The organism is Frondihabitans sp. VKM Ac-2883 (assembly GCF_015350875.1).
GTDB lineage: Bacteria > Actinomycetota > Actinomycetes > Actinomycetales > Microbacteriaceae > Frondihabitans.
Map to the genome: position 1 here is coordinate 390,185 of NZ_JADKSF010000002.1, position 56,982 is coordinate 447,166.

52 protein-coding genes and 2 tRNA genes (2 of these 54 only partly in view) are annotated in these 56,982 nt (G+C 68.3%); 25 read left to right on the forward strand and 29 right to left on the reverse strand.

The window, feature by feature from the left end; all coding sequences use genetic code 11:
* Positions 1-30, forward strand: partial view of a glycosyltransferase gene (locus tag ITJ49_RS05430; protein WP_194602421.1) — the final stretch only. It extends 1,167 nt beyond the left edge of the window; 30 of the gene's 1,197 nt are visible here — the last part of the coding sequence; its start codon lies beyond the left edge, outside the window; it ends in the stop codon at positions 28-30.
* 211 nt (positions 31-241) lie between these two features.
* Here ITJ49_RS05430 and cls read toward each other — a convergent pair whose 3' ends face one another.
* From cls to ITJ49_RS05450, 4 genes are all read right to left on the reverse strand, one after another.
* Positions 242-1,705, reverse strand: a complete 1,464-nt coding sequence (gene cls, locus ITJ49_RS05435) for a cardiolipin synthase (protein WP_194602424.1) — start codon at positions 1,703-1,705, stop codon at positions 242-244.
* Positions 1,706-1,869: 164 nt separating this feature from the next.
* The gene (locus ITJ49_RS05440) at positions 1,870-3,594 is read right to left on the reverse strand and encodes an ABC-F family ATP-binding cassette domain-containing protein (protein WP_194602427.1); all 1,725 of its coding nucleotides are present in this window, start codon (positions 3,592-3,594) and stop codon (positions 1,870-1,872) included.
* Positions 3,595-3,650: 56 nt separating this feature from the next.
* A complete protein-coding gene (locus ITJ49_RS05445) occupies positions 3,651-4,007 on the reverse strand; it encodes a ribbon-helix-helix protein, CopG family (RefSeq protein ID WP_194602431.1) in 357 nt (118 codons plus the stop codon).
* Between the two features lie 368 nt (positions 4,008-4,375).
* A complete protein-coding gene (locus tag ITJ49_RS05450; RefSeq protein WP_194602434.1) occupies positions 4,376-5,026 on the reverse strand; it encodes a TetR-like C-terminal domain-containing protein in 651 nt (216 codons plus the stop codon).
* Between the two features lie 202 nt (positions 5,027-5,228).
* Here ITJ49_RS05450 and ITJ49_RS05455 point away from each other — a divergent pair, with 202 nt between their 5' ends.
* Entirely contained in the window at positions 5,229-6,083 is an 855-nt protein-coding gene (locus ITJ49_RS05455; RefSeq protein ID WP_194602438.1) for a bifunctional 2-polyprenyl-6-hydroxyphenol methylase/3-demethylubiquinol 3-O-methyltransferase UbiG, read from the forward strand.
* A gap of 88 nt (positions 6,084-6,171) precedes the next feature.
* The gene (locus tag ITJ49_RS05460; protein ID WP_370544380.1) at positions 6,172-7,059 is read left to right on the forward strand and encodes an alpha/beta hydrolase; all 888 of its coding nucleotides are present in this window, start codon (positions 6,172-6,174) and stop codon (positions 7,057-7,059) included.
* A gap of 126 nt (positions 7,060-7,185) precedes the next feature.
* Here ITJ49_RS05460 and ITJ49_RS05465 read toward each other — a convergent pair whose 3' ends face one another.
* The 5 genes from ITJ49_RS05465 to ITJ49_RS05485 form a co-directional block, all read right to left on the reverse strand.
* Positions 7,186-10,176: an esterase-like activity of phytase family protein gene (locus ITJ49_RS05465; protein WP_194602441.1), complete on the reverse strand. Its 2,991-nt coding sequence runs from the start codon at positions 10,174-10,176 to the stop codon at positions 7,186-7,188.
* 162 nt (positions 10,177-10,338) lie between these two features.
* Entirely contained in the window at positions 10,339-10,716 is a 378-nt protein-coding gene (locus tag ITJ49_RS05470; protein WP_084816042.1) for a PLD nuclease N-terminal domain-containing protein, read from the reverse strand.
* A 28-nt stretch (positions 10,717-10,744) separates the two neighbouring features.
* A complete protein-coding gene (locus tag ITJ49_RS05475; RefSeq protein WP_194602444.1) occupies positions 10,745-11,467 on the reverse strand; it encodes an HAD family hydrolase in 723 nt (240 codons plus the stop codon).
* Positions 11,468-11,748: 281 nt separating this feature from the next.
* Positions 11,749-11,838: transfer RNA gene (locus ITJ49_RS05480), tRNA-Ser, on the reverse strand.
* Between the two features lie 412 nt (positions 11,839-12,250).
* Positions 12,251-13,621: an LCP family protein gene (locus tag ITJ49_RS05485; RefSeq protein WP_370544381.1), complete on the reverse strand. Its 1,371-nt coding sequence runs from the start codon at positions 13,619-13,621 to the stop codon at positions 12,251-12,253.
* 211 nt (positions 13,622-13,832) lie between these two features.
* On the opposite strand from ITJ49_RS05485, the gene ITJ49_RS05490 reads away from it, so the two are divergent.
* From ITJ49_RS05490 to ITJ49_RS05505, 4 genes are all read left to right on the forward strand, one after another.
* On the forward strand, positions 13,833-14,786 hold the full coding sequence (locus ITJ49_RS05490; RefSeq protein ID WP_194602450.1) for an EamA family transporter: 954 nt from the start codon (positions 13,833-13,835) through the stop codon (positions 14,784-14,786).
* A 172-nt stretch (positions 14,787-14,958) separates the two neighbouring features.
* Entirely contained in the window at positions 14,959-15,645 is a 687-nt protein-coding gene (pnuC, locus tag ITJ49_RS05495) for a nicotinamide riboside transporter PnuC (RefSeq protein WP_194602453.1), read from the forward strand.
* 34 nt (positions 15,646-15,679) lie between these two features.
* Complete coding sequence (locus ITJ49_RS05500; RefSeq protein WP_194602456.1) at positions 15,680-17,065, forward strand: AAA family ATPase; 1,386 nt, start codon at positions 15,680-15,682, stop codon at positions 17,063-17,065.
* A gap of 41 nt (positions 17,066-17,106) precedes the next feature.
* A complete protein-coding gene (locus tag ITJ49_RS05505) occupies positions 17,107-19,188 on the forward strand; it encodes a VWA domain-containing protein (RefSeq protein WP_194602459.1) in 2,082 nt (693 codons plus the stop codon).
* Positions 19,189-19,536: 348 nt separating this feature from the next.
* Here the strand turns inward: ITJ49_RS05505 and ITJ49_RS05510 are convergent, their stop codons facing one another.
* The 6 genes from ITJ49_RS05510 to serS all read right to left on the reverse strand — a co-directional run bounded on the left by ITJ49_RS05510 (position 19,537) and on the right by serS (position 24,135).
* A complete protein-coding gene (locus ITJ49_RS05510; RefSeq protein ID WP_194602461.1) occupies positions 19,537-20,310 on the reverse strand; it encodes an SCO1664 family protein in 774 nt (257 codons plus the stop codon).
* Positions 20,307-20,870 carry a DUF3090 domain-containing protein gene (locus ITJ49_RS05515; protein WP_194602464.1) on the reverse strand — a complete coding sequence of 188 codons (564 nt, stop codon included), beginning with the start codon at positions 20,868-20,870 and terminating at the stop codon, positions 20,307-20,309. Before ITJ49_RS05515 ends, ITJ49_RS05510 begins: the two co-directional genes overlap by 4 nt.
* Positions 20,871-20,995: 125 nt before the next feature.
* Entirely contained in the window at positions 20,996-21,697 is a 702-nt protein-coding gene (locus ITJ49_RS05520) for a histidine phosphatase family protein (protein WP_194602467.1), read from the reverse strand.
* Positions 21,698-21,728: 31 nt separating this feature from the next.
* Positions 21,729-21,813 (reverse strand) — tRNA-Ser (locus ITJ49_RS05525).
* Positions 21,814-21,997: 184 nt separating this feature from the next.
* Positions 21,998-22,834, reverse strand: a complete 837-nt coding sequence (locus ITJ49_RS05530) for an HAD family hydrolase (RefSeq protein ID WP_370544382.1) — start codon at positions 22,832-22,834, stop codon at positions 21,998-22,000.
* A 35-nt stretch (positions 22,835-22,869) separates the two neighbouring features.
* Positions 22,870-24,135, reverse strand: coding sequence for a serine--tRNA ligase (gene serS, locus ITJ49_RS05535; RefSeq protein ID WP_194602471.1), 1,266 nt, complete (start codon positions 24,133-24,135; stop codon positions 22,870-22,872).
* Between the two features lie 128 nt (positions 24,136-24,263).
* Between serS and ITJ49_RS05540 the strand changes: the two genes are divergently transcribed.
* Positions 24,264-25,280 (forward strand): diacylglycerol kinase family protein, encoded by a 1,017-nt coding sequence (locus ITJ49_RS05540; RefSeq protein WP_194602473.1) that lies wholly within the window; start codon positions 24,264-24,266, stop codon positions 25,278-25,280.
* A 126-nt stretch (positions 25,281-25,406) separates the two neighbouring features.
* Here ITJ49_RS05540 and pheA read toward each other — a convergent pair whose 3' ends face one another.
* Entirely contained in the window at positions 25,407-26,393 is a 987-nt protein-coding gene (gene pheA / locus ITJ49_RS05545; RefSeq protein WP_194602474.1) for a prephenate dehydratase, read from the reverse strand.
* A 131-nt stretch (positions 26,394-26,524) separates the two neighbouring features.
* Between pheA and pgm the strand changes: the two genes are divergently transcribed.
* Positions 26,525-28,144, forward strand: coding sequence for a phosphoglucomutase (alpha-D-glucose-1,6-bisphosphate-dependent) (gene pgm / locus ITJ49_RS05550; protein ID WP_194602475.1), 1,620 nt, complete (start codon positions 26,525-26,527; stop codon positions 28,142-28,144).
* Positions 28,145-28,450: 306 nt separating this feature from the next.
* Here pgm and ITJ49_RS05555 read toward each other — a convergent pair whose 3' ends face one another.
* The 4 genes from ITJ49_RS05555 to ITJ49_RS05570 form a co-directional block, all read right to left on the reverse strand.
* Complete coding sequence (locus ITJ49_RS05555) at positions 28,451-28,759, reverse strand: hypothetical protein (protein WP_194602476.1); 309 nt, start codon at positions 28,757-28,759, stop codon at positions 28,451-28,453.
* Between the two features lie 177 nt (positions 28,760-28,936).
* Entirely contained in the window at positions 28,937-30,646 is a 1,710-nt protein-coding gene (locus tag ITJ49_RS05560; RefSeq protein ID WP_370275157.1) for an FAD-binding oxidoreductase, read from the reverse strand.
* Positions 30,643-31,545, reverse strand: a complete 903-nt coding sequence (locus ITJ49_RS05565) for a lysophospholipid acyltransferase family protein (RefSeq protein WP_228514068.1) — start codon at positions 31,543-31,545, stop codon at positions 30,643-30,645. The genes ITJ49_RS05560 and ITJ49_RS05565 overlap by 4 nt, the downstream gene beginning before the upstream one ends.
* Entirely contained in the window at positions 31,542-32,321 is a 780-nt protein-coding gene (locus ITJ49_RS05570; protein WP_194602478.1) for an SDR family oxidoreductase, read from the reverse strand. Before ITJ49_RS05570 ends, ITJ49_RS05565 begins: the two co-directional genes overlap by 4 nt.
* 77 nt (positions 32,322-32,398) lie before the next feature.
* Here ITJ49_RS05570 and ITJ49_RS05575 point away from each other — a divergent pair, with 77 nt between their 5' ends.
* The 8 genes from ITJ49_RS05575 to ITJ49_RS05610 all read left to right on the forward strand — a co-directional run bounded on the left by ITJ49_RS05575 (position 32,399) and on the right by ITJ49_RS05610 (position 40,641).
* Complete coding sequence (locus ITJ49_RS05575; protein ID WP_055960884.1) at positions 32,399-33,220, forward strand: hypothetical protein; 822 nt, start codon at positions 32,399-32,401, stop codon at positions 33,218-33,220.
* Entirely contained in the window at positions 33,217-35,535 is a 2,319-nt protein-coding gene (locus tag ITJ49_RS05580) for an HAD-IB family hydrolase (RefSeq protein WP_194602481.1), read from the forward strand. Before ITJ49_RS05575 ends, ITJ49_RS05580 begins: the two co-directional genes overlap by 4 nt.
* A 47-nt stretch (positions 35,536-35,582) precedes the next feature.
* The gene (locus ITJ49_RS05585; RefSeq protein WP_055960887.1) at positions 35,583-36,377 is read left to right on the forward strand and encodes a hypothetical protein; all 795 of its coding nucleotides are present in this window, start codon (positions 35,583-35,585) and stop codon (positions 36,375-36,377) included.
* Positions 36,378-36,478: 101 nt separating this feature from the next.
* A complete protein-coding gene (locus tag ITJ49_RS05590; protein ID WP_194602484.1) occupies positions 36,479-37,270 on the forward strand; it encodes a DUF4129 domain-containing protein in 792 nt (263 codons plus the stop codon).
* Positions 37,267-37,761: a hypothetical protein gene (locus ITJ49_RS05595; RefSeq protein ID WP_194602487.1), complete on the forward strand. Its 495-nt coding sequence runs from the start codon at positions 37,267-37,269 to the stop codon at positions 37,759-37,761. Before ITJ49_RS05590 ends, ITJ49_RS05595 begins: the two co-directional genes overlap by 4 nt.
* Positions 37,758-38,771 (forward strand): AAA family ATPase, encoded by a 1,014-nt coding sequence (locus tag ITJ49_RS05600; protein ID WP_370544383.1) that lies wholly within the window; start codon positions 37,758-37,760, stop codon positions 38,769-38,771. Before ITJ49_RS05595 ends, ITJ49_RS05600 begins: the two co-directional genes overlap by 4 nt.
* The gene (locus tag ITJ49_RS05605) at positions 38,768-40,096 is read left to right on the forward strand and encodes a DUF58 domain-containing protein (protein WP_194602490.1); all 1,329 of its coding nucleotides are present in this window, start codon (positions 38,768-38,770) and stop codon (positions 40,094-40,096) included. Before ITJ49_RS05600 ends, ITJ49_RS05605 begins: the two co-directional genes overlap by 4 nt.
* Positions 40,093-40,641 (forward strand): hypothetical protein, encoded by a 549-nt coding sequence (locus ITJ49_RS05610; RefSeq protein ID WP_194602493.1) that lies wholly within the window; start codon positions 40,093-40,095, stop codon positions 40,639-40,641. The genes ITJ49_RS05605 and ITJ49_RS05610 overlap by 4 nt, the downstream gene beginning before the upstream one ends.
* Positions 40,642-40,762: 121 nt before the next feature.
* Here ITJ49_RS05610 and ITJ49_RS05615 read toward each other — a convergent pair whose 3' ends face one another.
* Positions 40,763-41,650 (reverse strand): amidase domain-containing protein, encoded by an 888-nt coding sequence (locus ITJ49_RS05615; protein WP_194602496.1) that lies wholly within the window; start codon positions 41,648-41,650, stop codon positions 40,763-40,765.
* 226 nt (positions 41,651-41,876) lie between these two features.
* On the opposite strand from ITJ49_RS05615, the gene ITJ49_RS05620 reads away from it, so the two are divergent.
* Positions 41,877-43,727, forward strand: coding sequence for an MDR family MFS transporter (locus tag ITJ49_RS05620; protein WP_228514071.1), 1,851 nt, complete (start codon positions 41,877-41,879; stop codon positions 43,725-43,727).
* Between the two features lie 244 nt (positions 43,728-43,971).
* Complete coding sequence (locus tag ITJ49_RS05625) at positions 43,972-44,475, forward strand: flavin reductase family protein (protein WP_055960904.1); 504 nt, start codon at positions 43,972-43,974, stop codon at positions 44,473-44,475.
* Here the strand turns inward: ITJ49_RS05625 and ITJ49_RS05630 are convergent.
* Positions 44,472-45,320, reverse strand: a complete 849-nt coding sequence (locus ITJ49_RS05630) for a site-specific DNA-methyltransferase (protein WP_194602500.1) — start codon at positions 45,318-45,320, stop codon at positions 44,472-44,474. The genes ITJ49_RS05625 and ITJ49_RS05630 overlap by 4 nt on opposite strands.
* A gap of 96 nt (positions 45,321-45,416) precedes the next feature.
* Between ITJ49_RS05630 and ITJ49_RS05635 the strand changes: the two genes are divergently transcribed.
* A complete protein-coding gene (locus tag ITJ49_RS05635) occupies positions 45,417-45,701 on the forward strand; it encodes a GNAT family N-acetyltransferase (protein ID WP_055960908.1) in 285 nt (94 codons plus the stop codon).
* A gap of 107 nt (positions 45,702-45,808) precedes the next feature.
* Positions 45,809-46,558 carry a hypothetical protein gene (locus tag ITJ49_RS05640; RefSeq protein ID WP_194602503.1) on the forward strand — a complete coding sequence of 250 codons (750 nt, stop codon included), beginning with the start codon at positions 45,809-45,811 and terminating at the stop codon, positions 46,556-46,558.
* Positions 46,559-46,651: 93 nt separating this feature from the next.
* Here ITJ49_RS05640 and ITJ49_RS05645 read toward each other — a convergent pair whose 3' ends face one another.
* From ITJ49_RS05645 to ITJ49_RS05670, 6 genes are all read right to left on the reverse strand, one after another.
* A complete protein-coding gene (locus tag ITJ49_RS05645) occupies positions 46,652-47,701 on the reverse strand; it encodes a lipoate--protein ligase family protein (protein ID WP_194602506.1) in 1,050 nt (349 codons plus the stop codon).
* A gap of 9 nt (positions 47,702-47,710) precedes the next feature.
* A complete protein-coding gene (locus ITJ49_RS05650; protein WP_194602509.1) occupies positions 47,711-48,610 on the reverse strand; it encodes an alpha/beta fold hydrolase in 900 nt (299 codons plus the stop codon).
* A gap of 134 nt (positions 48,611-48,744) precedes the next feature.
* Complete coding sequence (locus ITJ49_RS05655; protein ID WP_194602512.1) at positions 48,745-49,329, reverse strand: hypothetical protein; 585 nt, start codon at positions 49,327-49,329, stop codon at positions 48,745-48,747.
* Positions 49,330-49,678: 349 nt separating this feature from the next.
* Positions 49,679-51,517, reverse strand: coding sequence for a sensor histidine kinase (locus ITJ49_RS18135; protein WP_370544384.1), 1,839 nt, complete (start codon positions 51,515-51,517; stop codon positions 49,679-49,681).
* On the reverse strand, positions 51,510-52,187 hold the full coding sequence (locus tag ITJ49_RS05665) for a response regulator transcription factor (protein ID WP_055960920.1): 678 nt from the start codon (positions 52,185-52,187) through the stop codon (positions 51,510-51,512). The genes ITJ49_RS18135 and ITJ49_RS05665 overlap by 8 nt, the downstream gene beginning before the upstream one ends.
* Positions 52,188-52,483: 296 nt before the next feature.
* Positions 52,484-53,236 carry an SDR family NAD(P)-dependent oxidoreductase gene (locus ITJ49_RS05670; RefSeq protein WP_123940923.1) on the reverse strand — a complete coding sequence of 251 codons (753 nt, stop codon included), beginning with the start codon at positions 53,234-53,236 and terminating at the stop codon, positions 52,484-52,486.
* A 96-nt stretch (positions 53,237-53,332) separates the two neighbouring features.
* On the opposite strand from ITJ49_RS05670, the gene ITJ49_RS05675 reads away from it, so the two are divergent.
* From ITJ49_RS05675 to ITJ49_RS05690, 4 genes are all read left to right on the forward strand, one after another.
* Entirely contained in the window at positions 53,333-53,785 is a 453-nt protein-coding gene (locus ITJ49_RS05675; RefSeq protein WP_194602515.1) for a MarR family winged helix-turn-helix transcriptional regulator, read from the forward strand.
* Complete coding sequence (locus tag ITJ49_RS05680; RefSeq protein ID WP_084816052.1) at positions 53,782-55,089, forward strand: MFS transporter; 1,308 nt, start codon at positions 53,782-53,784, stop codon at positions 55,087-55,089. Before ITJ49_RS05675 ends, ITJ49_RS05680 begins: the two co-directional genes overlap by 4 nt.
* A 268-nt stretch (positions 55,090-55,357) precedes the next feature.
* Positions 55,358-55,720: a hypothetical protein gene (locus tag ITJ49_RS05685; protein WP_194602518.1), complete on the forward strand. Its 363-nt coding sequence runs from the start codon at positions 55,358-55,360 to the stop codon at positions 55,718-55,720.
* 115 nt (positions 55,721-55,835) lie between these two features.
* Positions 55,836-56,675: an endo alpha-1,4 polygalactosaminidase gene (locus ITJ49_RS05690; protein ID WP_194602521.1), complete on the forward strand. Its 840-nt coding sequence runs from the start codon at positions 55,836-55,838 to the stop codon at positions 56,673-56,675.
* Positions 56,676-56,689: 14 nt separating this feature from the next.
* On the opposite strand, the gene ITJ49_RS05695 is transcribed toward ITJ49_RS05690, so the two are convergent.
* On the reverse strand, positions 56,690-56,982 hold the 3' end of the coding sequence (locus ITJ49_RS05695; protein WP_194602523.1) for a transglutaminase family protein. Its footprint extends 553 nt past the window's final position; the window shows 293 of its 846 coding nt (coding positions 554-846); the start codon falls outside the window, past its right edge; the stop codon is at positions 56,690-56,692.

Consider the following 56,982-nt stretch of genomic DNA (forward strand, 5'->3'; position numbering starts at 1 on the left):
GTCGCCTGCTACCGGTCGCTCGCGCGCTAGCTCGCTTCGGTACGCCGGTGCTGGCGCCGTCTCGTTTGGCTTCGCTAACCGTTTCACGCATCGCTCACCGTTTTTTCGGTTGGTCGTGCGTAAAACGGTGAGCGACGCTGCTTGCCTTCCAACTAGTCGCGTTTCGCAGGTTTAGTCGCGATAAAGCGCGACTAAATGGGCGAAACGCGACTAAACGCTGGCGGGCGGGCCGGAGCCGGCCCTACTGGACCGCGGCGGTGAGTCGGCAGACGTTGTCCAGGATCCTCGAGAGCAGGGGCCGGTCGAGCCACTCGACGAGCGACAGCTCTCGCGACTGAGCCCGGTAGTCGTCTTGCACCCGCGCGAGTTCCGAGACGAAGCGGCGGCCGCGGATCATCACCGACACCTCGAAGTCGAGGCTGAAAGAGCGCATGTCCATGTTGCTCGATCCGACGACGGCGACATCGGAGTCGACGGTGAAGTGCTTGGCGTGGAGCACGATGGGCTTGCGGTACAGGAAGATGCGGACGCCCGCGCGCAGCAGCGTCTCGTAGTACGAGCGCTGGGCGTGATAGACCATGAACTGGTCGCCGATTTCGCACGCGAAGAGCTGCACCTCGACTCCGCGCTGGGCCGCCGTCGTGATCGCATAAAGCATCGAGTCGTCGGGCACGAAGTAGGGGCTGACGATGACGAGGCGTTCTTGCGCGCCGTAGACGAGCGCGTTGAACAGGCGGAGGTTGTTTTCGCCCTCGAAGCCCGGGCCGGAGGGCACGATCTGGCAGTCGAGCGTGTCAGGCTCTGCCACGTTGTGGATCGGGTCGGCTTCGCGCTGCAGGAGTTCTTCGGTCTCGGCGAACCAGTCGGTGATGAAGATGGCGTTCACACCGGCGACCACGGGGCCTTCGAGCTTTAGCATGAGGTCTTTCCACCGAAGGTGGCGTCGCTTGTTGGAGGCCTTGTTGTAGTCGGGGTCGACGAGGTTCTGCGATCCCATGAAGCCGACGGTGCCGTCGATCACGACCACCTTGCGGTGGTTGCGGAGGTCGGGGCGGCGCCGGAGGACGGTTCGCGCGTTCACCGGCAGCATCGCGCGGTTGGGGATGCCGGTGCGCTCGAGCCACGCGAGGGTGTCTTTCGAGGCGGGGTTTCGCATCGTCGTCCAGTGGTCGTACAGCACGCGGACGGTGACTCCCCGCTTGTGCGCATCTTCCAGCGCCTTACAGAACTCGACCGTGGCCTTGTCGTAGGCGAAGAGGTAGAACTCGACGTGCACGTAGCGCTCGGCCTTGCCGACGGCATCGGTCATGGCGCGCATCGTGGTGCCGAAGTCGGCCAGGATGTGCGCGTCATTGCCGCCGACGAGGGGCATGGCGCCGAGCTTGCGGTTCAGGTCGACGACGGAGCCGAACCAGCGCGGCCAGCTCTCCTCTTTCGTCACGAGGTCGAGGCCCGATGTCGTGTCGATGATGAAGCCGTTGATCTCGGCCTGCTTTTCGCGGCGCCCCTTCGGCAGGAGGGTCGAACCGAAGAGGTTGAGCGCCATCACGCCGGGGATCGGCGCCGCGAAGATCGCGAGCAACCAGGCCAGCGCAGTCGTGGGGCGACGGTTGCGTGGTACCTGCATCACCGAGGTCACGCGCAAGAAAAAGTTGATCCCGACGACGATCTTGGCGATGGTCTTACCGAGGCTCTTCCACGTCATGGTCTGAGGCTAGCGCGGCGCGCGGAGTCGACAGGCTCGTCTGGCCGCAAAGCGCACGGGATCTGGCCTGGAAGCGACTGCGGTCGGACTGCGTCTACCCATTTGCGAGCGATCCGGGGTCGCGGTCACACCCGTTCCACCTGGCAGCGCACTGTGGCGGCGGATCACCCTGAAATCGGCCCCGGCACACACGCTCGCGCCTCCGACACCTGCCCGGCTTCCACCCGCCACTGCCGGTCGAGCCGAACCGTCTCGAGCATGCGGCGATCGTGCGTGACGAGCAGCAGCGTGCCCTCGTACGTGTCGAGGGCCTGCTCCAGCTGCTCGATCGCGGCGAGGTCGAGGTGGTTCGTCGGCTCGTCGAGCACGAGCACGTTTACGCCGCGCGCTTGGAGCAGGGCGAGGCCGGCGCGAGTCCGCTCGCCGGGTGACAGCTCGTCGACGGGACGCCCCACGTGGTCGGCTTTGAGGCCGAACTTCGCCAGGAGTGTGCGGACCTCCGCCTGGGTGAGATCGGGCACGAGACCCTCGAAGACGTCAGCCAGAGGGCGTGGGCCGGTAAACACGCTGCGCGCCTGATCGATTTCACCGACAGCGACGGAGGAGCCGAGTGACGCGGTGCCGGACGTGGGCTCCTGCGTGCCTAGCAGCGCGCGCAGCAGCGTCGACTTGCCGGCGCCGTTGGGCCCGGTGATACCGATGCGATCGCCGCCGTTGATCTGGAGCGAGACCGGGCCGAGCGTGAAGTCGCCCTGGGTGAACGTCGCTTCGGAGAGCGTCGAGACGACCGCTGACGACCGCGGCGCCTGACCGATCGTGAATTCGAGCTGCCACTCTTTGCGGGGCTCGTCGACCTCGTCGAGGCGGGCGATTCGGCTCTCCATCTGGCGTACCTTCTGCGCCTGCTTCTCGCTCGACTCGGACGCCGCCTTGCGCCGGATCTTGTCGTTGTCGGGTGATTTCTTCATCGCGTTGCGGACGCCCTGACTCGACCACTCGCGCTGCGTTCTTGCGCGGCCGACGAGGTCGGCTTTCGTCGCCGCGAACTCGTCGTAGGCGTCGCGCTTGTGCTGACGGTCGATCTCGCGCTCGTCGAGATAGGAGTCGTAGCCACCGCCGAACAGCCGGTTCGACGCCTGCGCGAGATCGAGCTCGAGCACGCTCGTGACCGAGCGGGCGAGGAACTCGCGGTCGTGGCTGACCAGCACGACGCCACCGCGGAGCCCGCGCACGAACTCCTCCAGCCGAGCCAACCCGTCGAGGTCGAGATCGTTGGTGGGCTCGTCGAGCAGCACGATGTCGAAGCGCGAGAGAAGGAGGGCCGCCAGCCCCACTCGGGCCGCCTGGCCTCCTGAGAGCGACGTCATCAGGGAGTCGGTGGTGACAGTGGTCGACGTGCCGCTGCCACTGCCACTGCCACTTCCGCTCCCGCCGATCGCGAGGCCCAGCTCGGCCAGCACGACGGGAATGCGCTCGTCGAGGTCGGCGGCCCCTGATGCCAGCCAGCGGTCGAAGGCGGTCGAATAGGTGTCGGCTGCCGCGTCGGAAACCGCAGGATCCGCGAGCGCGACCGCAGCAGCATCCATCTCCGCTGTCGCCGTCGAGCATCCCGTCCGCCTGCCGATGTAGTCGGCCACAGTCTCGTGCGGAACCCGCTCGTGCTCTTGCGGCAACCAGCCGATGAACGCGTCGGCCGGCGCGAGCGATACCGTGCCCGCGAGAGGTTGCTCGACGCCGCCGAGCAATTTGAGCAGCGTCGACTTGCCGGCGCCGTTGACGCCGACCACCCCGATCACATCGCCGGGAGCGACGGTCAGGTCGAGAGAGTCGAAGAGCGTGCGGGCGGCATAGCCTCCGGCCAGCCCCTTGGCGACGAGTGTTGCGGTCATGGATCTATCGTCCCATCCCGGGCGGGAACGCCGGGGCGGTTTTCCACAGGTGCGGGCTAGCTGACCAACTTGTGCTCGACGAGCAGTCGATGGATCGCTTCTCGAACCAGTTCGCTCTGACTCCGACCGCTCTCTTCTCCCAACCGGGTGAACGCGTCGAACTCAGCCTCGGAGATCCGCGCCCGAACCGTGGGGGACGCTCCTTTCGGCGCGGTACCGACTCGCGGCCGGCCTGATCTACGCATCGCTTCTTCGAGCGCGCTTTCGCTGCCGTACTGCTTCAGCATCAGGGACCGGCCCCGCCGGGCCGCCGCGGCGCCCGTCGCCGTGTCAGCCGCCGCAGGCATGGGCATCGAGGGATCGGTGAGACGACTCGCGAGCGCATCGAATTCATTGTCGGTGACTTCAGGCATTGCCATGCTCCTCTCGCCGACGACGAAACTTGGGGCCGAGCTCCATCGCGTGAAACACGACGGCCTCGCGTCCGTCGTCGTAAACAGTGACCAAAATCTCGATCTCTCGATCGGTGTGGGCGTGCGGATGGCCCAGGTATAACCAGACTTCACCCTCGTCGAGACTCTCTCCCGGCAATCGCTCGGTATAGGTCGCGTTGACGAGAGCGAAGATTTGATCAGTGCGGGGTATGCCGTGTTTGTCTGCAGAGTTCGTTCAACGGGGTGCCATGCCGTGCAACATAAATTGTAGCCGCTAATGACCGCTACGACTTTCCACAGGGGCGCCACAACCCCGGAGCAGGCTCGCGAGAATACGTACGGTCGCGTCAGCGACGCACGTGCAGCGGAATCCCCGCCGCGACGTCGCGCGCATCCGCCTCGGCATCACGCCCGATGCCGAGGATCGGCTCCACCACGCTGTCGATCACGCGTGCGACGAACGCCTCGTCGAGCGGCAACTCGCGCTGGGCGGCGTGCTCGACGGCGAGCGCGTGCACGGCACGGGTGACGAACGCCGCGTCGTACCGCACCGGTTCTGCCTCGCCGCGCGCCACCCCGCGTCGCACGACCACGGTCAACGAGCGGGTGCGCTCGGTGTGAGTCGCCGCGTCGTAGGCACGCCAGATGTCGGGATCGCGCGAGATCGCGGCGATGACGTGGCGGAACTCGGCTGGCGGGTATCCGATCGGGCTCACCCAGGTGCGCACGAGGGCTTCGAGGTCGGTGCGGAGCGCACCCGTGTTCGGGATCGTCGTGTCGACGTCGAACGCCGCCACCGCGTCACGGACCAGCGACCGCTTGTCGTCCCATCGCCGGAAGATGGTCGCTTTACTCGCCCCGGCCCGCTCCGCAACCCGGTTCATGGTGAGAGCCTCGATGCCGATTTCGGCGATTAACTCCTGCGTCACACGCAACAGCCGCTCTTCGACGAGAGGGTCGCGAGGCCGACCGACCTTGCGCGCTCCTCCGGATTCCACGGTCCAAAGCCTAGACCGCACCCCCGGCACGCCAGAGACCAAAGGATCCGGCGGCCCCGTTCCCCAGACAACCCCAAGGCCGCACCGACCGAATTCGCCCCGTCCCGCCGCTCGGCCCGCCTCAGGAGTCGACCTTGCGTTGGGGGCCAGCCCCTGGGATCCTGGTCGGCTGCCCTCTCGGGCCGCACCGAGGGGAGAGACCATGGACGCCACTGCCGATAGCGAGTGGACCGCCGCCAACCGAGCGAACTGGGATGACCGGGTCGAGCCGCATCTCGAGGGGTATCGCGTCGACCGCTTCGCCGCAGAGCCCGACCGGATCTCGGACGTCGTACTCGAAGACCGGCCGCTTCTCGAACCACACCTGCCGGGTGGCAGCGTCGCGGGTCTCCGGCTGGCGCACCTGCAGTGCCACATCGGCACCGACACTCTGAGCTGGGCGCGACTCGGCGCCGAGGTGGTGGGCGTCGACTTCTCCTCCGAGTCGATCGGGGCGGCCCGGCGTCTCGCCGACGCGTCGGGGCTCAGCGACCGCAGCTCGTTCGTCGAGTCGACGGTCGACGAGGCTCCCGCCCATGTGGGCGGCACCTTCGACGTCGTCTATACGAGCATCGGGGTGCTCTGCTGGCTCCGCGATCTCGATGCCTGGGCTCGCACGATCGATGCGCTCCTCGCACCGGGCGGCGTGTTCTTCGTGCGCGACGCGCATCCGCTCCTCAATGCGCTCGACGACGAGCGCACCGACGACGCTCTCGTGATCACGCGGCCCTACTTCGCGACCGGCGAGCCGCTTCGCTACGACGATCCGAGCACCTACGCCGGAGCGGAGGGCGCCCGCGTCGAGCACAGTGTGACCTTTGAGTGGCCGCACTCGATCGCCGAGATCGTGCAGGCGCTTCTCGGCGTGGGCTTCACGATGGTGGACTTCGCGGAGCACCGCACGCTGCCCTGGCAAGCGCTCCCCCAGATGGTCGAAGAGGCCGGCGCCTACGTGCTCCCGGCGAATAGCGATCGCCTGCCGTTGGCGTTCTCGGTGGTGGCGCGCAAGGGGGCGTGAGGAGGGGCGTGAGGAGGGGCCGGAGGGACGGCTGGTTTCGTCCTGGCGGATGACGTTCGGGCCGGATCCTGATCGCTAGCGTCGAGACGTGGGAATCACCAGGAGAACGCTGCTTGTCGGCGCAGGATCGACCGCCGCGCTCGTGGTCGCGAGCGGAGCTGCCGTCGAGGAACGCCTTCTGCCCGGGCGGTCGACGTTGCACCGGGTGCTCGGATTGAACGGTCAGCCGGGAGTCGTGCCGGCAGTCGAGACAGGCCAGGTCGTCAGCGGTTCGTTCCGGTCGAAGGCTCGGCTTGGGCGGGAGGTCGGCTGGTCGGTGGCGTACCCCCCGGGCTCGTCAGCGAGCGCAGAGCTCCCCGTGGCCATAGTGCTTCACGGATACAGCGGCACGCACGCCAACGCCTTCGGCGCCGGCCATCTAGGGCTCGACCGCTTTCTGGCGGCTCACGTCGATGGCGGTGGGCGCCCGTTCGCTCTCGCCTCGATCGACGGCGGCGACACTTATTGGCACCGACGTTCGACTGGCGAGGACGCCGGCGCGATGGTGGTGGACGAGTTCCTGCCCCTGCTCGCCGCCCGCGGTCTGGACGTGTCGCGGATCGGACTTCTCGGCTGGTCGATGGGAGCCTTTGGCGCGCTCCTCCTCGGGTCGCAACTCGGTCGGACGAGGGTCGCCGCGATCGCCGCGGACAGCCCGGCTATCTGGCATGAGGCGTCGCAGGCCGCCTCGATCGCGTTCGACGGTGCAGCGGATTTCGCGGCGCACACCGTGTTCGGTCGCCAATCGTCACTCGACGGGATCGCCGTGCGTGTGGACTGCGGAACGGGCGACGGCTTCTTTCCGGCCGCGCGCGATTACGTGGCCGGGTTCGCGTCGCCTCCTGCCGGCGGCTTCGAGCCGGGTGGGCACGATCTCGACTATTGGCGGCGCATGGCTCCCGCCCAGATCGCTCACCTCGGCCACCACCTCCCCTAGTAGCGCGAGGGGGCTCGAGGCACCCCCGGCTGGCCAGACAACCCCCGGATGCCAGGCTCATTCTGGCCATCCGGGGGTGCGTCACGGCCGTGCACGGGTACCGGGCACGGGCACCGGCACCGGCACCTAGCGGGGCAGCTTCACCAGGGTGTTCAGCACCCGCGTCGTCTGCAGCGGCCCGAAATTGTCGTCGCTGATGAGACTGATCTTGATGGTGCCGCCGGGGCCGCGACCGCTCAGCGCCATGCCCTCGAAGTTGTCGAGCAGCGGGTTGGCCTGTGACTCGAGCGCCGTTGCGCCCAACGTCGGCCCCTTGACGAGATCGGCCACAAGCGTCTTCGACAGGACCGCCGAGGCAGGCGCCGTCGACAGGTTCGCGACCCGGCTGACATCGGTCGCCCGCGCAAGCCCTGACACCGCGTAGAGCTTCACCGCATTGCCGCTGTCAGCCGCGAACGAGGCCTCCTCGACGACCAGGCGGTCGTCGTCGACGGCGACGATCTCGGGAATCCTCTGGCCCGCGCCGGCGCGGTAGCCGACCTGCTTCGTCAGAGACCAGGATCCGTGGCTGCTCGCCTTGTACACCAGCAACCGGTGCGATCGGGTGTCGCCGTTCGCCGACACGTCGCCCGACAGCGCCCCCTCCATTGCGGCCACGATCGTGCGCCCCGAGGGCGAGATGCTCAGCCCCTCGAGGGTGGCGTTCGAGGTCGCCTCTCCGGCGACGGCGGCACCGGCCAGTCCGGCACCGCTGAGGGTCGTCCCCGTCACTGCGAAGCGCCCAGGCACCCGCAGTTGCGACTTCTGGACTCCATCGCGGCCGAAGATTCGGATGGAGGGCTCGGTCTCGGAGCTGACGAGGTAGTCACCATTCGGCAGCACCGCGAGGCCCTCGTTGTCGGCGGTCAGCCCCGTGTACGGGTCGCCGGTCGGAGTCTTGAGCACCAGTGGGGCCCGAACGACGGCGGGCTTCGCGAGGTTCCGCCCGATGAACCAGATGCGCGACGGGTCGGAGGCGTGGTTGTCGACGGCAGAGATCCACGACTTCGAGCGCGAGTCGTACGCCAGCGACGACAGCCCGCCCACGGTCGCGCCCTGGTAGTTGAGCTTGTCGAGTGCGTCGGAGTACCCCGTCGCGACACCCTTCGGCGGAATGACGGCCGACTGCGGCTTCGGGGTACCGAAGAGTCGAACGACCTGCGGGTCGTGGTCGCTGACCTGGTCGGCGTACTCGGAGTTGGTGTGGATCACTTCGTATTGCGGGGTGCCGACGCCCTTGCTGACCAGGATGTGGTCGAGCACCTCGCTGACACCCTGGTAGTCGTAGGTGTACTGCTCGTTGGCGGGCAGCGTGGTGATGAGGTCGGTCAGCACAGTCTTGCCGTCGGCCTGGCCCGTCAGCGTCTTCATCGCCGGGCTGAACTGGTAGTCGTTCAGATCGCCGGCGACTACGACCGCGGCGCGCTTGTCGCGGGCGAGCACGGCGTCGACGAAGGAGTTCACCTCAGCGGCCTGGGCCTTGCGCTGCACCGCCGATGACTGCTCGGGGTACTGGAACCGCCCGTCTTGGCTCTGGTCGCCGCCTTTCGAGGCGAAGTGGTTGCCGACGACGAACACGCTCTTGCCCCGGAAGGTGAACTGCCCGACGAGCGGCTTGCGGCTCGACTTCCAGGCCGCGCTCCCCGGGTCGATGCGCCCCGGTGAGAAGGAGAGACCTGGCTTGCCGTGCGTGCTCGTCACCGCTGTCGCCGTCGTCGCTCGGTCGATGCCGCGTCGGCCGGAATCGACGAAGCTGACCCGCTTCGGGTTGAAGAGAAACACGATACGAATGTTGCCGCCCGGCTGCCCGCCGTCGGCGTCGTTCACGGGGTCGATGGAGCGGGTCGAATAGGCCGGCCCGCCAGCCGCCGTGATCGCGGCGGTGAGCTTGGCCAGGGTCTGGTCGGACGCCACTGTGCCGTCGTCGGTCGCTCCGGTGTTATCTTGCACCTCTTCGACCGTGACGATGTCGGGCGAGGCGAGGTTCGTGACGATTCCCCTGCCGAGCGCGGCGTACTTCGCTGCGGAGTCGGTGGGGGTGAGGTTCTCGACATTGTAGGTCGCGATCGACAGCTGGTCGCTCTTCGGCTTCGAGGCGACGGTCGGCTTCAGGTTCGCCGAAGCGACCGGGCCGAGGGTCGTCGCCGCGATGAGGTACCCGCCGTACTGCGAGTAGTCGATCGGCCCGACGGTCTCGCCGGTGAAGACGTCGCCGACACTCACACCCGGGTTGCTGCCGTCGGTCGGGACGACCTCGAGTCGGCCGGACGGCGTCGCGTTCTCCGCCGTGAGCAGCGCGCCGCCGCGCTTCGAGCGCAGTTGATCGGGCTTCGTGGTGATGTACTGCTCTCCGTAGGCGTCGGACGGACCGATGACGCGGGCGTCGTCGACCCGGACCCGCATTCCCTCGACCGACTCGTAGTAGTCGAGTGCGGAGCGCGACGGCGTCAGCGCTGTCGTCTCGATGTTCGCCCCGCCGAGGTCGGGCGCGTAGGTGGCGGGGACGGTCGTCGGCGTGATGACGATCGGTGCCGGAAGCTCGTTGCCCGAGGAGACGACAGTGGCCGTCGCCGAGGTCAGCTCGGTGACCGAGAGGTACGAGGTGGTGGCGAGCGTGGTGCCCGAGGCGATCGCGCGAAAGTCTTTCACAGTGGCCGAGACGAGAACCGAGTCGCCGACGCTGACCGTGGGGGCCTTGCCGGTATACACGAACACGCCCTCGCTCGTAAGGGGATCAGCGTCTGGTGCGGGATCCTGCACCCAATAGCCCCTGCTCAAACCGGTCGCCCTGATGGCCGTGACGATGCCGGGAACATTGTCGACTTTTTGCCCGTCGAGAGGCGAGATCCAGGAGGCGCCCTGGATGTCGTGGATACGGACGCTACCCGGCACGGTGGCAGCCGATGCGGGATCGCCGCCGGGCGCCGCTCCGACGAACACACCCCCGACGAGAGCCACCGCCCCGATCACCGCGCCGGCAACCGTTGCCCCCTTGCGCGCCACATGACGCACCGTGGGGCCGGGCTCGACCGGAGTCGCGCCGGCCATCGAATCGAAACCGACCTGTGGTTGTCGCATGACTCTCCCCTGAGAACCTCGAACGTGCTGGTTACAGACGATCAAAGCGCCTCAGGGTGAACCGCGGGTAGCCCCTCCACAGATTTCGTCCAAACTGGCCGAGCCGAGCGGCTGTGGAGCCGAGGATGGCGCCAGCGCCCGATGGGGACGTGGCGAGCGGGGCTAGGCCGGATCCTTGGGGTCGAGTTCGGCCTGGAGCTTCTGCAGCTTGGCCTGCTTCTCGTAGAACTCGATCTCGCGGTCGAGGTCGGCAAGCTGCTGCTCGGTCGTCGAAACCCGGTGGTGCCTCACGTCGACCGCAGTCGCGCCCGATCCGGGCGAGTGACGGCGTGCGTCGCCCAGCGGCACGTATTCGGGGCGCGGCCCGTAATCCCGCCCCGCGACGAACCACGCGATGCTCCCGATCACGGGCAGCACGACCACCAGGAGGATCCAGATCAGCTTCGGCAGATGCTGCACCTGCGAGTCGGCACGCGTGATGATGTCGATGAGGGCGGCCGCGACCAGTAGAAAATAGAACGCGGAAAGCACGAGGTACATGCCGCTGATTCTATTGAACTGCTGAGAATCAGCTATCCCCCGAGCGGGTGAGAGCGGTTGTGCCCCGCGGGTGACGTGAGGGCAACATCGCGAGGATTTCGGCGAGTTCGGTGACCGTCTCTCCAGACCACTCAGGATCCGCGGCACCGCCCTGATTGCCCGGGTGGTTGAGCCAGACAGCTCGCATGCCGAGGTCGGCCGCCCCGGGCAGCTCGGTGCTTCCGCCATCACCGACATAGACGCACTGCTCCGGCGCCACCCCGAGGGCATCGGTTGCCACGCGATACAGCTCGGCTGCGGGTTTTTTGATGTGGTGCACCGCCGAGAACGCCGCCACGTCGAAGCGCTCGGAGAGGGCGCTCTCCGGCCAGATCAGCGCCGTTTCGATCGAGCAGTCGCTGACCAGCCCGAGCGAGTAGCCGCGGGCGCGAAGCTCGTCGAGCACGTCGAGTGCCCAGGTGTCGGCGAGCAGTCCGGCGGTCATCTCGGTGCGTCGCCCGGCGGCGCGAGTGAGGTCGTCAGCGCTCGGCGACCCGCCGAGCCTCGATGCGAGAGTGGCCAGGGTCTCTTCGAGAGTGCCCAGCTGACCGAGGGTGCGTTCGCGGAATGTCTCGGCAATGGCGGTTGAGAATGCGTCGGGGTCGACGCCGAGATCGCGGGCCACTTCGAGTGACACGTTGTCGCGGAGTTCGCGGGTGCCTCCCGGGGCGAGAGTGCCGAAGAGGTCGAAGAGTACGGCGCTGTATTCCATGCTCACATCTTGTCAGCCGCGCTGCCCCGTGTCGCCGCGTGACTGTCCCCTTTCTGCGAGTCCGAGGCCACCCACATCAGCACATCAAGGACACTCACCCACCGCGGCAGGCTTCAACGCGGCGGGAGCGGCAAGTGGATGCACGGCCGCGGCCGCACGTCCGCGGAGCGGACCAAACCAGCACGCACAGCGCCGAAGGCGCGCGGCGCCGCGAGGCGCCCGAAGAAACTAGCGCTGGCGAGAGGTATGGGTGCTTGCACCCTTACACGGAGAATCCAGTGCGGAGCCGGTGGGATTTGAACCCACGGTGCCCAAAAAGGGCACTCCACCTTAGCAGGGTGGTGCACTAGGCCGAACTATGCGACAGCTCCTTGACGCCCGCTTCGCGAACGCACGGCCTCCACTATACCGGGTGCCGAGCGCGAACCGAGCCCATCGGATCCTCGGAGCCGTGTCCGCACTTATGCCCACAATTTTGCCCCCCGATTTGGGTGCGATTGTCCCCTTGTCCTCCTTTATGCGGACCCATAGAGTTTTGGTTACCAGCTGTTCACCCCGATGGTGAACCCCAAGGCCATGACCGCCCGAATCGGTCGAGGCCCACCAGAACGGCTGGTTCGCTCAGCAACGATGCTGTCGGCGCATAGCGCCCTGCGAGGCCGTTCACCCCTGATCTCGGCCTCGCAGGGTCTTCGCTCCCGCCTCCCCCGGGCGGTTGAGTGAGACACCGGGCCGCCCCGCGAGTTGGTTACTCGCGGGGCGGCCTTCTCTCGAGAACTTCGCCTAGAACTTGTAGGCCACCGAGCAGGTCTGGTCGGCTGCCGTCTGCCCGGTGAGGCCCGAGATCTCGGTCGCAGCCGGTGCTTTCGTCGCCGGGGTGGTGGGGGTGCTCGATGGCGTCGACGGAGCCGGTGGTGACGAGGATCCGGCCGCCCCGCCCGAGGAACCCGTCGACCCTGCGGCTCCCGACGACTCCGACCCGATGCCGGTGGAGCCCTTCGGAATCGTGAATTGCTTGTCGGCTCTGATCGAGTCGAAGAGCAGCCCGGCCGTGGCGACATCGGGCTGGACCTTGCCGGCGTAGACACCCGTGCCGCCGGTCGACCCGGGGTACTGCACGAAGTTCACGTTGCCGAGCGGGAGGTCTTTGAGCGCCAGCCCGATCTCGATGAGCGTGCTGGGGTTTTTCAGGCTGTTGGAGAGGACCATGTTGCTCGTCGCGGCGCGAGCGAGCTTGTACAGCTTCGTCGGGCTCGACAGGGTGCCCGCCGACTTGATCGTGCGGAGCATCGACGAGAGGTAGACCTGCTGGCTCGAGATGCGGCCGAGGTCGGAGCCGTCGCCGATTCCGTGGCGGGTCCGGAGGAAGGCGAGTGCCTCGTCGCCCTGGAGGGTCGAGGTTCCGGCAGGGAGGTTCAGGTCGGTGTAGGGGTCGGAGATCGGCTTGTTGACGCAGACCGGCACCCCGCCGATCGCGTTCGACATCTCGATGACGCCGTTGAACGAAATGAGCCCCGCGAAGGGGATGTCGAGGCCGGTGAGGCCCTTGACCGTCTGCACGACGCAGTTGAGCCCGCCGTACGAGTAGGCGGAGTTGATCGGCTGAGCGCTCATCGCGCTGTTCGTGCCGCTGCCGTCTTCTTTCTCGCAAGCGGGGATCGGTACGACGAGGTCGCGCGGGATGCTCACGGCCGTCGCGTTCGTGTGGTCGGCCGAGACGTGCAGCAGGATGTTGACGTCGTTGAGGGTCGCGTCACGCTTGCCGAACTCGGCCGTGCTCTGCTTGGCGTCGTTGTCGGTGCCTACGACTAGAATGTTGAAGCCGCCCTCGTACGCTCCGATGCCGGTGCCCTGGAGCGCGGGCTCGGTTTCTTCTCCGGTAAGTGCGACGCCGTCGCCGATGTCGCTCTGGATCTGCTGGAGGGCGATCGCGCCGACCGAGACGCCGCTGACCAGGACGACGGCCGCGCCGACGGCGATCGTCTTGAGCACGAAGCCGGCCGGGCCACGCCGGCGGAGGCGACCGTGACGGGCGAGGCCGTCGGTGGCAGCGGGGAGGCCCGGCGAGGCGGCGGCAGCCTGGCGGGCTGCGGCTTCTTCATGCGCTCGGCGAGCGGCCCGACGGGGGCTCTCGGAGCGGTGGTTGTCGCTCACAGGGGTCCTTTCCTTCGGCGGCGGCGCGCTCCGGAGCCCGGGGGCCCTGATGCTGTGGCCGGACCCGAATCCGTACCGCAGAAGTCGCGCCGCTCGGTGGCGGCAAGGGTTGCGATTGTAGCGGGAGGGCCTGGCGTCCTGTCGAGCCCTCCAATCCAATTGGTCGCCATTGGCGCTGTCATCGCCTGCCCGAGGACGACATGATGAGGGCATGTCTCCCCGCGACCGCCTTCTCGCCGCTCTCGTCGCCGTCGCGTGGGGTCTCAACTTCCCGGCCACGGCACTGGCCCTCGAGCACTACCCGCCCTTCTTCATGGTGGCGCTCCGGTTCGCGCTTCTCGCCGTGCCGACGATCTTCCTGATCCCGAGACCGGCCATTCCGGTTCGCTGGCTCCTTGCGGTTGGCGGCTGCCTCGGGATCCTGCAGTTCGCTTTCCTGTACCTGGCGATGAATGCCGGGCTCGCGAGTGGCCTCGCCTCGATCGTGCTGCAGGCGTCGGCGCCGTTCACCGTGGTGCTCGCCGGGTTCCTCCTCGGCGAGCGCATCACGAAGCGCCAGGCGATCGGCATCGGCATCGCCGTGCTCGGGCTTCTGGCGATCGCCCTGCACCGGGCGCAGGTCGCGGCGATCCTGCCCGTGCTGCTCGCGCTCTGCGCCGCCCTCGGCTGGGCGCTCGGCAACGTCGCCTCTCGCCGGGCCGCCGCACCGAATCCTCTGCACCTCACCCTGTGGATGTCGGTCGTTCCGCCACTGCCGATGCTCGCCCTCTCGCTGCTGTTCGAGGGCCCTCGCCGCATCGCCGAGTCGCTGGCGACCGCGTTCACGGCGGAGGCGCTTCCGGCCCTCGGCGGCCTCCTCTACGTCGTGATCATCGCGACGATCGTCGGCTACGGCATCTGGAACACACTGCTGTCGAAGTACCCCTCCAGCACGGTCGCCCCGTTCTCCATGCTGGTGCCGGTGATCGGCGTGCTGGCCTCCTGGCTCGTCTTCGGCGAGATCCCCGACGGGATCGAACTCTTCGCCGGGGCGTTCGTGGTCGGTGGAGTGCTCTTCGCCAGCTACCGGCGCCGGACCAAGCGCGCATTACCCGGTATGACCTCGCCCGATGGGAATGGCACGGGGCCCGTTAGTGTTTCGTCAGAAGCTTCAGGGACGGTGTGATTCCGTACCGGCGGTGACAGCCCGCGAACCCCGTGCGATCACGGGGCCGAATCGGTCAGTCGCTCTCGTTCGCGGGGGCGATCATTCCGGTGCCGACAGTGGGGCGGACGACCTTTTCGAGGCCGTCCGGCTCAGACAGTCTGGATGAGAGAAGCTCCCCCACAGGAGAACCATGAGCGCCATCCACTGGCTGTTCGACGCCACATTCACGATCCACGATCAGACCGTCCTCTGGCGCGAGGTGATCGGCAACCTGTTCGGCCTCTTCTCTGCCCTCGGCGGCATGCGTCGCAAAGTGTGGGCCTGGCCGATCGGAATCGCGGGCAACGCCCTTCTCTTCACCGTCTTTCTCGGTGCGGTCTTCGAGACGCCCAACCCGGTCAACCTGCTCGGGCAGGCCAGTCGGCAGATCATGTTCATCGTCGTCTCGATCTACGGCTGGTACCGCTGGAAGCACGCGCGCGACGGCGGCGGAGACGCGGTCGAACCCCGGTGGGCAGGTGGCCGGGCGCGGATCCTTCTCGTCGTCGCCCTCATCGGCGGCACCGCGGTCGTGACACCGGTCTTCACCGCTCTCGGCTCGTACTCGCCGGTCTGGGCCGACGCGTGGATCTTCGTCGGCTCGCTGCTCGCCACCTACGGCATGGCGAAGGGCTGGGTCGAGTTCTGGCTCATCTGGGTCGCCGTCGACGTGGTCGGCGTGCCTCTGCTTCTCGGCGCCGGCTACTGGGCGTCGGCGATCATGTACGTCTTCTACGGGGCCTTCACGCTGACCGGATTCTTCGTCTGGGCGCACACCCGGCGCGTGGCAGCGGTGCCGGTGCTGCCCGATCCTGAGCCGGTCCCCCTCGCCCGCTAGGTCGTTGTCGGGGGTCGGGCGTACCGTTGCGCGCATGACCAGCCCTTCGCTCACAACGGTCGGCGAGCTCCGTGCTTCGGGCCACGCCCAGAAGACCGTCCGTGCCGAGATCCGAGACAACCTCCTAGACGCCCTCCGCGAGGGCCGAGACCCGTGGCCGGGGTTGCACGGCTTCGAGTCGACCGTGATCCCCCAGCTCGAGCGAGCGCTCATCGCGGGGCACGACATCGTGCTTCTGGGCGAGAGAGGGCAGGGCAAGACGAGGATCCTGCGGACCCTGTCTGGTCTCCTCGACGAGTGGGCGCCGGTCATTGCCGGCTCCGAGCTGGGCGAGCACCCCTACGAGCCGATCACCACGGTGAGCATCCGTCGAGCCGCGGAGCTCGGCGACACTCTGCCCATCGAGTGGAAGCACCGCAGCGAGCGCTACGTCGAAAAGCTCGCGACGCCCGACACGAGCGTTGCCGACCTGATCGGCGACGTCGACCCTATGAAGGTGGCCGAGGGCCGCAGTCTCGGCGACCCCGAGACGATCCACTTCGGGCTGATCCCGCGGAGCCACCGAGGCATCGTCGCGATCAACGAGCTGCCCGACCTCGCCGAGCGCATCCAGGTCGCAATGCTCAACGTGATGGAAGAGCGCGACGTGCAGATTCGCGGTTACGTGCTGCGCCTGCCCCTGGACGTCCTCGTCGTGGCCAGTGCGAACCCCGAAGACTATACGAACCGCGGCCGCATCATCACGCCGCTGAAAGACCGGTTCGGCGCTGAGATCCGCACGCACTACCCGACCGAGCTCGACGACGAGATCGCCGTGATCCGGCAGGAGGCCGAGCTGGCCGCCGAGGTGCCCGACTACCTGATCGAAATCCTCGCCCGATTCACCCGCAACCTCCGCGACTCGAGCGCCGTCGACCAGCGGTCGGGGGTGAGCGCCCGGTTCTCCATCGCGGGCGCCGAGACCATCGCCGCAGCCGCTCTCCACCGGGCGACCCGGCAGGGCGAGCCCGAAGCGGTCGCTCGACCGGTCGATCTCGAAACGGCCGTCGACGTGCTCGGCGGCAAGATCGAGTTCGAATCGGGCGAAGAGGGGCGCGAAGATGAGATCCTCGACCACCTGCTGCGCACGGCCACGGCCGAGACGGTTCGAGCGCACTTCCGCGGGCTCGACTTCGACGTGCTCGTCTCGGCGATCGAGAACGGCGTCATGGTCACGACCGGCGAGCAGGTAGCCGCTCGCGACTTCCTGGCGGGGTTGCCGTCGCTCGGCGAATCCGAGATCTACGACGACATCAGCGCACGCCTTGACGCCACTACCGACGGCCAGCGCGCCGGCGCCATCGAGCTAGCCCTCGAGGGCCTGTATCTCGGCCGTCGCGTGAGCAAGGAGTCAGGCGGGGGCGAGACGATCTATGGCTGACACCCTGCTCACTCCCGTTGACCAGGTGCGGACGGTACCGCATGCCTAGAGCAAATCGGCGTCTCACGCGCGACTCTCGCTATGGTCGCTACACGGGTGGGCCGGATCCTTTGGCTCCCCCGGCCGACCTGACCGAGGCACTCGACGCGATCGGGCAAGACGTGATGGCCGGCTACTCGCCCGAGCGGGCCCTCCGCGAGTTCCTGCGCCGTGGTGGGGCCGACCGACCCGGGCTCGACGACCTAGCCCGCCGGGTGGCCGAGCGACGCCGTGAGCTCACCCAGAAGAACAACCTCGACGGCACGCTGCGCGAGGTCAAGGAGCTGCTCGACAGGGCCGTCCTGGCCGAGCGAAAGCAACTCGCCCGCGACGCCCTACTCGACGACACCGACCGCACCCTCGCCGAGATGCAGCTCGACAGCCTGTCGCCCTCGCCGGCCGCGGCTGTCAGCGAGCTCAGCGACTACTCTTGGCAGAGCGCCGAGGCCCGTCAGAGCTACGACAAGATCAAAGAGCTACTCGGCCGCGAAATGCTCGACCAGCGGTTCGCCGGCATGAAGCAGGCGCTCGAAGGCGCCACCGAAGCCGACCGCGAAGCGATCACCGCGATGCTCGGCGACCTCAACGCTCTGCTCGACGCTCACCGCGAGGGCAACGACACCCCCGAGATGTTCGACGACTTCATGGCAAAGCACGGCGCGTTCTTTCCTGAGGGGCCGCAGAACGTCGACGAACTGATCGACGCTCTGGCCGCGCGCGCCGCCGCTGCTCAGCGCATGCGCAACTCAATGACGCAGGAACAACGAGACGAGCTCGACGCCCTAGCGCAGCAGGCGTTCGGCTCCCCCGATTTGATGCAGGCACTCGGGCAGCTCGACGGCAACCTCCAGTCACTCCGACCCGGCGAAGACTGGGGCGGCTCCGAGCGGATGGAAGGCTCCGAAGGGCTGGGGCTCGGCGACGGCACGGGCGTCTTCCAAGACATCGCCGACCTCGACGCCCTGGCCGACCAGCTGGCCCAGTCGTCGAACGGCTCACAGCTCGACGACCTCGACCTCGACGCGCTCGCCCGTCAGCTCGGCGATGCCGCATCGGTCGATGCCCGCGCCCTCCAGCAACTCGAGAAAGCACTGCGCGACTCGGGCGCGATCCAACGCGGCACCGACGGCCAGCTTCGACTCACCCCGAAGGCCATGCGCCAACTCGGCAAGGCTCTGCTCCGTGACGTCTCGGAGGCGCTCTCGGGGCGTCGCGGCAACCGCGACGTTCGACGCGCCGGCGCAGCGGGCGACCTCTCGGGCGCCTCGCGCGAGTGGGAGTTCGGCGACACCGAACCATGGAACGTCACCCGCACGATCACGAACTCAATTACCCGCACGGCCGGTGCGGGGCTCCCTGCCGGCTCGCACGTGCGAATCGAGGTCGGCGACATCGAGGTGCTCGAGACCGAGGCTCGCACTCAGGCCTGTGTCGCCCTCCTCGTCGACACGTCGTTCTCGATGGCGATGGAAGACCGCTGGGTGCCGATGAAGCGCACCGCTCTCGCGCTTCACACGCTCATCACGAGCCGGTTCCGCGGCGACGACCTGCAGCTGATCGGCTTCGGGCGCCAGGCCGAGGTGATGGAGATCGAGAAGCTCGTCGGGCTCGAGGCCATGTGGGACAAGGGCACGAACCTCCACCACGCGCTCCTGCTCGCGAACCGCCACTTCCGCAAGCATCCGAATGCCCAACCGGTGCTGCTGATCGTCACCGACGGCGAGCCGACCTCGCACCTAGAGCCCGACGGCGAGGTCTACTTCAACTACCCGCCCGATCCGCTCACCGTCGCCTACGCCGTCCGCGAGCTTGACAACTCGATGCGGCTGGGCGCCCACACGACGTTCTTCCGGCTCGGCAACGACCCCGGCCTGGCGCGCTTCATCGCGTCGATGGCCAAGCGCGTCGGCGGCTCCGTCATCGCGCCGGAGGCCGACGACCTCGGCGCCGCGGTGGTCGGGTCGTACCTCGGGTCGCGGCAGGCGGGTGGTGCGGGCGGGTACGGGGCTGGCGGGTTCGGGGCTGGCGGGTTCGGGGCTGGCGGCCTCAGCGACTATCCCGGCCGTTTTGGTGGGCTGTTCTAGCCGCGTGCGGCGCTGAGAACCGCCCGATCGGCACAGACCCGCCTCGTCGGCCTCAACCCGCACCCTAGGCGCGACGTTTGTGCCGCTCGCGCGGGTCTGAGCCGCTCGCGCGGGTCTGCGCGGCGCCGAGTGCCGCCTAATGCTGCAGCGGACAGACCCCGCCCGACATTTGCCGCCACTCGCGGCACGGCGCGGCGGCAGTCCCCGCGCCGGGCGGCCGAGGCCCGGCGTGGCGGCGGTCGCAGCGCCGGGCGGCCGAGGCTCGCACGAGGCCCGGTGCCGCGACCGCCGCCGCGCCAAACGGAACCGTCGAGGCCCGGTGCCGAGACCGCCGCCGCGCCAGAGGGGCTAGAACAGAGGCCAGGGCACGGCCGGCATGTGCCCGTGCGGCGCCGGGAACCGACCCCGGGCGAGAAGACCATCGCAGCGGGCGGCCAGCGCTTCGACTTCTCGCACGCTGAGCAGCCCGTCGAGCGCTGTGCGGAGTTCGCCGCCGAGACCCTCGCGGATCCTCGTGGCGCCTGCCCGCTCGTCGTCGCTGAGTTCGTCGTCGATCCACCCCCACAGCACCGTGCGGAGCTTGTGCTCGACGTGAAAGGTGAGGCCGTGGTCGACGCCGTACCGGTGGCCGCCCGGCATCGCCAGGACGTGCGCCCCCTTGCGGTCGGCGTTGTTGACGAGCACGTCGAACACAGCCATGCGACGGAGCGCAACAGTGTCTTCGTGGATCAGCGACACCGGCCGGTCTTCTTCGTCGTCACCGTCGAAGACGTGACGCCACCCGTCGCCCGGCACGGCGTCGGTCGGAACAAGATCGACCGGGTCTTGCTCAGGATCGATGTCTTGCCAGAGCTGCACCATACCTTCGCCGAGCGGGCCCTGGCCCAGCCACGTGTGCGGCACGATGTTCCAGCCGAGTGCCTCTGACACCACATAGGCCGCGACTTCTCGGTGGGCGAGGTTGCCGTCGGGGAAGTCCCATAGCGGTTTTTCGCCGGCGATGGGCTTGTAGACGACGGCCGTCTCGCCGATTGTGCCGAGGAAGGTGGCGTTCGACGCCGTTCGGATGCGGCCGGCGAGCTCGAGCTCACCGACCGGCGGTTCGACGGCGTTCGTGGTCACAGCAGGTCGTCGAGCGGAGGGCAGGTGTGCCCTTCAGGATCCATCGGGGTTGCGCACAGAGGACAGAGCGGCCGACCCGCACCCACGACTTCGATCGTGCGCTTGGCGAATGCCCGCGCAGTGCCCACGGGGATCTTGACCCGCAGCACCTCGCTCGGCGGTGTCGCCTCGCCGAACTCGTCGCTGTCGTCGAAGCCGTCTTCGGAATCGTCGTAGGGGTACGCCTCGATGACGACCTGAGCGGTCGAGGGATCCCACCCCAATGTGATCGCCCCGATGCGGAACTCGGGCTCGACGGGCTGGTCGAGCGGCTCGTTGTCGACGAGCTCGATCGGCGTTGTGGCGGGGATCGTGATCGGGTTGCCCTCGGCGACCATCAGCTCGTCGAGGATCTCGTCGATCTTCGCCGCGAGAAGCTCGGACTGCTGCTTTTCGAGCGCGACACTGGTGACTCGCGAACCGGCGCGGGCCTGGAGGTAGAACGAACGGGCTCCGGGCTGGCCGATTGTGCCGACCACCAGCCGGTCGGGCCAGTCGAATCCGTGGACGATTGTGGGCATGCTGTCATCCTACGAGCGTCCGCCGACACTGGTTCGCAGTCGGGTTGACGGTCGAGTTTCACGAGCACCTGCAGCGTGATTGGCGGGTGCGCGAGTGGCCCGCCGCGCTGGCCGAACGGCCTGTCTCAGGCGGCCGGGTGCCCCGCGCCGCCGCCGACTGCGGCGTCGGCGTCCGGCTTGGCGACGCGCAGCCAACTCAGATCGCCGGAGTCGGTGTTCGTCGCCATGACTTCGGGTCGGCTCGATCCGTAGCGAATGATCGAGACCGAGGCCGGGCCCACGCTGATGCGCTGGAACAGGTCGAGATGCATACCGAGGGCATCCGCCAGGATCGACTTGATGATGTCGCCGTGACTCACCGCCGCCCACACCGCCTGCGGCCCGAACTCAGCCTCGAACGCGGCGTCGTGCCGACGGATCGCCGCCACCGATCGCGCCTGCATCACCTGCATCGACTCCCCGCCGGGGAACACGGCTGCCGACGGCTGCGACTGCACGACCGACCACAGCTTCTCGCCCGCCAGCTCTTTGAGCGGCCTGCCCTGCCAGTCGCCGTAGTCGCACTCGGTGATCGCTCGGTCGAGCGGCGTCTGCGGGTCGAAACCCTGGGCTCGCTGCGCCTCTACGACGAACTTGGTCGTCTGACGACACCGCTCGAGAGGGCTCGAGACCACGCCGACGAGGGGAACATCAGACAGGCGCTCGGCGGTGCGGAAGGCCTGCTTGCGTCCTACATCGTCGAGTCGCACGCCAGCGGTGCGCCCGGCGAGGATGCCGCTCGCGTTCGCGGTGGTGCGCCCGTGCCGCACGAGGATCACTGTGGCCATTTGATCGACTCCGGCTTCTGGTCTGCTGGTGCGGAGGGCGTGGGATTCGAACCCACGAGACATCTCTGCCCACTTGTTTTCAAGACAAGCTCCATCGGCCGCTCGGACAGCCCTCCCGGGCGCGACCCTCGAGTCGCGACCATGACGATCTTATCCGACGTGCCCGCTGCTCCCTTCAAGAGGACCAGTGTTCGGCCCAGGAGGAGATCGCAGCAGGTCTGACCTTGCAGGCAGGAAGACACGGCCGCGACGTTCCTTTTGACAGGAGCACCTCACCGCGGGGCCTTTCGAAAGGACCGACTAGCGCAGGGTGGCAAGCGCCGACGCGAGACCGTCGTCGACGTCGCTGCCCGTGCGCTCGGAGGCCACGGCGAGCACGTCGTCGGGTGCTTGGCCCATGGCGACACCGCGGCCGGCACGGGAGGCCCAGGTGAGCATGTCGATGTCGTTGCGGCCGTCACCGACCGCCATGACGCGCTCGGCCGGGATGTCGAGCCAGGTGCGCACACGCTCGAGCGCGGTCGCCTTGGTGACGCCGAAGGGCGCGATGTCGAGCCAGGCAGTCCACCCGACGTTGTAGCTGACCTTGTGAAGGCCCATGCTCTCGACTATCTCGAGAAAGTCGTCGAGGCTGTGAGACGGCGACATCACGACGACACGGGTTGCCGCTACGCCGCAGAGCTCAGCGAACGTGGCCTCGCGGCTGGTCGGGGTGAGGGCGATCTCGGGGAACGCGCCAAGGTAGAGCATGTTGCCGTGGGCGTCTTCGACGGCATAGCCCGCACCTTCGAGTCGACCGTCGATGGTGGTCAACACCTCGGTCGGGTCGAACTCCTCGACAAAGACGGTCTTGTAACCGTCGGAAGAGGTGTCGTCGCGCCCCAGGGTCATGGCACCGTTCGAGCAGACGACGAAGTCGGAGTCGAATCCGAGACGCTCGATCACGGGCAGGGTCATTGCGACGGAGCGCCCTGTGGCGATCATCACTTCGTGCCCGTCGAGCCGGAGACGCGTGATCTCGTCGGCCACCGCATCGCTGATCTGCCCGCCCTCGGTCATGATCGTGCCGTCGACGTCGAGTGCGACCAGCCAGGCATCGTCACGACGCGGCCGAGGAGCTGGTGAAATAGTGGGCACGGAGAACGAAAGCTGGGGCTCTGACGAATCGTGGCTCACGCGACCGGCTCCAAGACTTCGAGACCGCCCAGGTAGGGCTGCAGCGCTGCCGGCACGACGACCGACCCGTCTTTCTGCTGGTGCGTCTCGAGGATCGCCACCATCCATCGGGTCGTCGCCAGAGTGCCATTGAGCGTCGACACCGGAGCCGTCTTGCCCGACTCCGTGCGGTAGCGCGTGTCGAGGCGTCGCGCCTGGAATGTCGTGCAGTTCGAAGTCGAGGTCAGCTCGCGGTACGTGCCCTGCGTGGGCACCCAGGCCTCGATGTCGAACTTGCGGGCGGCACTCGACCCGAGGTCGCCGGCAGCGACGTCGATCACTCGGTAGCTGAGCTCGCAGGCCTGCAGCATCTGCTCTTGGAACGACACCAAGCGCTCGTGCTCGGCCTCCGCCTGATCGGGGTGGATGTAGCTGAACATCTCGAGCTTGTTGAACTGGTGAACCCGCAGGATCCCGCGGTTGTCTTTGCCAGCAGCACCGGCCTCGCGCCGGTAGCAGGTCGACCACCCGGCGTACCGGATCGGCCCGTTCGAGACGTCGAGGATCTCGTCGGCGTGATAACCGGCGAGAGCCACCTCGCTGGTGCCCGTCAGATAGAGGTCGTCGGCGGGCAGGTAGTAGATCTCGTCGGCGTGCGAACCGAGGAACCCGGTGCCCGCCATGACCTCGGGCCGCACCAGCGTGGGTGTGATGAGGGGGGTGAAGTCTTCGGCGATGGCCTTGTCGAGGGCCATGTGCATGAGGCCGATCTCGAGGCGGGCGCCCACGCCGCGCAGGAAGTAGAAGCGCGACCCCGACACCTTGGTGCCGCGCTTGATGTCGATCGCGCCGAGCTTCTCGCCGAGGTCGGCGTGGTCGAGCGGCTCGAAGTCGAAGGCCTTCGGTTCGCCGTGAGTGCGGAGCGTGACGAAGTTCTCTTCGCCCCCGGCAGGAACACCCTCGATGATCGGATTGGCGACCCCGCGCATCGCGACGTCGAACGCCTCGTCGGCCGCGGTCGAGGCCGCCTGGGCCTCCTTGACGCGCGCAGCCAACTTCTGCGCTTCGGCGACGAGCTCTTTCTTCTCCTCCTTGGGCGCCTTCGCAACCGTCTTGCCGAAAGCGTTCTGCTCGGCGCGGAGGTCTTCGTAGACGGCGATCGCGGCCCGACGCGCGACGTCGGCGGCGAGCGCGACGTCGACGGCCTCGGTGGAGTCGCCGCGGGCGAGCTGGCTCTGCTTGATGCGGTCGGGGGCGTCGCGGAGGAGCTGGGGATCGATCACCCAGTCAGTCTAAGGAGTCCTCGCCCGGCGTCGAGGCGGAGACGATCGACCTGTGGACAAGTCGTGGTCTTGGCCGCTGTTAACACCCCCGCCACACGACGGAGGCGCCCGTCGAATACGGTTGTGCCATGAGCCACCCATCCCCCGCCACCGCTGAAAGGGATGACGAGATGCACCCGGCCTCGCCCCGACCGGTCGCCGCAGTCGTGTACAACCCCGTCAAGGTGTCGCTCGCCGACATCAAGAAGTCGGTGCGCCGTCACCAGCAGAAAGCCGGCTGGGGCGAAACCCTCTATTACGAGACCTCGATCGACGACCCGGGCGGCGGCATCACGCGCCAGGCGGTCGAGGCCGGCGCCGACATGGTGATAGCGGCGGGCGGAGACGGCACGGTGCGCTGTGTCGCCGAGGCGCTCCGCGGATCCTCGACGGCTTTGGGGTTGCTCCCCTCGGGCACCGGCAACCTGCTGGCGCGCAATCTCAAGCTCAGTCTCGACCACCTCGACAACGCGATCTCGACTGCGTTCAACGGCGTCGAACGCCAGATCGACCTCGGGGTCGTCGACATCGAGAATCCCGATGGCACGCGCGACCGCTCCTGCTTCGTCGTGATGGCCGGTCTCGGGCTCGACGCGCAGATGCTGGCGAACACGAACGACAAGCTCAAGGCGCGCGTCGGCTGGCTGGCCTACGTCGACGCCATCGCGAAAAGCCTCCGCGACAACAACTCCATCTCGATCCGCTACGACCTCGACGGACTCGGCCGGAAGACGATGAAGACCCACACGATCATCATCGGCAACTGCGGGCTGCTGCCCGGCAACCTGATGCTGCTCCCCGACGCGGCCGTGGACGACGGCGTGTTCGACATCGTGGCGCTCCGCCCCGAGCGCAAGATCGACTGGGTCGGCATCTGGCTCAAGATCGTCTGGGAGAACGGGATCCTGCGGCGCTCGCGAGCGGGTCGCCAGATCATGCGTCTCGCGCCCGACCTCAAGACGGTCCGCTATATGAAGGGCTCCGAGATCGTCGTGCGACTCGACTCCCCGCAGGATTTCGAGCTCGACGGCGACTCCCACGGCATGGCGGTGGCGATCCGCGCGTGGATCGACCCGCTGGCGTTGCGGGTGCGCGTCCCGGCGTAGGGCTCCTCGGCGCGGAGCCGCGGCGTGATCCGACGCGGATCGGCCGAAGCGTCCTGGCGCGCCGGGTCACTATGGCCGAATCGCGTCGCGTCGCGTCGCTTCGCTTCGCATCGCCGAATGCGGCGACTAGAGCTGCTCCGGCTCCCCCGCCACGAGACCGCGCAGCCAGTCGCGCGCCTCGACGAACGCCTGGTTGTCGTACCGCGGCGTGACCGTCACCTCACGTCGATCAGCCCGCGGATACGAGCCGAGGAAGATGACGTTCGGGCTGAACCGCTTGAGCCCGAGCAGCGCGTCGGCGACCCGCTCGTCGAGGATGTGCCCGTCGAGGTCGATCACGAATCGGTAGCGGCCAAGGGCGTCTCCGATGGGGCGAGACTCGAGCAGGCTCATGTTGATGCCGCGCGTCGCGAACTGCTCCAGCATGTCGAGCAGACCTCCGGCTCGGTCGTCGGGGAGCTCCGCGATGATCGACGTCTTGTCGGAGCCGGTGGCCGGCGGCACAGCCGACACGCGCCCCACGAGCACGAAGCGGGTGACGGCATTCGGGTTGTCGCCGATCCCGTCGGCGAGCACCTCGAGCGGGTAGTGCTCGATGATTCCGGGTGGGGCGATGGCCGCGTCGGCCAGGCCGCCGACGACTTCGCCGGCGCCGACCGGTGGCAGCAGGGCGGCGGCGGCCGCGACGTTCGAGGTGGCCGGCAGGTGACCGTGGTCGGGCAGCGCCTTCTCGAGCCACAGCCGGGTCTGCGCGTAGGCGACCGGATGCGCGTTGACGACCTTGACGTCGTCCAGCCTTGTGCCGGGTCGGGCCACGAGCACGAAGTCGACTTTGACGAGATACTCCCCGACGATCCGCAGGCCCGGAACGTTGGCCAGGGCATCCTGCGTCGCGCTAACCCCTCCGTCGATCGAATTCTCGATCGCGATCATTGCCGCGACGCTGCGCCCCGCGACCACGTCGGCCAGAGCCTCGCCCACGTTGTTGACGCTCCGCCAGTTCTTGCCCCGCGCCTCCGGAACCTGCTTCAGCGCCGCCTCCGTGAAGGTGCCGGCCGGGCCCAGGTAGCTGTAAGTCTCGAGCGGGTCGGGGGCGTGGTCGATCGCTGACATGGCTCAGAGCCTAGGGCAGGGCGACGAGCCCACGGATCCTTGTCTCCCCAGCAAAGACAGACACGAGGATCCGCCGCCCCACCTGTGGACAACCACGACACACGTCTGCCGTCAGTGCCACTATTGCTCACATGACCGATCGCGCCGGCACCTACGCCACCCCCGAAGACCTCATCAACCCCGAGGCCGTCTCGGCTGCCTATTACGAGCTGATCCCCGACGTGTCCGATCCCTCGCAGAAGGTCGTGTTCGGCACGTCCGGTCACCGCGGCTCGTCGCTCGACGCCGCGTTCAACGAGGCTCACATCGCCGCCATCACGCAGGCGATCGTCGAGTACCGCACGGCACAGGGCATCACCGGGCCGCTGTTCATCGGCCGCGACACGCACGCGCTCTCGGGCCCCGCCGAGCGCACAGCGCTCGAGGTGCTCGCCGGCAACGGGGTCACCGTGCTCGCCGACGCCGAGGGCGGCTATGTGCCGACGCCGGTCATCAGCCACGCGATCCTCGTCTATAACAACGACCCCGAGCACACCGATCAGGCCGACGGTATCGTCGTCACGCCGAGCCACAACCCGCCTCGCGACGGTGGCTTCAAGTACAACCCGCCGCACGGCGGCCCGGCCGACAGCGACGCGACGTCGTGGATCGCGAATCGGGCCAACGAGATCATCGCCGGCGGCAACGTCGAGGTGAAGAAGAGCATGGTGAGCCCCGGGCGCCACGACTTCCTGCGCGGGTATGTGATCGACCTCGCCAACGTGATCGACTTCGAGGCGATCAAGAAGGCTGGCATCCGCATCGGCGCCGACCCGCTCGGTGGTGCGAGCGTCGAGTACTGGGCCGCGATCCGCGACGCGTACGACCTCGACCTCACCGTGATGAACCCCGGAGTCGACCCGACCTGGCGCTTCATGACCCTCGACTGGGACGAGAAGATCCGGATGGATCCGTCGAGCGCTTCCGTCATGGCGAGCGTCGTCGAGCGCAAGGGCGAATTCGACATCGTCACCGGCAACGACGCCGACGCCGATCGCCACGGCATCGTCACGCCCGACGAGGGGCTGATGAACCCCAACCACTACCTGGCCGTCGCCATCGACTACCTCTACAGCCACCGTCCCGACTGGCGCGCCGACGCCGCAATCGGCAAGACGCTCGTCTCGTCGTCGATCATCGACAAGGTCGCCGACTCCCTCGGCCGACGCCTCTGGGAGGTGCCGGTCGGCTTCAAGTGGTTCGTGCCCGGTCTCGTCGACGGCAGCGTCGCGTTCGGCGGCGAGGAGAGCGCCGGGGCGTCGTTCCTCCGCCGCGACGGCTCGGTCTGGACCACCGACAAAGACGGCATCATCCTCGCCCTGCTCGCCAGCGAGATCCTGGCGGTGACCGGCAAGACGCCGTCGGTGCTCTACAAAGAGCTCACCGAGAAGTACGGAGACCCGGTCTACCAGCGCATCGACGCGGCCGCCTCGAAAGAGCAGAAGGCCCGACTCGGCAAGCTGAGCGGCGACGACATCACGGCGACCGAGCTCGCGGGCCACCCGATCATCGCGAAGCTCAGCGAAGCTCCCGGCAACGGTGCCGCGGTCGGCGGCCTCAAGGTCGTGACCGAGAAGGCGTGGTTCGCGGCTCGACCGTCGGGCACCGAAGACGTCTACAAGATCTACGCCGAGTCGTTCGAGGGTCCGGAGCACCTGAAGCGCGTGCAGGCCGAGGCGAAGGAGATCGTCGACGCGGCGCTCGGCGCCTAGTTCAGGGGCTGCCCGTCGGGCGGGTCCGCCGCCGCTCTAGCGGTGCTCCGCTCTGCCGTTCTGGCGGTGCGCCGAGTGCCGCCGAGTGCGCGCGCGGCGGCCAGCCGAGCTGCATTCGGCGGCACTCGGCGGTGCGGCGGGGCGGAGGCGCGCGAAATGGCCTTTATGCCGGGAATCTGCAGGCGGGAGCGGAGATCAGGCCGCCTCGCGCGGCTGACGCCGGGAGTGAGCGGGGGCGGGCCGGATCCTACGTTCCTTGAATGAAAGAAGCACCGGGCCCAGAAAACGGACTCCGGGAACCTCAGCTCAAAGAGCGTTCGGCTGCTGCGCCCACCAGGCGGTGATGGTCCCGGCGACCCCGCGGGCCTGCTGCTCACGCATCACCAGGCCGTAGTCGCTGTCGATCGCTCCGGCGATCTTGACCGCCAGCGCCCGATCGCGCACGCCATGGCCCAGCTCGATCAGGATCGGCCGCACCAGATCGTCGTACTCGCCGTCGGCGACGCGCGCCGGGCCGACGCCGATCGGATCCCACTGCCCGACGATCTCGGCCAGCTCGAGTTCGAGCGCCGTGAATCGGCTCCGGTCGGCGTTCGATCCACTGGCGGTGCGCATCCCGACAGTCTGCCGCATGCTAGACGGTGCGCCGCGACGGAACCCCTCGCGGGCATACACCAAACGGACTACCCGACCTGCCGCGGCAGGAGGGGTAGTCCGTCAGACGTGGTGCGGCGCAAAGGCGCCGAGCCGCAGCGGCGCGGCGACGCAGCGACGCAGCGACGCAGCCCCGAACTACTTGCCCGTCACCTTGCCCGGGTTGAAGTTGCGCTTCGGGTCGGCCGAGTCGAGCAGGCCCTGCATCAGCGCGAGGCCGGGCTGCGAGACGTCCTGGCCGAGCCACGGCGCGTGCTCGAGGCCGACACCGTGGTGGTGCGACACCGTGCCGCCCTCGGTAATGAAGGCGTCTTGGATCGCCTTCTTGACGATGTCGTACTGCTCGAGCGGCTGGTCGCCGTGCTCGAACGCGAACGTGAAGTAGAGGCACGCTCCCGAGTGGTACGAGTGCGACAGGTGCGCCATGATCAGGCCCTGCGCGCCGATCTTCTCGAACGCGCGGTTCGCCGCGGCGTAGACGCCGTTGTATAGCGGGAGCAGCTTCGACCAGGGTGCAGCGGTCTCGGACACGTCGGCTGCGCCGCCGTGGTCGAGGAAGAAGTCGCGGAGGTACGGGGTGTCGAACTTCTTCTGGTCGTAGAGCACGCCGGGGCCCTTGCCGACGCCGAAACCGCCGTGCTTCTTGACGATCTTCGCGACCAGCTTCTCGTTGCGGTCGACGTGCTCGTCGGAGCCCTCGTAGCCGATGAACGACAGACAGATCTTCGAGAGGTCCCAGCCCTTCAGCTTCATGAACTTCTGCACGCCCTGGTTGAGGAGAGACGAGATGCCCTTGCTGGCCTTCGACGTCGCGAGCGACATCTCGGTCTCGAACTCGTTCGACACACGCGTGATCGAAGGGTTCGCGTCGCTCTCGGCAATCGCCTGCATGGCTTGCAGACCGGCCTCCCAGGTGGGGAAGAAGTAGGCGAGGATCTCACGCTTCTCGGGGATGCGGTGCACCTGAACGGTGACCTCGGTAATGATGCCGAGGCGTCCTTCGGATCCGATGATCATCTCGCGAAGCGACGGGCCCGTCGATGCCGACGGGACGGCGCGGATCACGACGACGCCGTCGGGCCGCACCATGCGCAGGCCCTTGGTGATGTCGGCGATGTCGCCGAACTTATCGGACTGCATGCCCGAGGAGCGGGTCGCGACCCAGCCGCCGAGGGTCGAGTGGGTGAAGCTGTCGGGGAAGTGGCCGAGGGTCCAGCCCTTGGCGTTCAGCTGCTCTTCGATGGCCGGGCCCTGCGCTCCGGCCTGGATGCGCGCGATGCGTCCGTCGTCGTCGATGTCGAGCACGCGGTCGAGGCGCCCCATGTCGAGCGAGATGACGATGCGCTCTTCGGTGGGCATGGGCTCGAGCGAGCCGACGATGTTGCTGCCGCCGCCGAAGGGGATCAGGACGAGGTCGTGCTCGACGGCCGCGGTGACGATCTTGGCGATCTCCGACTCGGTGGCCGGATAGACGACGGCGTCGGGGGTGCGCGGGAACACGCCGTTGCGGATCCGGATCAGGTCGCGAATGCTCTTGCCGTAGGTGTGGACGACGCGCTCCATGTCGCCGAGCACGACGTGGCCTTCGCCGACGATCAGCGAGAGGGCGCTCGAGACGTCGGCGGTGATGCGCGAGGCGGGGATCTCGAGATCGTCGAAGGCCGGAACGGCGGTGATCTCATCGGAGTGCAGGTCGACGCCGACCATCTTCTTCACGAACGGAGCGAACGCGGGCTTGTCTTCGTGGTGGAAGGCGACCCCCTCGACACCCCAGCCCCACCACTTCATGTGCTTGACGTCGGGCCCCTCGTCGGGGGCGGACGTCTGGCGGGGTTTCAGGTCGGTCACGGGCGGACTCCTTTGGACGGATCGGACTGACCGAGGATATCGGCCGAGTACTGGTTTCGAATGCGAAGAATCTCGTCGCGGAGACGTGTCGAGAAAGCGATGGCGGTCTCGTCGGGCTCGGGGCGCATCGGATCCCCGAATGCGACGCCGACGGGGAGGCGGCCGGGGCGTGGCCAGTGCGCTCCGCGAGGGTGCGCGATGTTGGCCCCGATCAGGGCGAGAGGCACGATGGGCACGTCACAGGCTGCCGCGAGACGAGCGGCGCCCGGCTTGAACGATCCCATCTCGCCGTCTTTGGAGCGCGTGCCCTCGGGGAACACCAGCACCGGAAAGCCCCGCTGGAGCAACGAGACCGCACTCACGGAGGGGTTCTCTCGGGCGGGCTTGGCGCGCTTCTTCGAATCGCGACGGCCACCCCGCTGAATCGGGAACGCGTTGAAGAAGAGGGAGGTCAGGCCGCGACGCCACCAGACGTCGAAGAAGTAGTCGGCGGCCGCCCCGGTCGCGAGGTAGCGCGAGAGCTTGCGCGGCAGGGCACTCACGATGAGCGGCGCGTCGAGGTGGCTGGAGTGGTTCGCGATGAGCACGAAGCCACCCTCGAGACCGATCAGCCGCTCTCGCCCGATGACCGTCACGTCGGTGATCGACCAGATCGTCGGCTTCATCACCCAGCGCTGGGCCACGAAACGCACCGAGGCGTGCATGCGCGAATTGAACCGGTCGCGGACGTCTTCCGCCGCTTCGCCGAGACGACCGCGCACGTCGGCCGCGGTGTCGTTGACCCGGCCGGCCACCGCCCCGATCACCGAGGCCGCGGTCGGCTCCGACCCATCGGCGGTCTTCTCCTCGGGGAGGGCCTCAGGATCCGGGCGTTCGCCCTTCGACTCCTCCACGCTCATGCCTCCACCGGTTTCTTGCGGCCCGACGAGATCGCCGCCGAGACGCCTCGCACGGCGCTCTTCGGTGCGTGACGGAGCAACCCGACGAGCACTTTGTACCGAATGGTGGGTATGGAGATCGCTTTGCCCCTGTCGACGTCGCGCAGACACGCGGTGACCAGTTGTTCGGCGTCGAGCCAGAGGGAGTTTGGGATGCTCGACGTGCGAATGGCGGCGCGCTGATGGAATTCCGTCCGCACCCAGCCCGGCAGGACGGCGGTGACAGTGACGCCCGTCCCCTTCAGTTCGACGGCCAGCCCCTCCGAGAACGACGTGACCCACGCCTTGATCGCCGAGTAGGCCCCCATGGCGAGCAGGCCCGCCGTCGACGAGACGTTGACGATGCGGCCGTCTCCGCGATCGCGCATCGAGCGTGCCGCCGCGGCCGAAAGCACGAGCACTGCGCGGCACATGACCTCGAAACCGAGATCGAGACCCTCGACGTCGTGCGAGGTCAGCGGGATGTGCATGCCGAAACCGGCATTGTTCACCAGGAAATCGATCGGCCGGGCTGGATCCTCGAGCCGTGCCGCCACACGGTCGACGTCTGCGCGCTGCGAGAGGTCGGCCGGAAAGAGCTCGACGCTCACGCCGAGACCACGGAGGTCGTCAGCGGTCGACGCAAGCCTCGCCTCGTCTCGAGCGACGAGAACGAGGTCGTATCCCCTATGTGCGAGCTGGCGGGCAAATTCGGCTCCGATGCCGGACGTGCCCCCGGTCACGAGCGCTACAACCATGCCGCTTACGATACGGTGCCTACGGGGAGATTCGCGCATCGCTCCCGGCTCAGACCCCCTCCGGAGGCACACGTTTCATGACCGACAGCCCGAATTCCGAGGCGGCAGGCCCCTTCGACATCCGTGAATTCACACGGACGGCGCAGGGCAACTTCCGCGCCGACCTCGACCTCACCTCCTACGAGGCGCATCCCCTCGACGCCGAGACCCTCGAACTGGTCCGCTATCTGTCAAGGCTCGAGGCAGCGACCATGGAGCACCTGCGCAACCTTCTCGTCACGGCAACCCATAAAGACGCCCGCGTCACCGCGTTCCTCGTCACCTGGGCGTTCGAGAAGTTCTGGATGGCCGACGCCCTCGACGCCGTTCTCGGCGCGCACGGTCTCGATCGCACCCGCAACGTCGACGAGGGGCCTCCCCGCACGGGTGCCGACGAGGCGATCCAGCGCTCCGGTCCGATCCGACGCGCCATCGCCGCCGTCGGGCTCGGCGCTCCCATCGTGGCCACCCACATGACCCTCGGACTGGTCGACGAGTGGATTCTCCGCGCGGCATATGATCATCTCCGCGCGACGACCGACTCGCCCGCGCTCCGCGACACGATCGGCAGGATCCAGATCATCAAGCAACGACACGAGGCCTTCTTCGCAGACGAGACCGAGTGGCGCCTGAGCGACTCCAAGCGCGCCGCCCGTCAGACGCGCGCGGCTCTCGCGACCGCGGCCTGGCCCATCGGCGGGGTCGAGCGCGCCGCCGCCGACCGCGACCGGTTCGAGGCATTCGTCTTCTCAGGATCCGACGGCTCGGCTCGTGCGGACGACATCGGGCGCCGCGTCGCCTCTCTCCCCGGCATGGATGCGCGCATCGGCCAGACGACCGCAAAGAAGCTGACCCCGTGAGCGCACTCGACTTTCCCGATTTCTCGACGGACCTCGGATCCTCGCATGTGTTCCTCACCGGCGGGACCGGCTTCGTCGGTCAGGCAATCCTCGAGCGGCTCCTCGCGAGCCACCCGGGTACCAGGATCACCCTGCTCATCCGCACCAAGGGGAGCACCTCCGGCGTCGACCGTCTTCGTCACGTACTGCGGAAGCCCGTCTTCGCCACCTGGCGAGAGAGTGTCGGCCCCGACGGGGTCGAAGACGCGATCCAGAACCGGCTGAACGTGCTCGAGGGCGGTCTCGACGCCGTCCCCGAGCTGCCGGGCGACCTCGACGTCGTAATCCACTCCGCGTCGAGCGTCTCGTTCGACCCGCCCATCGACCAGGCCTTCGAGACGAACGTCGGCGGTGCCGTCGGCCTGTACGAGGCACTGATCGCCTCGGGCACCGACCCGCACGTAGTCCACGTCTCGACCGCCTACGTCGGCGGCCTCCGCAAGGGCATCTTCCCCGAGGCGTCGCTCACTCACGAGGTCGACTGGCGCACCGAGTTCGAGGCCGCCCGTGCCGCCCGCTCCCGTGTCGAGCTTTCGTCGCGCCAGCCGGAGGTGCTGCGCCGCTTCATCGCCGAAGCCCGGGCCAAGCACGGCAAAGAAGGCCCCCTCGCGGTGTCGCGCGAAGCCGAGGAGCGGCGCGTGGCCTGGGTCAAGGCGAAACTCGTCGACCACGGTCGCGCCCGCGCCGAGAGCCTCGGCTGGACCGACGTCTACACGCTCACGAAGGCCTTCGCCGAGCGCGCGGCCGAGCAGATGTGGGCGGCTCGCGGTCACCGCCTGTCGTTCGTGCGCCCGGCGATCGTCGAGAGCGCGCTCCGCCACCCGTACCCGGGCTGGATCGACGGCTTCAAGGTCGCCGACCCGCTGATCATGGCCTACGGCCGCGGCATGCTCCCCGAGTTCCCGGGCGTGCCTGACAGCGTCCTCGACGTGGTGCCGGTCGACTTCGTCGTCAACGTGATCGTCCTGGTCGCGTCCAACCCCGCGGCCGCTGGCGAGCCCCAGTTCTTCCACGTGTCGTCGGGCGCCAGCAATCCGCTGCCGATCCACCGGATGTTCACGAACCTCAGCATGTTCTTCACCGCCAACCCGCTGCCGACCGCCGATAGCGGCTCCATCGCGGCCGCGACCTGGCGCTTTCCGGGCGGGCGCAAGGTCGAGCGGGCGGTCCGACTCCAGGCACGTCTCAACGACGCGCGCGAATCGGTCTTTCTGCGACTGCCGTCGACCGATCGGACGCGGGAGGCCCTCGCCGGGGTCGATCGCCGCCGCGCCGACCTCGAGTCACTACAGAGCCTGACCGATCTCTACCGCCACTACATCCAGTCGGAGATCATCTTCGACGATCGCCGCACGAAGGCGCTTCAGGCCGCTCTCGTCGCCACCCGGCCGGCCGAAGTGTCGAACGACATCGGCTTCGACATGGCCGACATCCAGTGGGAGGACTACTTCCAGACCGTGCACTTCCCCGCGGTCACGACGATGACCCGGGCGTTCAGCGTTCGGCCCGCCTCGTCCGGCCCTGCGCTCGACCGCGAGCTGCCCCGACGCAAAGACGTCGTGGCGATCTTCGATCTCGAGGGCACTGTCGTCGACTCGAACATCGTCGAGCAGTATCTCTGGGTGCGCGGATCGGGCTTCGGCAAGGCGGCCTGGCCCGCCGAGGTGGCGAGTCTCCTCGCGTCGCTTCCCGGCTACCTTCGCGCCGAACAGCGCGATCGAGGCGAGTTCATTCGCGCGTTCCTCCGTCGGTACGAGGGCATGCCCGTGACCCGCCTCGAAGAGGTTGTGGCTCGTGGATACGCCCAGACGCTCCTCAAGCACACGATGCCGGAAGCTCTCGAGCGCATCGCCGCCCACCGTGCCGCCGGGCACCGCACTGTGCTCGTCACGGGCTCCATCGGAACACTCGTCTCGCCTCTCGCTCACCTGTTCGACGAGGTGGTCGCCGGGACGATGCATGCCCGTGACGGCATTTACACCGGATACCTTGCCCAGCCCCCGGTGGTCGACGAGGCGCGAGCAGCCTGGCTGCGCCAATATGCCGAGCGGAACGGTGTCGATCTTTCAGCTTCGTACGGTTACGGTGATAGTCACGCCGACCTCGTCTGGCTCGAAATGCTCGGAAATCCAAGCGCCGTCAACCCGGATTCCAATCTTTCTCGTGAAGCCCTCCGAAGAAAGTGGAGAATCCGCGATTGGAAGCGCGGGCCGATCCAGCTAACCTCGAGTCACCTGAGGTCAGCGGGAGAAATCCCTGCAGGCGGCACCGACTAGGCACACCCGAGAGGAGTGGAAGAGGCATATGCCTCTTCCGACATACGATGGCATTCGATATCGACAAGTACGCTGCAGGCTCTGAGCGCCTGGGCTGGGACGACCTCGATCTCGAGCACTTCCGCGAAAACCCCCTCTCGCCCGAGACGCTCCGCACCCTCCGCTACATGGCCGACGTCGAGTACCACACGGTCTGCTACACCCGCGATCTGCTGACCACCCCGTCGCACAAAGACGGCGAGATCTCGACGTTCATGACGATGTGGAACCGCGAGGAATTCTGGCACGGTGAGGCCCTGGGCGCCGTCCTGGCCGTCCACGGAATCACCGTCGACTACGACGCCCTCCGCGCCTCCCGCCTCAAGCTCGGCTGGCGTGACCGCCTCGACCCCATCAAGCAGTCCATGCTCGGCAAGATCGTCGGCAGCGACTTCGTGGCCGTCCACATGTCGTGGGGCGCCGCCAACGAGTGGTCTGCCGTGAGCGCCTACAAGCGCATGGCCGACCTCGAGACCGACCCCGTGCTGGGCGAGCTGCTGCGGCGCATCGCCAAGCAAGAGACGCGGCACGTCGCCTTCTACGTCTCGCAGGCTCGCGAGCGGCTCCTCAAGAGCAAGCGTGCTCAGAAGCTCACCCGCCTCCTCCTCTCGAAGTTCTGGGCCCCGGTGGGCTCGAGCATCATGGAGCGCGACGATGTCCAGTTCGTCTTCGGCCAGATCATGGGCGGCGTCGAGGGGCGCAAAGAGATGAAGAAGCTTGACAACAACATCGCAAGCCTCCCAGGCATGCAGGGCCTGACCATCTTCGAGAAGGCCCTCGACGGCCTCGGCGTGGCGGCGTAGCGCCTTCCTCCACGCAGGCGGTCTTTCCAGCGCGGACGAGTTGTCCACAGGTCTGACCTATGCCGCAGAGCCCCCGGCCGGAATCGACTAGCGTCGAATCCGTGCCCACCGACACCGAGCTACCCGAGAGCGACGCACGACCGCGTCCCGACTCGGGTGCGCGTCGGCTTCCGGTCGCGGGCATTCTCGCCGTCGTGCTCGGACTCCTCGTCGTTATCGGCAGCGCCTTCGGTGGCGAACTCCGATTCTCCGGCCCGCGTTGGAGCCTCGGGGCCTTCCCCTCCGCCACACCGCCCGCCCCTCCGTCGCAGCCGGCTGACAATCCCACGGCATCGCCTCCGGCGACCAGCGGAGGATCCCCGCCAGACCTCACTTGGCTCGTCGTCGTCGTGGCGTGCCTCGCCGCACTCGCCCTCGCGGTCGTGGTCATCCGGTGGTGGCGCTCCCGTCGCCGCGATCGGCCCGCCGCTACCGCCGCGTCGCTCGACGAGCTGAGCGACCCCTCACCCCTCGCCGACGACCCGTCGATCGAGACCAGCGCCCCCTATCTGCGCCGGGGCCTGCGCCTCGCCCTCGATCTCCTCGACGGCGATCGCGCGCCGAACGACGCCATCGTCGCCGCCTGGCTGGGCCTCCAGGAGGCCGCCGAAGACGCCGGCTACTCCCGCCTCGACTCCGAGACTCCGACCGAGTTCACCAGCCGGATCCTTCGCCTGACCGGGGTCGACGGGGAGTCCCTCGGCACGCTCCGACGCCTCTACCTTGCCGTGCGATTCGGAGACGCCGTCGCTTCGCCCGCCGACGTCGTCACCGCACGCCAAGCGCTCGTCGTCCTCGAGGCCCAATGGGCCGAACGTTCCCCCCACCCGACCGACGACGGCGGTCACGCGTGAGCTTCCGCCGAACCCTGATCCTCTCGTCCGTCGCGGCGCTCGTCGTGGGTGCCATCGTCTACTTCTTCGGCCTCGACGTCGTCGGTTCCGTGGTCGTCACCGTCGTCGCCCTCGGCGTCCTCCTCGTCATCGGCCTGACCTGGGAGTCGTTCGCCGGCGAGAACGCCGTGGCGTGGCCTCAACCGCCGATCCGCCGAACCCCGGGCGCGCGGCTCGACGTCGAAGAGCTCAGCTGGTCGATGAAGACCCGCGGCGGCGTCCAAGACCGCACCGTCGCGAGGGCCCGAGAGGCGGCCCGGCATCGACTGCTCTTTCTCTACGGCCTCGATCTTCTCGATCCGGGCGACCGACCCGAGATCGAGAAGATCCTGGCACCCGGCGTCGTGCGCACACTCCTGATGCCGCGCGCCACGAATCTCGACCTGATCTCCTTCACCCGCCTCCTGAATGCCATCGAGGCACTCGGGTCGCCTACCGAGAGGCACACGTGACCACCTCCGCCCCCGCATCCCTCTCCATCGCCGAGGTCGCCTCGCTCAGCAGGCGAGTGCTCGACGAGGTCGGCGAGCTCGTCGTCGGTATGCGCGAGCCGCTCGAGCTCGCGTTCGCCAGCATCCTCGCGGGTGGCCACGTTCTCTTCGAAGACGTCCCCGGGCTCGGCAAGACCCTGGCAGCGCGGAGCATCGCGCAGGCGACCGGTCTCGACTTCCGTCGTCTCCAGTGCACGCCCGACCTTCTCCCCGCCGACATCACCGGCTCGTTCCTCTACGCCCCCGCCACGTCGGAGTTCGTCTTTCGCCCGGGCCCGGTCTTCACGGGCCTGTTCCTCGCCGACGAGATCAACCGCACCTCCCCGAAGACGCAGTCCGCCCTACTCGAAGCGATGGCCGAGGGTCAGGTGACGGTCGAAGGCCAGAGCTTCCCGCTCCCCCATCCGTTCCACGTCATCGCAACCTCCAACCCCATCGAGTACGAGGGCACCTACGCCCTGCCCGAGGCGCAGCTCGACCGGTTCATGGTGCGCCTCTCGGTCGGCTACCCGAGCCGCGAAGGCGAGCAGAAAGTCCTCCTCAGCCGTGTAGCGCGACGCCGCGAAGTCGGGCGGATCGAGGCGGTCATCGACCCCGAAACGCTCCTCGCCATGCAGGCCACGGTCGAGGGCGTGCACGTCGATCCCGACATCGCCCTCTACTGCGTCGACCTCGCCACCGCGACCCGCGAGAACCGCGACATCCAAGTCGGCGCCTCCCCTCGCGGCGCCCAGGGTCTCATGCTCGTCGGCCGAGCTCGCGCGGTGATGGACGGCCGCGATTTCGTCACGCCCGAAGACATCAAGGCGGCTGCCATCCCTGTCCTCGCGCACCGAGTGTCGCTCACCCCCCAGGCCTGGGCCAACGGCGTCGACGCCGCCCAGGTCATCGGCTCGATCGTCTCGCGGATCGCCGGGCCTCCGGCCGTGGGCCGGGCAAACGACCCCGTCGACTCCTCGACTCCTCGATGAGCGAGGCCCTACCAGGCGGGCACGCCGACCGCACCTCACTGCGGCCAAGCTGGTCGCTCAATCCCGCGGTCGGGTACGCCGCCGCTGCCGCCGCGCTCCTGGCAGGCCTCGCCCTCGTCACCTCCCGCCCCGAGTTCGCCCTGATCGCCCTCCCGCTCTTCGCCATCGTCGCGTTCGGGGTCGAGCGGAGGCCACGCCGCTCCGACGTCGTGACAACCACCACACGACTGGCGCCCGACACGGATGCCACCGGTGTCGGCTACGACACCCGATTCGACCTCTCCGCCGATGTCGACGCCCTCGCCGTCGTCCTCGCCACCGCCGACGGAACGACGCACCGATTCGCCGTCACCCCCGAAACCGCGAGGCGCCTCATCGGAAAAGTGGCGGTCACGCACTCCGGGCCGCAAGAGATCCTGCGGCTGCACTACTCGGCGCTGGGCGCCGCCGGCGCCGCCTTCACCTCACCCGACGCGGGCCCCGCGAGCTCCCGTCTGGTGCCACCGCCGCGGCTCCCCATCGACAGCCTTCCGTTGCCCCACCGAGTGGTGGGCATCACCGGCGCGCACGACTCCGCGACGCCGGGCGACGGCGGCGAGTTCCGCGATGTCGCGCTCTTCGCACCGGGCGATCGGCTCCGGCGAATCGACTGGAAGGTCACCGCCCGGAGGGCGCAGCTCCCCGGCGACCTCTACGTCCGCCGGACGTTCTCGACGGCTGATGCGATCGTCATGCTCGTCATCGACGACCGAGACGAGGTGAGCGCCGACATCTCTCGATGGTCCGGATCCAAAGGGCCCCTGACCTCCACGACGTCTCTCGACCTCGCTCGCGAAGCGGCGGCCTCACTGGCTTCTGCCTACCTCGCGGCGGGCGATCGGGTCGGGTTGCGCGACCTCGCCGGCACGGCACGCTCGGTTGAGCCCGGAGGCGGTACGCGGCACCTGCAGCGTCTCCAGACCACGATCGCCACCGCTGCTCCGACCGGGCGGCCCGTGAAGACGACCCGCACGCCCATCGTTCCCGCCTCGGCACTCGTGGTCGTGATCTCGTCGTTCCTCGACGACCTCGCAGGCACCATGGCGGTGACCTGGGCCTCGACAGGCCATCGCGTTCTCGCCATCGACACGCTGCCCCAGGTCGATGTAACCGCCGCAAGCCGCGAGGAGCGCACGGCGTTCCAGCTCCTGATGCTCGAACGCACCAGTCGTCTCGACGGCATGACAGCCTCCGGCGTCGAGCCCGTCCGCTGGGATGCCGCTCCCGGCTCCGCCGTGCCAGCCGTGCGATTGCGCGCCCTCACCCGCCCGCGGCGGATCCGATGAGCGACACGAACCGGGGCCCCGCGACGCCCACGAGCTTTCCCGGCATCGGCCCGACGGTTCCCGCCCTCGCCCTCTCCGCGCTGACGTTCATCGCCGGAGCGGGCGCCGGCTTCCTCGTGCTCGGGGTGAGCGGCTGGCTCGTGGTGGCACTGCTGCTTGCGCTCGGTGCAGCGGCCGTGCCCCGCGGCCCCTTCGCCGCGATACTGATCGTGCTGCTCGCGGTCGCATTGGTGGCGGGCGGTCGGCCCGGCTACGCGCCACCGCTGATCGGGCTGGTGGCAGCGGGGCACCTGCTGGTCGCTGTCGGATCCTTGTCTGCGTGGCTCCCGCGCCGGGCCTCAGTGCAGCTCGCTGTGCTGCGGCGCCCGCTGCTCCGCTATCTGGTCGTGCAGGTGGCAGCGCAGATCGTCGCCTTCGCTGTGCTCGCGCTCATCCGCCCGGCCGGCGCTGAGGCGGGCTCGGTGTGGCTCGGGCTCGTCGGCGCGATCGCCGCACTCGCTCTCGCGGCCGTCGTAGCGCCCCTGCTGCTGCGGCCTGCGCGCTGACGGCCGCTCGCGAGGTCCGTCTCGGCGGGCGAGGCACCCCCGGTTGGCCAGATAACCCCCCGATGCCGGGCCCGATCTGGCCGAACGGGGGTGCGTCACGACACGTGACCTACGCACCCGACTAGAGCGAGGCGGGCACCTTGTAGAACCAGACCTTCGCGCCCGGGTGATCTTTCGTGATCGCCGTGTCGAGGTCACGGTAGTCGTAGTCGAGGTTGTGCCCGACGAGCGAGATCTTCGAGCCGTCGATGGCGGAGACGATCATCACGTGGTCAGGAACGTCGTTGTTGTTCCAGTCGAAGTACGCGAGATCGCCGACCGAGAGTTGAGAACGCTGATCGGCCGTGAGCGGGGTGAACCCGAGCGAGGGGTTGGCCTTGAGGTAGTTGTCGAATGCGGGTGCGTACCCCCACGTCTCGCTGTGACCCGACGAGTTGTAGTGCCAGGAGTCGTTCTGCGCGAGGCCCCGGGCATCGAGCGCCTGGCTGACGAAGTTCTGGCAGTCGCCGCCGACCGAGTTGAAGTCGAGGTACGAGGCGTTGTAGGTCGGGGCGTTCCAGTGCGCGAACGCGTACTGCATCTCGCGGTCGACGCCCGACGAGACCTTCCAGGTGTACGACGCGGTGGCGGCGGCACCGACGGGCTTCGACCCCGCGTACGCGACGACGTCGCCACTCGCCGGCTGGTAGTCGACCGATCGCGGAACGACCGCGGTCACCTTGGAGTCGCTGACGACCTTCACGTCGGTCGCGTCTTGCGTGCCGATCTTGACGCGATCGACGGCACCGAGGTTCGACCCCGTGAGAGTTATCGTGGTGCCGCCCGTGACTCCGCCCACGACGGGCGAGACCTTCGAGACGGCGGCGGCTGCCGGTGTGGCGGACGCCCTGGGGGTGCCCTGGCCGAGGGTGGCGGGTGCGCTCACTCCGTTCGACCCGGCCGTGCAGCCGGCGAGGAGTGACACGGCGACCACCGTCACGATCAGGGTGGGGGCGATCCTTCTCGGCATGCAGCAGACTCCACTCGTTTCAACGCCGTTCGGCAGGCGCCAGGCTATCACCGACGGTTTTGCGCCCCCTGGTCTCTTCCCGGGCTATTCGGGCCAAGGATCCCAGCGCTCGCGTGGTCAAATTCCTGGCAGTCATGTAAATTTGCACCGCGCGCAAAGATTTGCGCGACGGAGCGCGACTCACCGCCACAACATCAGTCATCACCACAGCACCAGAGAGAGTCACATGTCCCGGGCAGATACAGCCGCACCAGAAACGGCACCCGTCGAGAAGCAGGGCCTGATGAACCACAGGCAGATCCTGTTCGTCATCTTCGGCCTCATGGCAGGTATGTTCCTGTCGTCGCTCGACCAGACCATCGTCGGAACGGCGATCCGCACCATCGGCGACGACCTCCACGGTCTCGACCACCAGGCCTGGGTCACCACCGCCTACCTGATCTGCTCCACGATTTCGACGCCGATCTACGGAAAGCTCTCCGACCTCTTCGGTCGGCGGCCGCTGTTCATCATCGCGATCGCGATCTTCATCCTCGGGTCGGCCGCCGCGTCGTTCTCCGATTCGATGTACATGCTCGCTGCCTTCCGCGGCCTGCAGGGCCTCGGCGCCGGTGGCCTCATGGCCCTTCCGCTCGCGATCATGGGCGACATCCTCGCTCCTCGGCAGCGTGCGAAGTACCAGGGCTACTTCCTGGCAGTGTTCGGCATCTCGAGCGTCATCGGCCCGCTGATCGGCGGTCTCTTCGCTGGCGCGGACCAGATCCTCTTCATCACCGGATGGCGCTGGGTCTTCCTCCTGAACGTCCCCATCGGCGTCGTCGCGCTCTTCATCGTGGGCCGGTTCTTGCACATCCCCGGTCAGAGCCGCAAAGACAACATCCGCATCGACTGGTGGGGCGCCGCGATGGTCATCGTGTCGGCCGCGCCGCTCCTGCTGGTCGCCGAGCAGGGCCGCATCTGGGGCTGGGGCTCGCTCAACGCCTGGGTCTGCTACGTCATCGGCGGGCTGGGCATCATCGCCTTCATCGTCGCCGAGCGCATGATGGGCGACGCCGCCCTGATCCCGTTGAAGCTCTTCAAGAGCCGCACCTTCTCGATGGCGACCATCCTCGGCGTCCTGGTCGGTTTCGGCATGTTCGGTGCGCTCCTCACCGTGCCGCTCTACCTGCAGCTCGTCAACGGGTCGACGCCCACCGAGTCGGGCTTCCAGATGCTCCCAATGATCCTCGGCCTCATGATCTCGTCGATCGTCTCCGGTCAGATCATCTCGCGCACCGGCCAGTACAAGATGTTCCCGCCGATCGGAACCGCGTTCATGATCCTCGGCTTCGCCTGGTTCTCGCAGGTGAGCTACGACAAGCCCTGGTACTACCTTTCGATCGGCATGGTGCTGGTCGGTCTCGGTCTCGGCCAGCTGATGCAGACGCTGACACTCGCCTCGCAGAACTCGGTCGGACCGCGCGACATCGGTGTGGCCACGTCGTCGTCGACGTTCTTCCGTCAGATCGGTGGAACCCTGGGCACGGCGGTGCTCTTCTCGGTGCTGTTCTCCCGTCTCTCGACGACGATTCCGGAGTCGTTCCAAGACAAGACACTCGCCGCCGCCCAGCAGAAGGCCCTCGCCGACCCGTCGGTGCTCGCCGACCCGAACAACTCGAGTCTCATCGCGCTGCTCAAGAAGGCCGCGTCGGGCGACACCTCGGCTCTCGGCAACGCCCTCAACGGCGACACGTCGTTCCTCAACAAGGCGGCGCTGGCTCTCAAGGCGCCGTTCCTCGACGGATTCGCCAACGCGACGGTGACGGTGTTCACGATCTCGCTGGTGGTCGTGGCCGTGGCATTCGTGCTGAGCTTCTTCCTCCGCCCGGCACCGCTCCGCACGCGCTCGGCCCTCGACGAAGCGGCCCACCAGGACGCCACCGACGCTGCGGCATCCGACGCGCGTGACGCCGAAGAGACCGATCGGGCCGCCCTGGCCGCGCAGTCCGCCGCGAACACGATGGGCTCGCCGGTCTCGCCCGACACCGGAAGCATCCGGCTCCCAGGATCCGGCAGCTCGACCTCACACCGGGCCTGAGCGGCCCCTGCTCCTCGGGAGCGCACGACCGACAGCCCTGAACGCAAGATCCCCGCACCGCCGCTGTGCCCACGTACGCCTGAGATCAGGAGTCCGCGGGGCTCAGCGGCGGCTGCCGGATCCTGAATGGAAGCATCCGGCGCAATCAGAACGTAACGAAACAGCGCGTCATTTATTGGCCCGCGAAATCTAGATTCAACAATCGAGTGACAGCATGGAGCAACCGACTCGCGAAGGACGTTCCATGGCTCTCACCCCGTACTCCCCGGATCCGCAGCTTCTGCGGACCACGTTCTCGTACTTCCCGTCCGGCGTCGTCGCCCTCGCCGCCGAGATCGAGGGCGCGCGAGAGGGTCTCGTCGCGTCGTCGTTCACCGTGGGCGTCTCGATGGATCCGCCCCTGGTGCTGTTCTCCGTGCAGAACACCTCGACCACCTGGCCGGTGCTGAAGCGCGCCGAGCGGATCGGCATCTCGGTGCTCGGCGAGACGCACGGCCAGACCGCCCGGCAGATCGCGGCGAAAGACAAAGCGACCCGGTTCGAGAACCTCGAGCTCGAGACCAGCGAGCAGGGCGCCCTGTTCGTCAAGGGTTCCCCGGTGTGGCTCGAGACGAAGGCCTACGCCGAGTACCCGGCCGGCGACCACACGCTGATCCTGCTCGAGGTCACAGGCCTCTACGCCGACGCGAGCGTCGAGCCGCTCGTCTTCCACGGGTCTGCTTTCAAGCAGCTCTTGAAGACGGCCTAGAGAAAGGTCGCGCCAGGCAGGCGCTTGCGGATCACGTCGATGGCCTCGGCGTTGCCGTCGACCAGGACGAAGCGCCGCCCCAGTTCGGCGGCCGCAGCGCCGGTCGTGCCGGATCCTGCGAAGAAATCGAGCACCCAGTCGCCCTCGCGGGTCGACGCTTGAATGATGCGGCGCAGGATCCCGAGCGGCTTCTGGGTCGGATACCCCGTCTTCTCTCGACCCGTCGGCGACACGATCGTGTGCCACCACACGTCGGTGGGCAGCTTTCCGCGCGCCGCCTTCTCGGGTGTGACCAGCCCCGGCGCCATGTAGGGCTCGCGGTCGACGGCCGTCGAATCGAAGTGATACTTCGCCGGGTCTTTCACGTAGACGAGGATCGTGTCGTGCTTCGTCGGCCAGTGGCTGCGGCTCTTGGCGCCGTAGTCGTAGGCCCAGATGATCTCGTTGAGAAAAGACGCCCGACCGAAGAGCGCGTCGAGCAGCACCTTGGCGTAGTGCGCTTCGCGGTAGTCGAGGTGGAGGTAGAGGGTTCCATCGTCGGCGAGCAAGCGCCAGGCCTCGGCGAGCCGAGGTTCGAGAAACGACCAGTAGTCGTCGAAGCGGTCGTCGTACTTCATCAGGTCGCCGCGGATGCGCTCGTACTGAACGCCCTTGAAGCCGGTCACCGCTCCGGTGCGCGACCCGCGGACGGAATGCGTCTCATGACGGAACTGGCTCCGACCGGTGTTGAACGGCGGGTCGAGGTAGACCACCGTGAATGCGCCGTCGGGGAGGGCGGGAAGAACGTCGAGATTCTCGCCGTGGACGACGAGATCGGGTGACTCGGGGGTCCAGCTAACGGGCATCCCCCTATTGTGGCCGTCTGCGGTGTCAGGGCCGACCACCCTTCGTGACGGCCGCGCCGGAGCCTGCTCTCACGACACCGGCGTATTGTTCACGGAATGAGTGTGGAAGTGCGTCACGACGAAGCCCAGAACCAGTACACGATCCTCGACGGAGACCGACCGGTCGGGTTCGCCGCGTACCAGATCACCGGCAACGAAATCGCGTTCACTCACACCGAGGTCGACCCTTCGGAGCAGGGCAAGGGGCTCGCAGCGGTGCTCGTGCAGCACGCCCTCGACGACGTGGCGGCAAACACCGAATTCCGCGTAGTGCCCGCCTGCTCGTACGTCGAGATGTTCGTGAAGAAGAACGCGCAGTACGAAGAGCTCACCCGCCGCTAACGGTTAGGCCCCCTCTACCGATAGTGGCAGGAGGGGCACCTCTCCCCGTTCGGGTCGCACCCGATTGCGGACTTACGCACGTATCGCGCGTCGATCAGACTCACAGGGTGACCCTCGCCCATCAGCTCGCTCGTTTCGAGCTCATCCTCTCGTCGATCGACCCGGCTCTGCTCTCCTCGTTCGCGCCGGGCCTCGACGACGCCGGCGTCGAGTCACTCCGAGAGCAGATCGCGCCCAGGATCCTGAGCCCCCAGCTCGAGATCCTGTACCGCTGGCGCAGTGGCGGCCCGCTGCCCCTCTTCTTCGGTCGCGCCCTCCGCTCCCCCGCGCTCATCGCGGCACACGAGTCAGCCGACGACGAGGCCCGTGTCGATGGTGTCGCCGCATTCACCGTGGCGCTCGAACCCCGGCACCGCGATCTCTGCGTGCTGCTCGACGATCTGACAGAGGCAGCGGAAAGCGCAGGATCCGGCGCCCACGCCCGCCGCACCGCCCTGACCTCCGCGGCTCCTCCCGCTCACGAACCCCCCGGCGTCCCCGACGAGGCGACCCACACCGTCGAAGAACTCGTCTCGGCAAGTAAGACCACCGACGTGATCGGAACGGTGGAGGGCCGCATCACGGATCTGTGGAGTGCGACCGGCTACGCCGAATACCGCCTCGCCGACACCAGCGGAACCCTCGTGATCGGCATGCGCGACCTGAAGGCCGCGCCGGCGACCGGTCTCGGCGACGATGTCGTGATGACGGTGCGGATCCGCAAGGGAGCCGCTGCGATCACCGAACCGATCGACCCGCGCCGGCCGTCCATCCTCGGTGCGGTTCCGGCCGAGTACCTCGCCTATCGCGTGGCCTGACCCGGCCGGTTGGCGCCTCGGCCGGGTTGCGCCTCGCCTGCTGCGGTCGGTTGGCGCCTCGCCTGACGCGGCCGGTGGGGTGGTGGAAGACGCTCAGGGCACGCGCGCGAGCCACTCCGGCGTCGCGAACTTCGTGCGGACCAGGTCCTCCGCCTGAGCGAGCTCGTCGGCGGTGACGTGGCCCTCGGTCGCTCCGTAGAGTCCGGTGAACGTCTGCTTGAGACGCTCGATCACGTCGGCACGCGGCAGTCCGGTCTGCGAGCGCAGCGGGTCGACGCGTTTGGCCGCGCTCGTGGTGCCCTTGTCGCTCATCTTCTCGCGGCCGATCCGCAGCACCTGCACCATCTTCTCGCCGTCCATGTCATAGCTCATGGTCGCGTGGTGGAGGAGCGCACCGTTGCCCAGCCGCTTCTGGGCGGCCCCGCCGATCTTGCCCTTGGCGCTCGTGATGTCGTTGAGCGGCTGGTAGAACGCGTCGATGCCCATCGACTTGAGGCCGGTGATCACCCACTCGTCGAGGTAGGCGTACGAGTCGGCGAAGCTCATGCCCTGCACGAGGTCGCCGGGGGCGTAGAGCGAGTAGGTGACGATCGATTCGGCGTCCATGAACATGGCGCCGCCCCCCGAGACGCGGCGAACCACCTGGAAGCCGTACTTCTCGGCGTTCTCGGGATCGACCTCGTTCTTGAGCGACTGAAAGCTGCCGATCACGACGGCGGGCTCGTTCCACTCCCAGAACCGCAGGGTCGGCCCACGGCGGCCGGCGCCGACCTCCTCGGTGAGCACCTGGTCGAGCGCGAGGTGGGTGTTCGGCGAGACGGGCCCGTCGTGGATGATCTGCCAGTCGTAGTCGCGCCAGGCGGTAGCGCGGCTCAGGCTCCGGCGGATCGCCACGGCGATCCCCTCGGGGCTCACCCCGAGCATGGTCGTACCCTCGGGCAGCCCGTGTCGCACGGCGGCCGCGATGTCGGTCGAGTCGGCTGCGGAGTCGAGTCCGTCAACCGATCGGTTGATGGCCTCCAGCGCCTCGTCGGGCTCGAGGAAGAAGTCGCCGGCGAGCCGGAAGTTCTCGATCCGGCCGTCTTTCACGTCGAGGTCGACCACGACCAGCTTGCCGCCTGGAACCTTGTATTCACCGTGCATGCGTCGAGCCTACGACCGGGCGTCCAACCAGTCGAGCAGGTCGCGGGTGACCTCGTCCTTGTTTGTCTCGTTGAAGATCTCGTGCCGCGCACCGTCGTAGACGATCAGCTCGACGTCGGTAAAGCCTGCGCGCGAGCGGTACGCCGCGACGAGCTTCTCGGCGCTCTTCGGCCCACCGAGCGGATCGTCGCCGCCGACCATCACGAGCAGCGGCACGTCATGGCGCGGGTTTCGGCTCGGCCGGCCGTAGAGACGCAGGGAGTCGCGCAGACCGAAAAGCGTGAGCACGCTGGCCTCGACAGCAAGAGGATCCGTCGACATCGCCTCGGCGACGGCCGGGTCACGACTGAGCCACTCGAACCCGGTCGTGCCGAGGTGGGCGTGACGCTTGTTCAGATCGCCGCCGTTCATGCTGAGCGGGGTGCGGTAGGCCGTGCCGGTGAGCACGACGGAGTCGTACTCGTCGGCGTGCTCATCGACGAGCATCTGCGCCATCAACGAGCCCCACGAGTGGCCGAGCAGAGTGACGGGGATCCCCGGATTCTCGGCGCGGGCAAGGTGCGTGAGTTGCCGCACGGCCTCGACCGTCGCCGGATGGCCGCCGACCCCGAGGTGACCGAGGCGGCCGGATCCTTCGCCCCACTGCGCCAGGCCGGTGGCTCCGTGGCCGCGGTGGTCGTCGGCGTAGACGGTGTAGCCGGCAGCGGCGAGCGCCTCGGCCAGACGCTCGTACCGGAGGGCGTATTCGCCGACGCCGTGCGCGATCTGGATGATGCCGCGGGGTTCGGCCGCTTGTGCGGGGGTCTGCGCCGAGGGCTGCGCCGGTGTCTGCGCTGGCGTCTGTGCCTGCCAGACGTAGAACGTGATCGTGACGCCCTGGGCGTCGACGTAGCTGCGGGTGGTGTACACGGCGTCAGTCTGTCAGGAGGTGTGCACTGCCGCGCTGCGTCGAATGCGCGAAATCCGCCCTCCGCGTGGGTGCGGAGGGCGGAAATCGTGCATTCGGTGGGCTGGTCTGGGGCAAAGACCGAAGGATCCGGGCGTCAGTCGTCGGAGCCGCCGTGTCCCCGCCCGCCACCGCCGTGGCGCCCCGAGTCGCTGCCGTGATCGTCGTTGGCATCGTGGGTCGCGGCGTCGGTGCCGTGGTCGTCGTTCACGTCGCGGGTCGCGGCGTCGGTGCCGTGGTCGTCGTTCACGTCGCGGGTCGCAGCATCGTCGCTCGTCGGCGTCGATGCGACCGGTGCCGCTGTCGGCGCGGCCGTCGGCTGGGTCGCGACCGGCGTCGGGGTCGCGGTCGCCTCGTGGTGGCCGGAGTCGTCAGCGTCAGCGTGGGTTGCGGCGTCGCTGCCGTGATCGTCGTTGATGCCGTGAGTCGCAGCGTCGTCGCGACCCCGCCCGTGGTGGGTGTGCCCCTTCGGCACGGTCGCCGGCACAGCGGTCGGAACGGCGGTCGGCACGGCGGTCGATCCGGTCGTCGGCACGGTTGTCGACGACACGGTCACGCTTGAGGTCGGCGTCGGCGTGGTCGCGTCGTCGGCACCCTGCGATGCGAACGCGATTCCGGCCGAGCCGAGCACGAGGGCGGCGGCGGTTGCTCCGGTGACGATGATGAGATTCTTGCGGTTCATGGTGTCCTCCTTGTTGGATGCCATGACCTTCCCAAGAGGTTGCTGAACCGCTTCTGACCTTCCCTGAACGTCCGTTCAGCACACGTCCGACGCGCTTACCCGACTGGTGGTCGGGTGGGCCGCCCGCCATCGGATCCGGGCACGCGATCGGGCGGGGACTCTCTAAAACCGTGATTGACCCTGGAGTCAATTGACCCGGGCCCGGAGCGATGTCGCCCGGCGCGCAATTGACTCCAGGGTCAATGAGGATTGGAGAGACACCCGCTCCCGCCGAGAACGAACGGCGGGCGGGGGTGAGTGTCCACGATCTGCTAATCGTGGAGGCGGAACATCAGCAGATCGTGGACACTCACCCGACGGGCGCAGGAGCGGGCGCGGGACCGGGAGCGGAAGCACCCGCAGGCACAGCGGCGTCGACCGGCAGGGTGACCGTGAAGCGGGCACCACCGAGCGGACTGCCGGAGACAGCCACGGCTCCACTGTGAGCGGCCACGAGACTCCGCACGATCGCGAGACCGAGACCACTGCCGCCGGATTCCCGAGCACGCGCCTCGTCGAGCCGCACGAAGCGCGCGAAAATTCGCTCCCGGTCGGCGTCGGCCACACCCGAGCCGTCGTCGTCGACGGTCAGCACGAGCTGTCGGTCCACTTCAGCGAGCGAGAGAGCGACGGTCGAGGTCGCGTGGCGGGCGGCGTTGTCGGCGAGGTTCCGGACGACCTGGCCGAGCATTCCGCGATCGCCGTCGATACGGACGGGTGCGATGCCGGTCGCGTCCACCGTCACGAGGCCCGCCTTCCGCAGGCGCGCGGCCTCAGCCAGCACGATGTCGTCGACGTCGACCGGATTCATCGACGGCTCGAGCCCACCCTCGTCGGCCCGGGCCAGAATGAGCATGCCCTGCACCAGGTCGGCGAGGCGCTGCCCCTCGGTGAGCACCGTGTCGGCCAAGAGCTCGGTCTCGATGCGCCCCGGGTAGGCCTGTGTCACTTCGGCCAGCTGCCGCATCACCGCCAAGGGCGAGCGGAGCTCGTGCGACGCGTCCGAGACGAAGCGCCGTTGTGCGCGCGCCGAGTCGTCGAGCCGGTCGAGCATCTCGTTCAGGGTGGAGGCGAGTCGGGCGATCTCGTCGTCGCCGCCCGGGCTGGGGATCCGGGTCGCGAGTCGAGCGGCCGTGATCCCCTCGACCTCCCGGCGCATCCGCTCCACCGGCCGCAGCGAACGCCCAACCACGAACCAGGTGGTCGCCGCCATTACCAGGAGCAGCACCGGGATCACGATGCCGAGAGTCGTCACGGTCGCCCGCTCCGAGACCGCGGCAGCCGCGAGCGAACGACCGGCGACGACCACGAAGTCGACGTCAGCACCGCCATCACTCGCCGCAGCCGACGAGGACGAAGAAGGAGACGAGGACGAAGACGACGAACCCGGAGTCGGCCGGGCCGCGGTCAGCGTCGGCTGTCCGCTCCCGGGTGCGGGGGCGCCGACGTCGTCAGACCCGCCACCACCGGAACCACCGCCCGAGCCACCACCGCTCTCAGAACCACTGCCGCCCGAGCCACCACCACCGGAGCCACCGCTCGACCCGCCGCTCCCGCTCGATCCGCCACCGGAACCCCCTGAGTCGTCCGACCCGCCGCCGCCCGAATCGTCGGTGCTCGAGCCGCCGCCACCGGATCCTGGTGTCGGTTCCGTGCTCCTCGTCGAGTCGTCGCTCGGCGGCGTGATCGTCACGGTCGGCGCCGGGGTGGACTGGTCGCTGCCCGACGACGTCTCGATCGCGTAGTTCTCGCCCGACAGCGAGACTGTTCCCGAGCGCGCTGGCTCGGCGAGCGTCTCGTAGGCGCGGACGGCGACGGGGTCGCCCGAGACCCCAAGGATCCGCGAGCCGTCCGCCGACAGAACCGCCGTGACCGCCCCGTCACGCTCGCCCAGCCCGGCCACGGCCGCTGCCGGAGTGGCCCCTGATTCGAGCCGGGCCAGCACGCGATCGGCGTCGCTCACGGCCTCCGCTCGGACGCCCTGAGCGAGCACGGCGCGCTGAACGACCACGTAGACCGCCGACCCGCCGAGCAGCGTGATTCCGACAATCGCCGTGGCCGCCAGGGTGATGCGCAGGCGCAGCGATCCGCGCCGCGGGCGGAGCGAGCCCTGGGGCCCGCGCGAACCGGGTCGCGGCCGCTCAGCCACCGGTCCCCGCCAACCGGTAGCCGGCGCCGCGCACGGTCTCGATCGAGTCGCGCCCGAACGGCCGGTCGATCTTGTTGCGGAGGTGCCTGACGTAGACCTCGACGATGTTGTTGTCGCCCTCGAAGTCGTCGTCCCAGATGCCGTCGAGCATCTGCCGCTTCGTGACAACCTCGCCCGCCCGGCGCATCAGAAACTCGAGCACGGCGTATTCGCGCGTCGTCAACTCGATCGGGGTCTCACCCCGGGTCACGCGCCGCGATGCCGGATCGAGCGCCAGGTCGCCGGCCGTCAGCACGGTCGGCCGTTCACGCACGCCGCGCCGCACCAGAGCCCGCAGCCGCGCGAGGAGCACCGCGAACGAGAACGGCTTCGTGAGGTAGTCGTCGGCGCCCGTGTCGAGGCCCTCGACCTCGTCCCATTCGCCGTCTTTGGCGGTGAGCATGATCACGGGCGTCCAGTCGCCGTCGTCGCGGAGGGCGCGGCAGACGCTGTAGCCGCTCATTCCGGGAAGCATGATGTCGAGCACGATCGCGTCGTAGTCGTTCTCGCGCGCACGCCAGAGGCCGTCGGTGCCGGTCGCGGCATGGTCGACGGCGATGCCCTCGGCTTCGAGCCCGAGGCGCAACCCCTGAGCGAGCCCCTGATTGTCTTCGACGACGAGCACGCGCACGCTGCCTCCTGCGATCGGTGCCCACGCACCGCGGGCACGTCCAGCATGGCGGCGATGCGCTGAAGCGGGGCTGAAATCGGCGCCGCGCCCTCACGAATGCGCGAAAACCGCCCCGGGCCGCTGAGCCAGGGGCGGTTTTCGTGCACTCGCGGGGACGGACCGCAGGATCCGGCGGCCCCGACCCGCACACGGCCGAGAGTGCGCACTTCGGCGTCGCGGGGCCCGCCCGACCCCGATCCGGGCACTTTCGGCCGGCCGCGGCTTCGGCGCACCCGCGGCACCCTGCCGCCCACGCACTAGTGCGCGCTGTACCCGCCGTCGACGAGGTGGTACGACCCGGTGATGAACGAGGCGTCGTCGCTCAGCAGGAAGAGCGTGAGCGCGGCGACCTCGGCGTCGGTGCCGAGCCGGCCGGTGGCGTGCTGCGCCTCGAGCGCCGTGAGCTCGTCGGCGGAGAGTGACGAGCGGACGAGCGGCGTGTCGATGAACCCGGGGCCGACCGCGTTGGTGCGGACGCCCTGGGCGGAGTATTCGAGGGCGGCGACCTTGGTGAGGCCGATCAGTGCGTGCTTCGAGGCGACGTAGGCGGCGTTCTGGGCGATTCCGACGGAACCGAGCACGCTCGACATGTTGACGATCGCGCCACCGCCGGCCGCGACGAGGGCAGGCAGCTGGTAGCGCAGGCCGTAGAAGACGCCGCTCAGGTCGACGCCGACGACGCGATCCCACGCGGCGATGTCGTAGTCGCCGATCTTGGCGGGGGCGGCGCCGATGCCCGCGTTGTTGACTGCCAGGTGCAGCGCGCCGTACGTCTGCTGGGCGAATTCGACGGTCTTCTCGCTGTCGGCGGCGACCGACGTGTTGCCCTCGAATGCGCTGGCCGTTCCGCCGGCCCCGACGATCTCGTCGACGACCCGCTGGGCCGCGTCGAGCTTGATGTCGGTGACGACGACCGAGGCTCCCTCGGCGGCGAGCGCTTTCGAGATGCCCTCGCCGATTCCCGAACCGCCACCGGTGACGATCGCGACCTTGCCTTCGAACTTGCCCATCTCGGATCCTTCTCTCTTGACGACACTTGTTGTTTAAGCCACAGAGTACGCCCGAGCCGTTTATTTAGCAAAGCTAATTTGTTAGGCTAACCACCGATGTCTGACACGAATACGGGTGCCCTGCGCACCGTTCCCCACGCCCAACTGGCAACCGACGTGCGCCAGGGCGTGCTCCGTCTCTCGCGGCGACTCCGGCAGCAGAAGGCCGACACGCACGTGAGCGACGCGCAGATGGCCGCGCTCGGATTCCTGCTGCAGAACGAGCCGCTCACGATCGGCGCCCTGAGCGAGCACGAGGGCGTCACTCCCCCGTCGATGAACCGCACCGTCAACGCCCTCGTCGAACTCGGCTTCGTCGAGCGCAGCGCCCACGCCGACGACCGCCGCAAGGTGATGCTCTGCACGACCCCCGCCGGCGCGAACTTCGTGCTCGAGACCCGGCGACGCCGCGACGAGTGGCTCGTGCCGCGGCTCGCGAAACTCAGCCCTGACGAGCGGCGCACGCTGACCGAGGCGACTCGCATCCTCCGTGAGCTGGGTCGCTCGTGAGCGCCATGTTCCGCTCGCTGAGCCTCTTCAATTACCGGCTCTGGTTCGGCGGCGCGCTCGTGTCGAACACCGGCACGTGGATGCAGTCCACCGCCCAAGACTGGATCGTGCTCACCGAGCTCACCGACCACAACGCGACGGCGCTCGGCATCACGATGGCACTGCAGTTTCTGCCGCCGATCCTGCTGATCCCGATCACGGGCCTCATCGCCGACCGCTACGACCGCCGCCGCATGCTGATGTTCACGCAGGGCGCCCTCGGCACACTCGGCCTCGCCCTCGGCCTCCTCGTCATCACCGGCGTCGTGCAGCTCTGGATGGTCTGGGGCTTCGCCCTCCTGCTCGGCATCGTGCAGGCGATCGACGCGCCCATCCGCCAGAGCTTCGTCTCGGAGCTCGTGCCGCCCGAGCACCTGTCGAACGCGGTCTCGCTCAACTCGGCATCGTTCAACGGCGCTCGTCTCGTCGGCCCCGCGGTCGCCGGCGTGCTCATCGCGACAGTCGGGTCGGGCTGGGTCTTCGTGATCAACGCGGCGTCGTTCCTGGCCGTGCTCGCCTCGCTGCGGTTCATTCGCGTGAACCAGCTCCAGTTCAAGCCCAAGCTGAAGCGCGCAAAAGGCCAGATCAAAGAGGGCTTCCGTTACGTGCGGGGGCGCCCCGACCTTGTCGTCGTGTTCGTGATGATCTTCATCATCGGTACCTTCGGCATGAACTTTCCGATCTTCACGTCGACCATGGCGACACAGGCGTTCGGGGTCGGAGCCAGCGGGTTCGGCCTGCTGACCTCGGCGGTGGCGGTGGGGTCGCTGACGGGGGCCCTCCTGTCGGCTCGGCGTGAGCGGCCGCGGATGCGGATCCTCGTGCTCGCCGCAATCTCGTTCGGCGTCACCTGCACCGTCGCCGCACTCATGCCGACCTACTGGAGCTTCGCCGCGGTGCTCGTGGCCGTGGGGCTCTCGTCGATCACGCTGATGACCACCGCCAACGGTACGGTCCAGCTCGGCGCCGCCCCCGAGATGCGCGGGCGCGTGATGGCCCTCTACATGGCGATCTTCACCGGCGGCACCCCGATCGGCGCTCCGATCGTCGGCTGGGTCGCCAACACATTCGGCCCGCGCGCGGCGATCGGCGTCGGAGCGGGCGCCGGGTTCGCGGCGGCCGCCGTCGCGATCGTGTGGCTGGTGCGGCAGCAGCACCTGCGGCTTCGTCATGACGAGGGGCTGCACTTCAGGATCCGGCACGACGGCGACGGCCTCCCTGCCACGGCCTCCATCACTCTGCCGGCGGAGCCCGCCCGCCGCTGAGGTCGGCCCTGGGGGCGCCTCGGGTCACCCAGCCGCGAGTGCGCCCCCGCGAGTGCCGCCGAATGCGCCCGCGGGGCCCGGGCCGCCGGCATTAGGCGACACTCGGGGTTAGACCCTGCTTTGGTGAGCGCCGGCGCCCTCGCGAGTGCCGCCGAATGCACTCGCCGGGCCCGCGCGGGCGACATTAGGCGGCACTCGCGGCCCCGACCCCGGCGGCACTGCAGGGCCGGGGCTTCCGCGACGCGGCAACTGCGCCTACAGTGCACGCATGACGATCGCTCACGTCAGGATCCGCCCCACCCGAGCACAGACCCCCGTCGCGAAGGAGCGGCCCATGAGCAAGGCACGCCTCATTGGCACGGTTGCCGGCGTCAGCTTGGCGATCGGCGCCGGCCTCGCGATCTGGGCTTCGCAGACGCTCGGGGCCCAGGGCGCCTGGTCGCCGAAGGGCGTCGCCTCTGGCCACCTCGACTTCATCGTGGCCGTCGTGCTGCTCGTGGGAGTCGCCCTGCTCATCGCGGGCTTCATCATCGCTCTCGCCGCGGTGGCCGAGGCCTGGTCGGAGGCCCAGCGGGAGGCCCGCGAGCGGGTGCCTGCCAAGCAGCCGACGCACCCCCGATCGGCCAAATAACCCCCGGCTGCCACCCCGAAAATGGCCAAACCGGGGTGCCTCACCGGCCGCGGGCGGGAGCCCGCGCGAGCCTAGGCGAGCAACGGGCCAGCGCGGGCAACCTAAGCTCGACGGCATGACACTCTTGCGAGCCGGCCTGGCCGTTGCGACCTCCGCCGTGCTGCTCGTCACGATGGGATGCGCCTCGCCGAGTGCGAACGCGCGGTCGTCGGATCCTGCGGTCGCTTCCACCGCGACCCGCACGCTGCCCCCGACGAAGGGCACCTTCGATTACCAGCTCGGCGGGTCGTACACCCCAGCGAAAGGTGTCACCGTCGTGACGCGCGACAGCACCTCGACGCCCGCGAAGGGCGTCTACTCGATCTGCTACGTCAACGGATTCCAGACGCAGCCGGAGTCGAGCTGGCCGAGCAACCTCATCCTGAAGAACAAGGCGGGCAAGCCGATCGTCGATCCGGGCTGGCCCGACGAGCGCATCATCGACATCTCGACGGCCGCCAAGCGGACCGCCGCGAGCAAGCGCATCAACACCATGACCGACTCGTGCGCGGCCAAGGGCTTCCGGGCCGTGGAGTTCGACAACCTCGACTCGTACTCCCGGTCGAAGAGCAGGCTGACGCTGTCGAAGTCGATCGCGTTCGCGAAGCTCCTGGTGAAGCACACCCACGCGAAGGGTCTGGCGGCGAGCCAGAAGAACACCGGTGAGCTCGGCTCGCGCGGCAAGGCGTCGATCGGCTTCGACTTCGTCACCACCGAGGAGTGCGACGTCTACAGCGAGTGCGGCTCGTTCACGAAGGTCTACGGCACGCACGTGCTCGACGTCGAATACACCGACGACCTCCGCGGCACGTTCGCTCAGGTCTGCGCTCGCAAAGACACCCCGCCGCAGACGATCCTCCGCGATCGAGACCTGACGACCCCGAAGAGCAAGGCGTACGTCTACCAGACCTGCTAACCGCCGCGGCGCCCCTACGCCTCGCGGGTGATCTCGACCGTCACGAAGAGTTTCGACGCACCGGAGCCGCCGTAGACACCGCGCAACGGCGGCACATCGTTGTAGTCGCGTCCGTGCCCGACGACGACGTGGCGCTCTCCGATGTCGATGAGGTTCGTCGGGTCGTACCCTGACCAGGATCCGCAGAAGTATTCCACCCACGCGTGCGATTCGCCGGTCACGGTCTCGCGGAGCTCCGCGGTGGGCTTGGGGTGCAGGTAGCCCGAGACGTACCGCGCCGGGATCCCCGCCGACCGCAATGCGCCCA

Bases quoted from the DNA above. Each gene is read 5' to 3' on its own strand.
- ITJ49_RS05690 (WP_194602521.1), top strand. From the start codon at position 55,836: ATGACACTCTTGCGAGCCGGCCTGGCCGTTGCGACCTCCGCCGTGCTG.
- ITJ49_RS05630 (WP_194602500.1), bottom strand. From the start codon at position 45,320: ATGCCCGTTAGCTGGACCCCCGAGTCACCCGATCTCGTCGTCCACGGC.
- ITJ49_RS05620 (WP_228514071.1), top strand. From the start codon at position 41,877: ATGTCCCGGGCAGATACAGCCGCACCAGAAACGGCACCCGTCGAGAAG.
- pgm (WP_194602475.1), top strand. From the start codon at position 26,525: ATGACCGATCGCGCCGGCACCTACGCCACCCCCGAAGACCTCATCAAC.
- ITJ49_RS05505 (WP_194602459.1), top strand. From the start codon at position 17,107: ATGCCTAGAGCAAATCGGCGTCTCACGCGCGACTCTCGCTATGGTCGC.
- pnuC (WP_194602453.1), top strand. From the start codon at position 14,959: ATGAGCGCCATCCACTGGCTGTTCGACGCCACATTCACGATCCACGAT.
- ITJ49_RS05490 (WP_194602450.1), top strand. From the start codon at position 13,833: ATGTCTCCCCGCGACCGCCTTCTCGCCGCTCTCGTCGCCGTCGCGTGG.
- ITJ49_RS05615 (WP_194602496.1), bottom strand. From the start codon at position 41,650: ATGCCGAGAAGGATCGCCCCCACCCTGATCGTGACGGTGGTCGCCGTG.
- ITJ49_RS05585 (WP_055960887.1), top strand. From the start codon at position 35,583: ATGGCATTCGATATCGACAAGTACGCTGCAGGCTCTGAGCGCCTGGGC.
- ITJ49_RS05470 (WP_084816042.1), bottom strand. From the start codon at position 10,716: ATGTACCTCGTGCTTTCCGCGTTCTATTTTCTACTGGTCGCGGCCGCC.
- ITJ49_RS05635 (WP_055960908.1), top strand. From the start codon at position 45,417: ATGAGTGTGGAAGTGCGTCACGACGAAGCCCAGAACCAGTACACGATC.
- ITJ49_RS05445 (WP_194602431.1), bottom strand. From the start codon at position 4,007: ATGCCTGAAGTCACCGACAATGAATTCGATGCGCTCGCGAGTCGTCTC.
- ITJ49_RS05625 (WP_055960904.1), top strand. From the start codon at position 43,972: ATGGCTCTCACCCCGTACTCCCCGGATCCGCAGCTTCTGCGGACCACG.
- ITJ49_RS05570 (WP_194602478.1), bottom strand. From the start codon at position 32,321: ATGGTTGTAGCGCTCGTGACCGGGGGCACGTCCGGCATCGGAGCCGAA.
- ITJ49_RS05565 (WP_228514068.1), bottom strand. From the start codon at position 31,545: ATGAGCGTGGAGGAGTCGAAGGGCGAACGCCCGGATCCTGAGGCCCTC.
- ITJ49_RS05575 (WP_055960884.1), top strand. From the start codon at position 32,399: ATGACCGACAGCCCGAATTCCGAGGCGGCAGGCCCCTTCGACATCCGT.
- ITJ49_RS05455 (WP_194602438.1), top strand. From the start codon at position 5,229: ATGGACGCCACTGCCGATAGCGAGTGGACCGCCGCCAACCGAGCGAAC.
- ITJ49_RS05605 (WP_194602490.1), top strand. From the start codon at position 38,768: ATGAGCGAGGCCCTACCAGGCGGGCACGCCGACCGCACCTCACTGCGG.
- ITJ49_RS05500 (WP_194602456.1), top strand. From the start codon at position 15,680: ATGACCAGCCCTTCGCTCACAACGGTCGGCGAGCTCCGTGCTTCGGGC.
- ITJ49_RS05645 (WP_194602506.1), bottom strand. From the start codon at position 47,701: ATGCACGGTGAATACAAGGTTCCAGGCGGCAAGCTGGTCGTGGTCGAC.
- cls (WP_194602424.1), bottom strand. From the start codon at position 1,705: ATGACGTGGAAGAGCCTCGGTAAGACCATCGCCAAGATCGTCGTCGGG.
- ITJ49_RS05670 (WP_123940923.1), bottom strand. From the start codon at position 53,236: ATGGGCAAGTTCGAAGGCAAGGTCGCGATCGTCACCGGTGGCGGTTCG.
- pheA (WP_194602474.1), bottom strand. From the start codon at position 26,393: ATGTCAGCGATCGACCACGCCCCCGACCCGCTCGAGACTTACAGCTAC.
- ITJ49_RS05685 (WP_194602518.1), top strand. From the start codon at position 55,358: ATGACGATCGCTCACGTCAGGATCCGCCCCACCCGAGCACAGACCCCC.
- ITJ49_RS05540 (WP_194602473.1), top strand. From the start codon at position 24,264: ATGAGCCACCCATCCCCCGCCACCGCTGAAAGGGATGACGAGATGCAC.
- ITJ49_RS05440 (WP_194602427.1), bottom strand. From the start codon at position 3,594: ATGACCGCAACACTCGTCGCCAAGGGGCTGGCCGGAGGCTATGCCGCC.
- ITJ49_RS05465 (WP_194602441.1), bottom strand. From the start codon at position 10,176: ATGCGACAACCACAGGTCGGTTTCGATTCGATGGCCGGCGCGACTCCG.
- ITJ49_RS05475 (WP_194602444.1), bottom strand. From the start codon at position 11,467: ATGGAATACAGCGCCGTACTCTTCGACCTCTTCGGCACTCTCGCCCCG.
- ITJ49_RS05515 (WP_194602464.1), bottom strand. From the start codon at position 20,870: ATGCCCACAATCGTCCACGGATTCGACTGGCCCGACCGGCTGGTGGTC.
- ITJ49_RS05675 (WP_194602515.1), top strand. From the start codon at position 53,333: ATGTCTGACACGAATACGGGTGCCCTGCGCACCGTTCCCCACGCCCAA.
- ITJ49_RS05520 (WP_194602467.1), bottom strand. From the start codon at position 21,697: ATGGCCACAGTGATCCTCGTGCGGCACGGGCGCACCACCGCGAACGCG.
- ITJ49_RS05655 (WP_194602512.1), bottom strand. From the start codon at position 49,329: ATGAACCGCAAGAATCTCATCATCGTCACCGGAGCAACCGCCGCCGCC.
- ITJ49_RS05555 (WP_194602476.1), bottom strand. From the start codon at position 28,759: ATGCGCACCGCCAGTGGATCGAACGCCGACCGGAGCCGATTCACGGCG.
- ITJ49_RS05610 (WP_194602493.1), top strand. From the start codon at position 40,093: ATGAGCGACACGAACCGGGGCCCCGCGACGCCCACGAGCTTTCCCGGC.